The 56,350-nt window shown below is 70.5% G+C and carries 56 protein-coding genes (2 of these 56 only partly in view); 24 read left to right on the top strand and 32 right to left on the bottom strand.

Translation table 11 applies throughout. From position 1 onward, the window contains the following. The 6 genes in view from OHB01_RS14145 to OHB01_RS14120 are tightly spaced (at most 53 nt apart) and all read right to left on the bottom strand, a layout consistent with a single transcriptional unit that may run on beyond the window. A protein-coding gene (locus tag OHB01_RS14145) for an NADH-quinone oxidoreductase subunit M (protein WP_328855495.1) crosses the window boundary here: on the bottom strand, positions 1-1,063 show its 5' portion. It extends 605 nt beyond the left edge of the window; 1,063 of the gene's 1,668 nt are visible here — the first part of the coding sequence; it begins with the start codon at positions 1,061-1,063; its stop codon lies off the left edge, out of view. A 4-nt stretch (positions 1,064-1,067) separates the two neighbouring features. Then, positions 1,068-1,286, bottom strand: coding sequence for a hypothetical protein (locus OHB01_RS14140; RefSeq protein ID WP_328855494.1), 219 nt, complete (start codon positions 1,284-1,286; stop codon positions 1,068-1,070). Between the two features lie 18 nt (positions 1,287-1,304). Further along, a complete protein-coding gene (locus tag OHB01_RS14135) occupies positions 1,305-3,230 on the bottom strand; it encodes an NADH-quinone oxidoreductase subunit L (protein WP_147942679.1) in 1,926 nt (641 codons plus the stop codon). After that, positions 3,227-3,580, bottom strand: coding sequence for an NADH-quinone oxidoreductase subunit NuoK (gene nuoK, locus OHB01_RS14130; RefSeq protein WP_147942678.1), 354 nt, complete (start codon positions 3,578-3,580; stop codon positions 3,227-3,229). The genes OHB01_RS14135 and nuoK overlap by 4 nt, the downstream gene beginning before the upstream one ends. Positions 3,581-3,633: 53 nt before the next feature. Then, entirely contained in the window at positions 3,634-4,173 is a 540-nt protein-coding gene (locus OHB01_RS14125; protein WP_142619755.1) for an NADH-quinone oxidoreductase subunit J, read from the bottom strand. Continuing rightward, positions 4,170-4,865, bottom strand: coding sequence for a 4Fe-4S binding protein (locus OHB01_RS14120; protein WP_205831212.1), 696 nt, complete (start codon positions 4,863-4,865; stop codon positions 4,170-4,172). Before OHB01_RS14120 ends, OHB01_RS14125 begins: the two co-directional genes overlap by 4 nt. 738 nt (positions 4,866-5,603) lie before the next feature. On the opposite strand from OHB01_RS14120, the gene OHB01_RS14115 reads away from it, so the two are divergent. The 4 genes from OHB01_RS14115 to OHB01_RS14100 all read left to right on the top strand — a co-directional run bounded on the left by OHB01_RS14115 (position 5,604) and on the right by OHB01_RS14100 (position 8,952). Then, the gene (locus tag OHB01_RS14115) at positions 5,604-6,257 is read left to right on the top strand and encodes a ComEA family DNA-binding protein (protein ID WP_185949109.1); all 654 of its coding nucleotides are present in this window, start codon (positions 5,604-5,606) and stop codon (positions 6,255-6,257) included. Between the two features lie 98 nt (positions 6,258-6,355). Then, positions 6,356-6,616, top strand: coding sequence for a hypothetical protein (locus tag OHB01_RS14110; RefSeq protein WP_142652299.1), 261 nt, complete (start codon positions 6,356-6,358; stop codon positions 6,614-6,616). A gap of 168 nt (positions 6,617-6,784) precedes the next feature. Beyond that, on the top strand, positions 6,785-8,623 hold the full coding sequence (locus OHB01_RS14105; RefSeq protein ID WP_328855493.1) for a hypothetical protein: 1,839 nt from the start codon (positions 6,785-6,787) through the stop codon (positions 8,621-8,623). Then, on the top strand, positions 8,620-8,952 hold the full coding sequence (locus OHB01_RS14100; protein WP_147942674.1) for a hypothetical protein: 333 nt from the start codon (positions 8,620-8,622) through the stop codon (positions 8,950-8,952). Before OHB01_RS14105 ends, OHB01_RS14100 begins: the two co-directional genes overlap by 4 nt. Positions 8,953-8,961: 9 nt before the next feature. Here OHB01_RS14100 and nuoH read toward each other — a convergent pair whose 3' ends face one another. From nuoH to OHB01_RS14080, 4 genes are all read right to left on the bottom strand, one after another. After that, a complete protein-coding gene (gene nuoH, locus OHB01_RS14095) occupies positions 8,962-9,915 on the bottom strand; it encodes an NADH-quinone oxidoreductase subunit NuoH (protein WP_142648057.1) in 954 nt (317 codons plus the stop codon). Between the two features lie 10 nt (positions 9,916-9,925). Continuing rightward, the gene (locus tag OHB01_RS14090) at positions 9,926-10,456 is read right to left on the bottom strand and encodes an NADH-quinone oxidoreductase subunit C (RefSeq protein WP_142648056.1); all 531 of its coding nucleotides are present in this window, start codon (positions 10,454-10,456) and stop codon (positions 9,926-9,928) included. Next, complete coding sequence (locus OHB01_RS14085; RefSeq protein WP_221889920.1) at positions 10,453-10,950, bottom strand: NADH-quinone oxidoreductase subunit B; 498 nt, start codon at positions 10,948-10,950, stop codon at positions 10,453-10,455. The genes OHB01_RS14090 and OHB01_RS14085 overlap by 4 nt, the downstream gene beginning before the upstream one ends. Before the next feature lie 67 nt (positions 10,951-11,017). Continuing rightward, on the bottom strand, positions 11,018-11,389 hold the full coding sequence (locus OHB01_RS14080) for an NADH-quinone oxidoreductase subunit A (protein WP_328855492.1): 372 nt from the start codon (positions 11,387-11,389) through the stop codon (positions 11,018-11,020). Positions 11,390-11,754: 365 nt separating this feature from the next. Between OHB01_RS14080 and OHB01_RS14075 the strand changes: the two genes are divergently transcribed. Beyond that, positions 11,755-13,599 (top strand): 2-oxoacid:acceptor oxidoreductase subunit alpha, encoded by a 1,845-nt coding sequence (locus OHB01_RS14075; RefSeq protein ID WP_328855491.1) that lies wholly within the window; start codon positions 11,755-11,757, stop codon positions 13,597-13,599. Beyond that, a complete protein-coding gene (locus OHB01_RS14070; RefSeq protein WP_328855490.1) occupies positions 13,592-14,650 on the top strand; it encodes a 2-oxoacid:ferredoxin oxidoreductase subunit beta in 1,059 nt (352 codons plus the stop codon). Before OHB01_RS14075 ends, OHB01_RS14070 begins: the two co-directional genes overlap by 8 nt. Before the next feature lie 63 nt (positions 14,651-14,713). Here the strand turns inward: OHB01_RS14070 and rfbC are convergent, their stop codons facing one another. The 4 genes from rfbC to OHB01_RS14050 form a co-directional block, all read right to left on the bottom strand. Further along, positions 14,714-15,310 (bottom strand): dTDP-4-dehydrorhamnose 3,5-epimerase, encoded by a 597-nt coding sequence (gene rfbC, locus OHB01_RS14065; RefSeq protein WP_142648051.1) that lies wholly within the window; start codon positions 15,308-15,310, stop codon positions 14,714-14,716. Between the two features lie 95 nt (positions 15,311-15,405). Beyond that, positions 15,406-19,605 (bottom strand): LamG-like jellyroll fold domain-containing protein, encoded by a 4,200-nt coding sequence (locus OHB01_RS14060; protein ID WP_168065964.1) that lies wholly within the window; start codon positions 19,603-19,605, stop codon positions 15,406-15,408. Positions 19,606-19,746: 141 nt separating this feature from the next. Beyond that, entirely contained in the window at positions 19,747-21,438 is a 1,692-nt protein-coding gene (locus OHB01_RS14055; protein WP_168065962.1) for a right-handed parallel beta-helix repeat-containing protein, read from the bottom strand. Next, entirely contained in the window at positions 21,435-22,739 is a 1,305-nt protein-coding gene (locus OHB01_RS14050) for an O-antigen ligase family protein (protein ID WP_142648049.1), read from the bottom strand. The genes OHB01_RS14055 and OHB01_RS14050 overlap by 4 nt, the downstream gene beginning before the upstream one ends. A gap of 97 nt (positions 22,740-22,836) precedes the next feature. Between OHB01_RS14050 and OHB01_RS14045 the strand changes: the two genes are divergently transcribed. Further along, entirely contained in the window at positions 22,837-23,745 is a 909-nt protein-coding gene (locus tag OHB01_RS14045; RefSeq protein WP_142648048.1) for a sulfotransferase, read from the top strand. 20 nt (positions 23,746-23,765) lie between these two features. On the opposite strand, the gene OHB01_RS14040 is transcribed toward OHB01_RS14045, so the two are convergent. The 4 genes from OHB01_RS14040 to OHB01_RS14025 form a co-directional block, all read right to left on the bottom strand. After that, on the bottom strand, positions 23,766-24,659 hold the full coding sequence (locus OHB01_RS14040) for a phosphotransferase family protein (protein ID WP_142648047.1): 894 nt from the start codon (positions 24,657-24,659) through the stop codon (positions 23,766-23,768). 62 nt (positions 24,660-24,721) lie between these two features. After that, positions 24,722-25,741, bottom strand: coding sequence for a hypothetical protein (locus tag OHB01_RS14035; RefSeq protein WP_328855489.1), 1,020 nt, complete (start codon positions 25,739-25,741; stop codon positions 24,722-24,724). Beyond that, entirely contained in the window at positions 25,719-27,002 is a 1,284-nt protein-coding gene (locus OHB01_RS14030) for a hypothetical protein (protein ID WP_328855488.1), read from the bottom strand. The genes OHB01_RS14035 and OHB01_RS14030 overlap by 23 nt, the downstream gene beginning before the upstream one ends. Before the next feature lie 3 nt (positions 27,003-27,005). Beyond that, a complete protein-coding gene (locus tag OHB01_RS14025) occupies positions 27,006-28,118 on the bottom strand; it encodes a DUF1972 domain-containing protein (RefSeq protein WP_328855487.1) in 1,113 nt (370 codons plus the stop codon). Between the two features lie 40 nt (positions 28,119-28,158). On the opposite strand from OHB01_RS14025, the gene OHB01_RS14020 reads away from it, so the two are divergent. Both OHB01_RS14020 and OHB01_RS14015 read left to right on the top strand, forming a co-directional pair. After that, positions 28,159-29,313, top strand: coding sequence for a glycosyltransferase family 4 protein (locus OHB01_RS14020; protein ID WP_328855849.1), 1,155 nt, complete (start codon positions 28,159-28,161; stop codon positions 29,311-29,313). A 37-nt stretch (positions 29,314-29,350) separates the two neighbouring features. Next, positions 29,351-30,406, top strand: a complete 1,056-nt coding sequence (locus OHB01_RS14015; protein WP_328855486.1) for a hypothetical protein — start codon at positions 29,351-29,353, stop codon at positions 30,404-30,406. Between the two features lie 12 nt (positions 30,407-30,418). On the opposite strand, the gene rfbD is transcribed toward OHB01_RS14015, so the two are convergent. Genes rfbD through OHB01_RS13995 form a run of 4 tightly spaced genes read right to left on the bottom strand, consistent with a single transcriptional unit; the run spans position 30,419 to position 34,760 of the window. After that, a complete protein-coding gene (gene rfbD / locus OHB01_RS14010) occupies positions 30,419-31,276 on the bottom strand; it encodes a dTDP-4-dehydrorhamnose reductase (RefSeq protein WP_328855485.1) in 858 nt (285 codons plus the stop codon). Further along, entirely contained in the window at positions 31,276-32,244 is a 969-nt protein-coding gene (rfbB, locus tag OHB01_RS14005; protein WP_328855484.1) for a dTDP-glucose 4,6-dehydratase, read from the bottom strand. The genes rfbD and rfbB overlap by 1 nt, the downstream gene beginning before the upstream one ends. Next, positions 32,241-33,308 carry a glucose-1-phosphate thymidylyltransferase gene (locus tag OHB01_RS14000; protein WP_328855483.1) on the bottom strand — a complete coding sequence of 356 codons (1,068 nt, stop codon included), beginning with the start codon at positions 33,306-33,308 and terminating at the stop codon, positions 32,241-32,243. The genes rfbB and OHB01_RS14000 overlap by 4 nt, the downstream gene beginning before the upstream one ends. Continuing rightward, positions 33,309-34,760, bottom strand: coding sequence for a sugar transferase (locus OHB01_RS13995; RefSeq protein WP_419197576.1), 1,452 nt, complete (start codon positions 34,758-34,760; stop codon positions 33,309-33,311). Between the two features lie 286 nt (positions 34,761-35,046). On the opposite strand from OHB01_RS13995, the gene OHB01_RS13990 reads away from it, so the two are divergent. Next, positions 35,047-36,069: an LCP family protein gene (locus OHB01_RS13990; RefSeq protein WP_328855482.1), complete on the top strand. Its 1,023-nt coding sequence runs from the start codon at positions 35,047-35,049 to the stop codon at positions 36,067-36,069. A gap of 29 nt (positions 36,070-36,098) precedes the next feature. Here OHB01_RS13990 and OHB01_RS13985 read toward each other — a convergent pair whose 3' ends face one another. The 3 genes from OHB01_RS13985 to OHB01_RS13975 all read right to left on the bottom strand — a co-directional run bounded on the left by OHB01_RS13985 (position 36,099) and on the right by OHB01_RS13975 (position 38,177). Next, positions 36,099-36,470 carry a hypothetical protein gene (locus tag OHB01_RS13985; protein ID WP_328855481.1) on the bottom strand — a complete coding sequence of 124 codons (372 nt, stop codon included), beginning with the start codon at positions 36,468-36,470 and terminating at the stop codon, positions 36,099-36,101. A 150-nt stretch (positions 36,471-36,620) separates the two neighbouring features. Continuing rightward, complete coding sequence (locus OHB01_RS13980; RefSeq protein ID WP_328855480.1) at positions 36,621-37,235, bottom strand: GntR family transcriptional regulator; 615 nt, start codon at positions 37,233-37,235, stop codon at positions 36,621-36,623. A 9-nt stretch (positions 37,236-37,244) separates the two neighbouring features. Then, on the bottom strand, positions 37,245-38,177 hold the full coding sequence (locus OHB01_RS13975; protein WP_328855479.1) for an EamA family transporter: 933 nt from the start codon (positions 38,175-38,177) through the stop codon (positions 37,245-37,247). A gap of 233 nt (positions 38,178-38,410) precedes the next feature. Here OHB01_RS13975 and OHB01_RS13970 point away from each other — a divergent pair, with 233 nt between their 5' ends. Both OHB01_RS13970 and OHB01_RS13965 read left to right on the top strand, forming a co-directional pair. Next, entirely contained in the window at positions 38,411-40,453 is a 2,043-nt protein-coding gene (locus OHB01_RS13970) for a nitrate- and nitrite sensing domain-containing protein (protein WP_328708521.1), read from the top strand. Further along, positions 40,450-40,803, top strand: coding sequence for a DUF742 domain-containing protein (locus OHB01_RS13965; protein ID WP_147942652.1), 354 nt, complete (start codon positions 40,450-40,452; stop codon positions 40,801-40,803). Before OHB01_RS13970 ends, OHB01_RS13965 begins: the two co-directional genes overlap by 4 nt. Before the next feature lie 4 nt (positions 40,804-40,807). Here OHB01_RS13965 and OHB01_RS13960 read toward each other — a convergent pair whose 3' ends face one another. Both OHB01_RS13960 and OHB01_RS13955 read right to left on the bottom strand, forming a co-directional pair. Then, a complete protein-coding gene (locus OHB01_RS13960; RefSeq protein WP_142648032.1) occupies positions 40,808-41,212 on the bottom strand; it encodes a hypothetical protein in 405 nt (134 codons plus the stop codon). A gap of 80 nt (positions 41,213-41,292) precedes the next feature. Continuing rightward, positions 41,293-41,727, bottom strand: coding sequence for a hypothetical protein (locus OHB01_RS13955; RefSeq protein WP_205830256.1), 435 nt, complete (start codon positions 41,725-41,727; stop codon positions 41,293-41,295). Between the two features lie 260 nt (positions 41,728-41,987). Here OHB01_RS13955 and OHB01_RS13950 point away from each other — a divergent pair, with 260 nt between their 5' ends. Next, on the top strand, positions 41,988-42,338 hold the full coding sequence (locus OHB01_RS13950; RefSeq protein ID WP_260617275.1) for a hypothetical protein: 351 nt from the start codon (positions 41,988-41,990) through the stop codon (positions 42,336-42,338). Positions 42,339-42,533: 195 nt separating this feature from the next. Here the strand turns inward: OHB01_RS13950 and OHB01_RS13945 are convergent, their stop codons facing one another. Continuing rightward, entirely contained in the window at positions 42,534-43,031 is a 498-nt protein-coding gene (locus OHB01_RS13945) for a TetR/AcrR family transcriptional regulator (RefSeq protein WP_142648031.1), read from the bottom strand. Positions 43,032-43,187: 156 nt separating this feature from the next. On the opposite strand from OHB01_RS13945, the gene OHB01_RS13940 reads away from it, so the two are divergent. The 3 genes from OHB01_RS13940 to OHB01_RS13930 all read left to right on the top strand — a co-directional run bounded on the left by OHB01_RS13940 (position 43,188) and on the right by OHB01_RS13930 (position 45,067). Beyond that, positions 43,188-43,640, top strand: coding sequence for a nuclear transport factor 2 family protein (locus OHB01_RS13940; protein ID WP_142648030.1), 453 nt, complete (start codon positions 43,188-43,190; stop codon positions 43,638-43,640). A 40-nt stretch (positions 43,641-43,680) separates the two neighbouring features. Further along, positions 43,681-44,196 carry a GNAT family N-acetyltransferase gene (locus tag OHB01_RS13935; protein WP_205830255.1) on the top strand — a complete coding sequence of 172 codons (516 nt, stop codon included), beginning with the start codon at positions 43,681-43,683 and terminating at the stop codon, positions 44,194-44,196. A 433-nt stretch (positions 44,197-44,629) separates the two neighbouring features. Further along, complete coding sequence (locus tag OHB01_RS13930; protein WP_142648029.1) at positions 44,630-45,067, top strand: nuclear transport factor 2 family protein; 438 nt, start codon at positions 44,630-44,632, stop codon at positions 45,065-45,067. A gap of 7 nt (positions 45,068-45,074) precedes the next feature. On the opposite strand, the gene OHB01_RS13925 is transcribed toward OHB01_RS13930, so the two are convergent. Continuing rightward, positions 45,075-46,568: a nitrilase-related carbon-nitrogen hydrolase gene (locus tag OHB01_RS13925; protein ID WP_168065958.1), complete on the bottom strand. Its 1,494-nt coding sequence runs from the start codon at positions 46,566-46,568 to the stop codon at positions 45,075-45,077. 231 nt (positions 46,569-46,799) lie between these two features. On the opposite strand from OHB01_RS13925, the gene OHB01_RS13920 reads away from it, so the two are divergent. From OHB01_RS13920 to OHB01_RS13910, 3 genes are all read left to right on the top strand, one after another. Then, a complete protein-coding gene (locus OHB01_RS13920; protein ID WP_168065956.1) occupies positions 46,800-47,933 on the top strand; it encodes a sensor histidine kinase in 1,134 nt (377 codons plus the stop codon). 4 nt (positions 47,934-47,937) lie between these two features. After that, positions 47,938-48,603 carry a response regulator gene (locus tag OHB01_RS13915; protein WP_147942650.1) on the top strand — a complete coding sequence of 222 codons (666 nt, stop codon included), beginning with the start codon at positions 47,938-47,940 and terminating at the stop codon, positions 48,601-48,603. A 398-nt stretch (positions 48,604-49,001) separates the two neighbouring features. Then, positions 49,002-50,786, top strand: a complete 1,785-nt coding sequence (locus tag OHB01_RS13910) for a glycoside hydrolase family 6 protein (RefSeq protein WP_328855478.1) — start codon at positions 49,002-49,004, stop codon at positions 50,784-50,786. A 15-nt stretch (positions 50,787-50,801) separates the two neighbouring features. On the opposite strand, the gene OHB01_RS13905 is transcribed toward OHB01_RS13910, so the two are convergent. Both OHB01_RS13905 and OHB01_RS13900 read right to left on the bottom strand, forming a co-directional pair. Further along, on the bottom strand, positions 50,802-51,104 hold the full coding sequence (locus OHB01_RS13905; protein WP_328855477.1) for a DUF6185 family protein: 303 nt from the start codon (positions 51,102-51,104) through the stop codon (positions 50,802-50,804). 75 nt (positions 51,105-51,179) lie between these two features. Continuing rightward, on the bottom strand, positions 51,180-52,133 hold the full coding sequence (locus OHB01_RS13900; RefSeq protein WP_147942647.1) for a lytic murein transglycosylase: 954 nt from the start codon (positions 52,131-52,133) through the stop codon (positions 51,180-51,182). A gap of 155 nt (positions 52,134-52,288) precedes the next feature. Here OHB01_RS13900 and OHB01_RS13895 point away from each other — a divergent pair, with 155 nt between their 5' ends. Then, a complete protein-coding gene (locus OHB01_RS13895; protein WP_328855476.1) occupies positions 52,289-53,416 on the top strand; it encodes a ThiF family adenylyltransferase in 1,128 nt (375 codons plus the stop codon). A 124-nt stretch (positions 53,417-53,540) separates the two neighbouring features. On the opposite strand, the gene OHB01_RS13890 is transcribed toward OHB01_RS13895, so the two are convergent. Continuing rightward, positions 53,541-54,425 (bottom strand): NAD-dependent epimerase/dehydratase family protein, encoded by an 885-nt coding sequence (locus OHB01_RS13890; protein ID WP_328855475.1) that lies wholly within the window; start codon positions 54,423-54,425, stop codon positions 53,541-53,543. A gap of 158 nt (positions 54,426-54,583) precedes the next feature. Here OHB01_RS13890 and OHB01_RS13885 point away from each other — a divergent pair, with 158 nt between their 5' ends. The 4 genes from OHB01_RS13885 to OHB01_RS13870 all read left to right on the top strand — a co-directional run. Beyond that, positions 54,584-55,435 (top strand): helix-turn-helix transcriptional regulator, encoded by an 852-nt coding sequence (locus OHB01_RS13885; RefSeq protein ID WP_328855474.1) that lies wholly within the window; start codon positions 54,584-54,586, stop codon positions 55,433-55,435. Between the two features lie 123 nt (positions 55,436-55,558). Beyond that, entirely contained in the window at positions 55,559-55,987 is a 429-nt protein-coding gene (locus OHB01_RS13880) for a hypothetical protein (RefSeq protein ID WP_142648019.1), read from the top strand. Continuing rightward, positions 55,981-56,214 carry a helix-turn-helix transcriptional regulator gene (locus OHB01_RS13875; protein WP_142648018.1) on the top strand — a complete coding sequence of 78 codons (234 nt, stop codon included), beginning with the start codon at positions 55,981-55,983 and terminating at the stop codon, positions 56,212-56,214. The genes OHB01_RS13880 and OHB01_RS13875 overlap by 7 nt, the downstream gene beginning before the upstream one ends. Beyond that, positions 56,211-56,350, top strand: the 5' portion of a protein-coding gene (locus tag OHB01_RS13870; protein ID WP_328855473.1) for an alcohol dehydrogenase catalytic domain-containing protein. It continues 280 nt past the right edge of the window; 140 of the gene's 420 nt are visible here — the first part of the coding sequence; it begins with the start codon at positions 56,211-56,213; its stop codon lies beyond the right edge, outside the window. Before OHB01_RS13875 ends, OHB01_RS13870 begins: the two co-directional genes overlap by 4 nt.

Below are 56,350 nucleotides of genomic sequence, written 5' to 3'. Positions count from 1 at the left end.
ACCGCTCCTTGACCGCTCCTGCGAGGAAGAACAGCAGGCCGGTGATCAGCCCGTGGGCGACGTTGGCGAACAGTGCGCCGTTCATGCCCACCGGCGTGAGCGAGGCGAATCCGAGCAGCACGAAGCCCATGTGGCCGACGGACGAGTAGGCGATCATTCGTTTGAGATCGCGCTGGGCGAGGCAGGCGAGCGATCCGTACGCGATGCCGGCCACGGCGAACGCGCCTAGCCAGGGTGCCAGGGCCGCCGCGCCCTCGGGAAGCACCGGGATCGCGATCCTGGCGAAGCCGTACGAACCCATCTTGAGCAGCACGCCCGCGAGCAGCACCGAGCCGACGGTCGGCGCCTCGGTGTGCGCGTCGGGCAGCCAGGTGTGCAGCGGCCACATGGGCGTCTTCACCGCCAGGCCGAGACCGATGGCGAGGAACGCGAGAATCTGGGCCGACCGGGCGATGCCCGAGCCGTGGCGGTCGGCCAGCGCGACCATGTCGAGCGTGCCGGCCTGGGTCCAGACGACGAGCAGGCCGATGAGAAGGACCGCGCTGCCGAGCAGCGTGTAGAGGATGAACTTCACGGCCGCCACCCGCCTGCCCGCGCCGCCCCACAGGGCGATCACGAAATACATCGGGACCAGCACGACCTCGAAGAACACGAAGAACAGCAGCAGGTCGAGGGCGAGGAACGTGCCGAGCATGCCGACTTCGAGCACGAGCAGCGTGACGACCAGCCCACCCGTCCGGCCGCCCTCCGGCGGATGCCCCGTGAGGTGGACGAAGCACAGGAACGTGAGCAGCGCGGTCAGCACGACGAGCGGCAGCGAGACGCCGTCCACGCCCAGGTGGAACCGCAGGCCGAGGCCGGGGATCCAGGGCTGATCGGTCTGCAGTTGCATCTCGGCGGGGCGGGCGTAGTCGAAGACCGCGGCGAGCGCTGCGGCGAGGACCAGCACCGCCGCCGAGACGGCGATCCCCCAGGCCACCGCACTGTCCCGTACGGCCCGCACGAAGGCGGCGAGGGCGCCCAGCAGGGGGACGGCCACGAGTGCGATCGGCAACCAGCTCACGTCGTCACCGCCAACGCCACCACGGTGTCACCACCACGGGGAAGCCACGCGCCACCGCCAGGAAGCCCTGCGTCGCCGTTCCCAAGCCGCGCGCCACCCTGGAGAAGCCACGCACCGCCGTGGGGAAGCCACGCACCGCCCTGGAGAAGCCACGCACCGCCGTGGAGAAGCCACGCGCCGCGTGTCCGAGCCGGCGCGTGACCGCGAAGAAGCTGCGCGCCACCGTTTCGAATCCGCCGCGTCATGTCAGCACCACCGCCGCGACCGCGATCAGTACGAGCCCGGCGAACAGGCCGGTGACGTAGAGCTGTGCGTTGCCGTTCTGGGCGAGCCGCACCAGGCCGGACAGGCCGAGCGTCGCCCGGCCGGAGCCGCGGACCGCGCCGTCCACCACCCGTGTGTCCGTACGGACCACCACCCTGGCCAGGCGCAGGACGGGCCGGGCGACCAGTGCCGCGTACGCGGCGTCCACGTAGAAGGCCCGCTCGCACGGCACCCGGAACGGCCCGAGCAGCCGGGCCGGATCCTGTTCGGGCGCGGCCCGCCACAGGGCGTACACGATCCCGGCGCCGAGCAGCGCGACGGCGAGGCTGACGGCCGCCGGCCCCCACTCGACCTCCACTCCGGTCGCCGACCCGGTCGCCGACCCGGCCACCGATCCGGCGAGGCCGAGCAGCAGGGCGGGCACGGCCAGCACACCGGCCGGCCACAGCATCGACCGGGGCGCCTCCCGGCCGTCGAAGACGTGGGCGACACCGGGCGACGGCTCCGCGAGCGGCTCGACCCGGGCGGGCCCGAAGAACGTGCGCAGCCAGGCCCGGGCGGCGTACGCCCCGGTCACCCCCACGGTCAGCAGCGCCGACGCGTACGCGAACGGCTGGGCCGGTCCCGTCCCGTGCTCGACGGCCGAGAGCACCGCGTCCTTGCTGAAGAACCCGCTCGCGGGCGGCAGCCCGGCGAGCGCGGCGAAACCGATGGTCATCGTCCAGAACGTCACGGGAAGAGCGCGGCGCAGCCCGCCCATGTGGCTGATCAGGTTCGACCCGACGTGGTGGATCACCAGGCCCGCGCAGAGGAACAGCAGGGCTTTGAACGCGCCGTGCGACACCAGGTGGAACATCGCCGCCCGGTCGGACCCGGCGGCCAGCGCCGCGGCCATGTAGGCGAGCTGGCTGATCGTCGAGTAGGCCAGCACGCGCTTGAGGTCGTCCTGCGCGAGCGCGGCGAGGGCGGCGCCCAGCATGCCGACGGCGGCGACCACGCCCAGCACGTCGAGCGTGGGCGGCGCCGCGAGGAAGGCGGGATAGAGCCGGGCGACGACGAAGATCCCGGCCGCCACCATCGTGGCCGCGTGGATGAGCGCGCTGATCGGGGTGGGACCGGCCATCGCGTCGGGCAGCCAGGTATGCAGCGGCGCCTGCGCGCTCTTGCCCGCGACCCCGGCGAGCAGCAGCAGCGTCGCGGCGATGAGCGTGCCCTGGGGAATGTCGGCGCGCAGCACGTCGTCGATCCGGAAGCCGCCCGCCGCCGTGCCGAGGACGAAGATCCCGAACAGGAAGCCGACGTCGCCGAGCCGGGTGACCAGGAACGCCTTCACCGCCGCCCGGGAGTTGGCCCGGTCTTCCCACCAGTGCCCGATGAGCAGGTAGGAGCACAGGCCCATGACCTCCCAGCCGACGTAGAGGACGATCAGGTCCCCCGCGTAGACGACCAGCAGCATGGCGCTGGTGAACAGGCTGACGAACGCGCTGTAGGACGGGTAGCGGGGTTCGTCCCGCATGTACCCGACCGAGTAGACCTGCACCGCCAGCGCGACCACGACGACCAGGATGCCCGCGAGCACTGACAATCCGTCGGCCCGCAGAGTCAGGGAGATCGGCACCGACCCCGTCTCGACCACCGTCAGCGTGCCCTCGACCCGGCCGGGCAGCAGTTCCGACCAGAAGCGCCCTTCCGACGCGCCCGTTCTCCCCGCGAGGGCGGCGGCGAGCCACACCGTCAGCGCCGCCGACACCGCGCCCGGGGCGATCGCGAACCAGGCCGCCCGCCGGTATGCCACCCGTTCCGCGCGGGCGCCCAGGTTCCGGGTGCCGAGGCGGGTCGCCAGCAGCCCCGCCGCGGCGGCGGCGAACGGCAGCAGGACGATGAGAGCCACGACGACGATCACGAGGCGTCCTCCTCATCCGGACGCCCCGGGCCGGGCGCGCGTACGACTTCGGCGAGCGCCCGCAACCGGTCGACGTCGACGGTCCGGCGGGTACGGAAGACGGCCAGCACGATCGCCAGCCCCAGGCCCACCTCGGCCGCGGCGATCACGATGACGAACAGCGTCAGCACCTGTCCGCCGTGCAGGCGGTCCCTGAGCCAGACATCGAAGGCCACCAGGTTGAGGTTGACCGCGTTGAGCATCAGCTCGACCGACATCAGCACGAGGATCGCGTTGCGCCGGGCCAGCACGCCGTACACACCGATGGAGAACAACAGGGCGGAGATCACCACCGGGTAGACGACGTGCATCCTCGCTCACCGCCTCCGGGCCGTCAGGCTGCTCGATAAGGCCGATAACCGGGTCATTCCCGCCCCCTGATGTCCGTACGGGACAGGACGATCGCGCCGATCAGCGCGGCGAGCAGGAGCACCGACAGCGCCTCGAACGGCAGCACCCAGGTGCGGAAGACGCTCGCTCCCAGGGGTTCGGCCGCCCCCTGCCCGGGCTGGAGCGGTGCGTACGCCGAGCGGAAGCCGGTGATCACCACGGTGACGAGCACGGCGGCGGTCGCGACGGCGACCAGCGCGGCGGCCCACCGGTTGCCGGAGTCGAGGCCGGCCGAGGGCCCGATGGGCGCGCGGGTCAGCATGATCCCGAACAGCAGCAGCACCACGACCGCGCCCACGTAGATCAGCACCTGCACCCAGGCGACGAACTCGGCGGTCAGCACCAGATAGCCGCCCGCGAGCGCGCCGAAGCAGACGACCAGCCACAGCGCCGCGTGAACGAGCTGCCTGGTCGTGACGACCAGCAGGGCGGAGCCGACGGCGACGGCGCCGAGCAGCAGGAAGACGATCTCAGGCCCCGAGGGCGGCCACAACCCCGGCGCCTGGGAGGTCATCGCTCCCCCTCGGGCCCGTCCTTCTTCTCCTGTGACGACGGGCCGTTCTTCTTGGGCAGCGAGCCCGGCGGCCGGATGGAGCGGATGTCGCGCATGGCTCTGGGCGGCTCACGACGCGGGCGATTCTCCGCACTCTTCGCGGGCTCCGCCGCCGGTTCCCGCACGGTCTCCTGGGCGGTCTCCTGGGCCGCTGACGTGCCCTCGGCGGGCCCCCTCGCCGGCGCGGGCGGTGCCGTACGGCGGGCCGGTGCCGGGCGGGACGCGGCCGACAGTTCCTTCGGCGGCTCGGCGCCGACCTCGTGAGCCGGTGGCGGCGGCACGGTGGCCGCCCACTCGCCCAGCCTGTCCTTCTCGTGGAGAAGATCGCGGATGTCGTACTCGGCGTACTCGAACTCGGGCGACCAGAACAGTGCGTCGAAGGGGCACACCTCGATGCAGATGCCGCAGTACATGCACAGCGAGAAGTCGATCGCGAAGCGGTCGAGCACGTTGCGGGCGCGCGGGCGGCCACCCTCGGGCGCCGGCAGGGTCTCCTTGTGGGAGTCGATGTAGATGCACCAGTCGGGGCACTCGCGGGCGCAGAGCATGCAGACGGTGCAGTTCTCCTCGACCAGGGCGATCACGCCCCGGCTGCGGGCGGGCAGGTCGGGGTGGACCTCCGGGTACTGCTGCGTGTCGGACTTCCGCAGCATGTGCCGCATGGTCACGGCCAAACCCTTGGCCAGCCCTTCTCCTGGAATGTGCGCCACCTGCTCATCATCGCGCACTATCGGCGGCGCGTGAACGCGTGACTCCGTCCGGGCTGTTTTCCACATCGTCCACACCGTCATCCCCAGGGTTGTCCACAGGATGTGGGGAGAAGGGGGCAGCGCGGACCCCGACAAATACGTATCGTCTGGACCATGAACGGCTATGGGGGGCCGGGAGGTTACCCACCCGGACCGCAAGGACCACACGGGCCGCAACACGGACCACGGGGGCCACAAGAACCGCCGTACCGACCACAGGGGCCGCAGGGGCAGGGCCCACAGGGGCAAGGACCGCACGGGCAGGGTCCTCACGGGCAGGGTCCTCACGGGCCACACGGGCAGGGGCCGCAGGGACCGCACGGGCAGGGGCCGCAGAACCCGTACCGGCATCGGGGGCCGGGACCGTACGGGCAGCAGTGGCCGGGCCCGCACGGCGCCCATCCGGCGCCGCCCGCACAGCCGCACATGCCACCGCCCGCACATCCCCACGTGCCGCCACCCGCACAGCCGCACGCGCATCCCCACGTGCCGCCACCCGCACAGCCGCACGCGCATCCCCACGTGCCGCCACCCGCACAGCCGCACGCGCACTCGCCCGTGCCGCCGCCTCCTCCACCACCGATGCCGCCGCCGACGCCGCCGCCCCCGCCGACGCCGCCGCCCCCGCCGACACCGCCGCCCGTGCAGCGGCCGTCCAGCGTCCCCAGCTACCTGTGGGCGCTCACCCCGCTCTACACCTGCGGCTTCGGCACGCCCTTCAGCATGCTGTACGCCGCCATCCGCAAGCGCAGCATGTGGTACGGGGCCGCCGCCGCCGGATACGCCACTGCCAGCGGTGCCTGGATCTACCTGGTCGAGCTGTACGCGGACACGCAGGAGCCGGCTCTGGTGTCCCTCTTCATGGTCGTCTGCATGCTCTGTCCCTGGCTGGTCGGCACCGTGCACTCGCTCGCGGTCAGGCGGCAGGTCTTCGACGACGTCCGGCCGTACGGGACCGCGAACGAGCAGGCGATCGCGGTCGCGCAGCACCGCCGCTCCCTACGACAGCAGGCCAGGGAGCTGGCGGAACGCGATCCGGTCATGGCGCGCGAGCTGCGGATCGGGCGGCCCGACCTGCCCCGCCAATACGACGACGGCGGCCTGATCGACGTCAACCACGCCCCCGCTGTGGTGATCGCGAACCTGCCCGGCCTGACGCCCGCGCTCGCCGAGCAGATCGTGCGCGTACGCGACGAGGTCGGCGGCTTCGTCTCGGCCGAGGACGTCTCGGCCGCCGCCTCCCTGCCCCCGCACCTCACCTCCGATGTGGCCGAATATGGCATTTTCCTCCCATAGTTATTCGGCAATCCCGATTGTCGTCGCGCATATCCCTGGCTGAGCGATCGGTGTTTCCTTAGGCTTACGGTGCGTCAGCGTGAGAAACGGGAGGGCCGGTGACGTCATCCGAGATCGTCGAATGCAGGGCGGACATGGCCGCGACCGCGACCGCCGTACGGGAGATCCTCCAGGCGCTCACCGCCGTCCCGGCCATGTTCGGCGACCACACCTGGCAGGGCCCTGCGGCCGACCGCTGGGCCGCCGGCTGGAACGCCCGGAAGACCCAGCTCACCAGGCTCTTCGACGCCGTGCTCGCCGAGCAGCCGCGCCTGATCGCCCGTGTGGAGGAGGCGGAGCGCCGCAAAGCCGCCTCGTAGGCCGCCGCACCGGGAAGGATCGCCGTGGGGGACTTCGTCGGAGTCGATCCCGATAATCTCAAGGAACTCACGAAAAGGCTCGAACGGCTACACGAACTGCTGGCCCGGCATAGCCCCCTCATACAGCAGAAAATGCAGAAATAGGGAAGCGAAGTCGCGGTCACCTCATTGCCCGGCCTCATCGCCGCCGCGCTCGACGACGTACGCGACATGGACGCCCGCACGACCAGGGCGTACGAGCTGGCGAGGGAGCAGGGCTGGAGCGCGCTGAGCCGCGCGCCCGGCGTCCCCGGCCTCACCTTGGACCGGCCGCCCAGCGTACGGCTCGACTGGGAGGCCACGGGACAGAGCGGAAACCAGGGCAAACGCGACGCGGAGACGCTGGCCGCCGCCCTCGCGGCCAAGAACCCCGAGGAGGCCCGCACCGCCCTCCTGGGACTGCCGGAGAGCCTGCAGCGGCACCTCGCCGACGAGGACTACCAGGCGGCCTTCTGGGCCGGGGCCGGGCCGCTCGCACTGCGCGCCGCCCGCGCGCTGTACGAACGAACGGGAAGTGCGCTGTTCAGCGCGGAGAGCGTGAGCGTGCTGCGGGCCCTCGGGGCGTCCCTGGCCGCCGCCGGCCAGATGCGCGTCGGCACGGGCAAGGACCGCCGCCCGTTGCTGCCCGACGCGACCCGCGCCGCCCTCACCGCGAACTCCGACCCCTGGTCGGTCGGCATGCTGGTGAAGTACGGCCCCGAGGGCAGGTCATGGGACTCCCGCTTCCTGGCCGACCTGACCCGCGCCATGCTCGACGCCCGCGCCGCCGGCAAGACGATCTGGCCGCCCGCCCGAGGCCCGCTGGAGACCGACGCCGACGCGTCACGCCACCAGCGGCTCATGGCGGAGTACGACGCCGTGGGGGCCGTCCTCCAGCGGGCCGCGGAGAACGGCATGGCCGCCCGCCACGTGCTGGGCGATCAGACCACCGGCCTGAAGTACGCCCGCATGCTCGTCAGCGATTCCTGGCACACCCCCGGCTACGACCCGGGGCCCTTCCTGAGCTCATACGTGCACCCGGGCGGCGTGCTTCCGCCCATCGGCCAGGTGGACCTCTCCGCGCCCACTGCGGCCTTCCTCAAGGCGGCCGTCTCCGCGGAACGCGGCACCTCCGCCGACGCCAAGGAATCCGCCTGGTCCGTCGTCCACATCGTCCAAGCCACCGCCGAATTCTCCAAACTCCACCCGGGAACCCATCTGCCCGAGGAGATCCGCGGTTCCCTGCTATACGTTGCAGGCCGCTATCTTCCCGACTTCGCGCAGTCGGTGAATCACAATTTCGCCTCCGGCGCGCTGCAGCAGGGCAACAAGAGCACCAACCCCTGGGTGCCCATCAACAAGCTCGACGAGCTTGAGGGGTTCTTCACGCAGGCGCTGCAGAAGCCCGAGGAGTTCGGCGCGTTCAAGGGTTTGATGGCCTCTCGCGTGAGCGTCGCCGTCGCGGCTACCATCCACGACCCTTCCGACCGGAACTACCTCAGGGAAATGGGCGGCCTCTTCGGGTTGATCCAGCGGGTGGAGAACACTCATCACTTCGAGGGCGAGCTACGCGTGGATGAGGAGGCCGCCAAGAACCAGATGCTACTCGCGACCGCAAGCGGAGGATTCGGTGCCCTCAGCTTCTCCAACCCTTTCGGCCCAGGAACGATGGCGCAGATCTTCACCGCTCTTGGTACGCCTGCACTCAACGAAGCATTCGACACAGGACATGCGCTGAAAGCCCTCAAAGCCAATATGGATGCATCCCGCCATCAGGTCTTCCAGGTGGAGGTACCCGTAGTGCAGGGACTTGTCGACGCAGGGGCAGTGCATCCGCGGCCGAATGCGAGCTGGGTCAGCAACGGGCGAGTCATCCCCAATGCAGCCCTGGTCGACTGGATCAGTCTGCACGCCGACACTCGGTACGCGGGAAGGTCGCTCACAGACTGGATAACGGAGGCGCAGACCGCCATGAGGATGCAGCAGTGAAAGCGAAGAATCTTGCGGTGATCACGATGTGCCTCCTCGTCCTGCTCGCCGGATGCACCGAAGAAAGACGGTCTCCTCCCGCTGATGACGAAGTGACGAGACGCGACGCGGCGCTCGTGGCGGTGGTGCAATGTCTTGTCGATCACGGCGAAGTCCCGCCCGCACACCTCTCACACCAGCCGTGGCTGAGGGACAAGAAGGTGCGGCCCGGCGCCGAACTCGTGACATGGCGGAGCGATCACGGAGACACCATTTATGCGGGCAAGACGTTGCAGGCGTGGGAGGACGAGGCGACGGCGGGGTGGCCGGGGTGGAGGTGTCCGTTGTGAGCACGCAGCTCAGGCGGTGAGGACCCGTACGACTCCGGTGAGGGCGAGCTGGAGGAGAGCGAGGGGCACCAGGACGGTCCAGGCGAACTTCTGCAGCTGGTCCTCGCGCATCCGGGGATAGCTGACACGCACCCAGATGACGACGAAGGCCAGGGCGAAGACCTTCACCAACGTCCACACCGGGCCGGGCAGGAGAGGGCCCTGCCAGCCGCCGAGGAACAGCACGGTCGTCAGCGCGGAGAGCACCACGATCCCGGCGTACTCGGCCAGCATGAACAGGGCGAAGCGGAACCCGGCATATTCGGTCATCGGGCCCATGATGATCTCGGATTCCGCGATCGGCATGTCGAACGGCGGCCGGCGCAGCTCGGCCAGGCCGGCGACGAAGAACACGAAGGCCCCGATCGCCTGCCAGGGCAGCCACCACCAGCGCCACTGCTCGGCGATGCCCTGGAGAGACAGGGTGCCCGCGGCCATCGCCACGCTGGAGGCGGCGAGCACCAGCGGCAGCTCGTACGACATGAGCTGGGCGGCGGCCCGGATGCCGCCGAGCACGCTGTATTTGTTGGCCGAGGCCCACCCGGCCATGATCGCACCGAGCACGCCGACGCCCATGACCGCCAGCACGAAGAACAGCCCGGCGTCGAGGTCCACGGCCGCGAGCCCGGGGCCGACCGGGATCACGACCATCACGACGAGGTACGGCACGAGCGCCACCGCGGGGGCGATCGCGAAGACCCGCCGGTCGGCGGCGGCCGGGATGACGTCCTCCTTCTGGGCGAACTTCACGCCGTCCGCGAGGAGCTGCGCCCACCCGTGGAAACCACCGGCGTACATCGGCCCGAGGCGGGACTGCATGTGGGCCATGGCCTTGTGCTCCATCTGCCCGACGATCAGCGGCAGCAGCAGGAACGCCGCAACCACGACGACCAGCCGGACCGCTATGTCGAGCACCTCGGCCATGACGCCCCTCTCACCCGGAGGCCCAGTCGGGTGGCACCCCCGGCGGCAGCATCCTGCGGCGGCTCGGCGAGCCGTGGTCGGACTCCCCCGGCTCCTTGGCCCCGGGCCAGGCCTTGGCGACCCGGGCGGCCAGCACGAAGTCCTTGCGCAGCGGGTGGCCCTCGAAGCCGTCCGGCAGCAGCAGCGGACGCAGGTCCGGGTGGCCGTCGAAGACGACGCCGAACATCTCGTACGTCTCGCGTTCGTGCCAGTTCGCCCCGCGGAAGACGCCGGTGGCGGTCGGCAGGCGGGGGTCCGCGCGCGGCACCCGGGTGCGTACGAGCAGGTGGGCGAACGCGACCGGGTCGAACACGTGGGCCACGACGGCGAACGCCTCGGGCGGCTCGTCCACGGCGGTCAGCCAGTCGAAGAACTCGAACCCGGCCGAGCGCGCGAACGCCAGCGCGTCGGTCCACTCGCCGGGGTCCACGTCGAGCACGTCCTGGCCGAAGGAGTCGGTGACGCGCGAGCCGTACCGCTCGCGAACGGCGCCGGCGCTCATGCGTCCGCCTCCGGCGGGTAGCGGTCTTCGAGCGTCTCGCCCGCGATCTTCTCCTGGAGCTTCATGATCCCGTGGAGCAGCGCCTCGGGGCGGGGCGGGCACCCGGGGACGTACACGTCCACGGGGATGATCTGGTCCACGCCCTTGGTGACGCAGTACGAGTCCCAGTAGGGCCCGCCCGAGTTGGAGCAGGCACCGAACGAGATGACGTACTTGGGGTCGGGCATCTGCTCGTACAGCCGGCGTACGGCAGGGGCCATCTTGTCCGTCACCGTGCCCGACACGATCATGAGGTCGGCCTGCCGGGGGCCGTTGGCGAACGGGATCACCCCGAAGCGGATGAAGTCGTGCCTGCTCATCGACGTGGCGATGAACTCGATGGCGCAGCAGGCCAGCCCGAAGTTGAAGACCCACAACGAGTAGCGCCGGCCCCAGTTCAGCACGAACTTCATCGGTTTGGGCGCCAGCCTGGACGCCGGCCCCACCGTGGGCATCGGGAGATCGTTCACGGGCATGCGGTCACCGCCATGCCGTCCATTGTCCTCCCCCGGGCCGGTCGGGTCACGTCCAGCCCAGCACCCTCTTGCGCCAGGCGTACAGGATGCCGAGCGCGATGAACGCGAGGAAGACGAACATCTCCACCAGGGTCGTCATGCCGTATCCGGGGGCGGCGAAGACGGTCGCCCAGGGGAAGAGGAACACGGCGTCGACGGCGAAGACCACGTAGAGGTACGTGAAGACGTAGTAGCGGATCTGCGACTGCGCCCAGCCCTCGCCCACGGGATCGACCCCGCACTCGTACGTCGTGAGCTTCTCGGGGGTCGGCCGGCTGGGACGTAACATGCGGTTCACGAACAAACCGCCCGCGAAGATCGCTACGCCGACGAGGAAGAGGACGACGACCACGACATAGGAGCCGAAGTATCCACTCATACCGCCTCCCGGTCTCGAGGATAACCCCGGCACGGTCTCAAGGGCTGAACACCTGACGGTCACATCCGAGTGCCCCGCATATAGTTGAGGATCGTGACCCGAATCAAGCTCGTCGCCCGTCTGCACCTGGACCTGTGCCGGCTCGCGTCGGGCCTGTGTCGTCCGGATGGTTCGCGAAGCTGACGGTGCGCCGCCCCCGGCGGCCGAGGCACCACGGGAACGCGCCACAGGTGCGGAAAGTCCCGGCAGACGCACCAAGAGTGCGCATCTGCGAAAAACCAGCGTGACCCCGATGGATCTAGCATGGACATGACAACGTGCCACCAGCAGGCAGCCCTGGGCGCGTCAAGGAGGACTGAGGAGCTGTGACCAAGCAGGTTCAGCAACTCGACCGCGTGATCATCCGGTTCGCGGGTGACTCCGGCGACGGAATGCAGCTCACCGGTGATCGGTTCACGGCGGAGACGGCCCAGTTCGGCAACGACCTGTCGACGCTCCCCAACTTCCCGGCGGAGATCCGCGCTCCCGCCGGCACCCTCCCCGGGGTGTCGAGCTTCCAGTTGCACTTCGCCGACCACGACATCCTGACCCCCGGCGACGCGCCCAACGTGCTCGTCGCCATGAACCCCGCCGCGTTGAAGGCGAACCTCGGGGATCTCCCCAAGGGCGCCGACATCATCGCGAACACCGACGAGTTCACCAAGCGCAACCTGTCCAAGGTGGGCTACGACGGCAACCCGCTCGAAGACGACTCGCTGGCCGAGTGGCGCCTGCACGCGGTGCCGCTGACCTCGCTGACGGTCAAGGCGCTCGAAGGCTTCGACATCTCCAAGAAGGACGCCGAGCGGGCCAAGAACATGTTCGCGCTCGGGCTGCTGTCGTGGCTGTACCACCGGCCGACCGAGGGGACGATCCAGTTCCTGGAGGCCAAGTTCGCCAAGAAGCCGGAGATCGCCAAGGCGAACATCGCGGCCTTCCAGGCGGGCTGGAACTACGGCGAGACCACCGAGTCCTTCTCGGTGTCGTACGAGATCAAGCCGGCCACGCTCCGCCCGGGCACCTACCGGAACATCTCCGGCAACCAGGCCCTGGCGTACGGGCTGATCGCGGCGTCGGTGCAGTCGAAGCTGCCGCTGTTCCTCGGGTCCTACCCGATCACTCCGGCCTCCGACATCCTGCACGAGCTGTCCAAGCACAAGCGGTTCGGGATCCGGACGTTCCAGGCCGAGGACGAGATCGCCGGCGTGGGCGCCGCCCTCGGCGCGGCCTTCGGCGGGTCGCTCGGCGTGACCACGACCTCCGGTCCGGGCATCGCGCTCAAGGCCGAGACCGTAGGCCTCGCGGTGACCACGGAGCTGCCGCTGATCATCGTGGACGTGCAGCGGGCCGGGCCCTCGACGGGCATGCCGACCAAGACCGAGCAGACCGACCTGCTGATGGCGATGTACGGCCGCAACGGCGAGTCGCCGGTGCCGGTGCTGGCGGCGGCCACGCCGTCGGACTGCTTCACGATGGCGATCGAGGCGGCGCGGATCGCGCTGAAGTACCGCACGCCGGTCATGCTGCTGTCGGACGGCTACCTGGCCAACGGCTCGGAACCGTGGCGCATCCCGGACATCGACGAGCTGCCGGACATCTCGGTGCTGTTCACCACCGAGCCCAACGGCGAGGACGGCACGTACCTGCCGTTCAAGCGTGACCCGGAGACGCTGGCCCGGCCGTGGGCGGTGCCGGGCACGGCGGGCCTGGAGCACCGGATCGGCGGCATCGAGAAGGCCGACGGCACCGGCAACATCTCCTACGATCCGGACAACCACGACAAGATGGTGCGGCTGCGTCAGGCCAAGATCGACGGCATCGACGTGCCCGACCTGACGGTCGACGACCCCGACGGCGACGCCCGGGTGCTCGTGCTCGGCTGGGGCTCGACGTACGGGCCGATCGCGGCGGCGGCCCGCCGGGTGCGCGCGGCGGGGCACAAGGTGGCCCAGGCGCACCTGCGGCACCTCAACCCGCTGCCCGCCAACACCGGCGAGGTGCTGCGCTCCTACGACAAGGTGCTGCTGCCGGAGATCAACCTCGGTCAGCTCGCCATGCTGCTGCGGGCCCGTTATCTGGTCGACGTGATCAGCTACAACCGGGTGCGCGGGCTTCCGTTCAAGGCCGCCGAACTCGCCGCCGTCATCCAGGACGTGATCGAAAGTGACTGAGACACTCAACGGCAAGGGCCTGGCCCTGATCCCGCGTACGGACGCCAAGCAGACGCTGAAGGACTTCAAGTCCGACCAGGAGGTGCGCTGGTGCCCGGGCTGCGGTGACTACGCGATCCTGGCGGCGGTGCAGAGCTTCCTGCCCGAGCTGGGGCTCAAGCGCGAGAACATCGTGTTCGTCTCCGGCATCGGCTGCTCCTCGCGGTTCCCGTACTACCTCAACACCTACGGCTTCCACTCGATCCACGGGCGGGCGCCGGCCATCGCGACCGGCCTCGCCGCCTCCCGGCCGGACCTGTCGGTGTGGGTCATCACCGGTGACGGCGACGCGCTGTCGATCGGCGGCAACCACCTGATCCACGCGCTGCGCCGCAACGTCAACCTGAACATCCTGCTGTTCAACAACAGGATCTACGGCCTGACCAAGGGGCAGTACTCCCCCACGAGCGAGATCGGCAAGATCACCAAGTCGACGCCGATGGGCTCGCTGGACAAGCCGTTCAACCCGATCTCGCTGGCGCTCGGCGCGGAGGCCGGGTTCGTCGCCCGGACCATCGACAGCGACCGCAAGCACCTGCAGGGCGTGCTGCGCCAGGCCGCCGAGCACCGCGGCGCCTCGCTGGTGGAGATCTACCAGAACTGCAACATCTTCAATGACGGCGCCTTCGACACGCTGAAGGACCCGGGCACCCGCGACGAGATCACCATCCGGCTCGAACACGGGCAGCCCATCGTCTTCGGCACCGGCGACAACGAGCGCGCCGTACGGCTGTCGCCCACGGGCGGCGTCGAGGTCGTGCGCCGCGCCGAGGTCTCCGACGGCGAGATCCTCGTGCACGACGCGCACAACCCCGACCCGTCGCTGGCGTTCGCGCTGTCGCGGCTGGACGAGCCGGCGTTCGAGCACGTGCCGATCGGCGTCTTCCGCTCCATCGACCGGCCGTCGTACGACCAGCTCCTCAACGAGCAGGTCCAGACGGCCACGGCCGCCAAGGGCGCGGGCAGCCTCGCCGACCTGCTCCACGGCGGGGACACCTGGACCATCGGCTGAACCCGGCCGCGACCGTCGCCCCACGCTCCACCGGGAGCGTGGGGCGACGGCGTATAGGCGGGACTACGCCGTGCGGAGCTTCTCGTAGTAGGCGAGGCAGTCGGCGTAACCGGGAAGCAGGCCCCGCGACCGCGCCTCTGCGAGCGTGGGCGCGGCCTCGTCCTTCGGCGACAGGACAGGCTCAAGCCCCTCCGGCCACGCGATGCCGAGCTCGGGGTCGAGCGGGTGCACCCCGTGCTCCCGCCCGGGAGCGTACGGCTGGGAGCACATGTAGGCGACCGTGGCCTGCTCGCTGACCGCCATGAAGGCGTGCCCCAGCCCTTCGGAGAGGTAGACCCCCCGGCGGCTCACGTCGTCGAGCAGCACGTTCTCCCATCGCCCGAAGGCGGGCGAGCCGACCCTCAGATCGACGACGACGTCGAGGACGGCCCCGGCCATGCAGGTGACGTACTTGGCCTGACCCACCGGGACCTCCGCGAAGTGGACGCCGCGCAGCACCCCCCGGTGGGAGACCGAGAGGTTGGCCTGCGCGAGGTGGAACCGATGGCCGAGCACCCCGGCCAGGTCCTCCGCCCGGAACCACTCCAGGAACACCCCGCGGTCGTCCTGGTGGACGGTGGGAGTGAAGACGTAGGCGTCCGGGATCTGCATCGGTTCCATCGTGCGGCACCTCGCTGGATGTCGATCGGGCGGAAGGGAAGCGGAGGGAGGCGGAAGGCCCCGCCGTCGCCGGCGGGGCCTTCCCTTGGTTCATCTCAGGAGACGGTCACCGTCTGGGTGGTGACGTTCGTGCGGTTGTCGGCTCCGGTCACGGTCAGCGTGATCCGGTAGGTGCCCGGCTGGGCGTAGGTGTGCGAGGCGGTCTGGCCGGTCTCCACCACACCGTCGCCGTAGCTCCAGGTGTAGGTGGCGATGGGCGCCGAGCCTGCGGTGGACGCCGAGGCGTCCACCGCGCAGGTCAGCCCGGTGCAGCTGGGCGTGAACGCGGCGGTCGGCGCGGCGGCCGTGCTGGTCGCGACCAGGTCGTCCACCGTGACCAGGACCGGTGCGTTCGTCGCGGTCCCCGAGAGGAACGAGCCGAACCCGACCCCGCCGGCCGCCTGAAGGCCCGCCGTCGAGTCCGTCGCGCTCATCTGCCACTCCGCCGGCTCGTCGCCGGAGGCGGCCCAGACCTTCGCCCGGAGGGTCGTGGGCGACGTACCGACCACCTGCATCCGGATCTTGAGCACGGTTCCTGCGCTGTAACTGAGACCGGAGACGGTCTGCTCGGACGTCAGCAGGGTGGAGGTGTTGGCCGCGTCGGTGCGGCCGAGCGCCAGCGCGACCGTGCTCGGCGGGAGCAGCCGCACCCGGGTCAGGTACTCACCCTGGCCGCTGACGCTCCGGCCGATGCTCCAGAGGTAGATGCCGTTGCCCGTCCCGGGCTTGTCGGTGGTGACGGAGAACGTGGTGTCCGAGGTCGTGCTGGACACGCCGTTCAGGTACGCCCGCCGGTTCGCGCTGGTCGAGGGCAGCGTGATCTTCGCCGCGCTGCCGTCCACCGCGAAGGAGGAGGCCGCCCCGGAGAGCGAGTACGCCCCGCCGGAGTCGGCCGAGCCCAGCCCGCCGGAGACCGTACGGCCGAAGGCGTCCGCGGCCAGCCCCGCGGGCGGGTTCGCCGGCGGCTGCGCCGTGACCACGTCGGTGTGCGTCCCCGTCGCGTTCGCGTCGTCGGTGACGGTCAGCTTGACCGGGTAGTCGCCTGCCGCCGGGTAGGTGTGGGTCGCCGTCTTCCCGCTGCCCGTGGCGCCGTCGCCGAAGACCCAGGCGTACGAGGCGACGGAACCGTCGGCGTCGCTGGACGCACCGGCGTCGAAGGAGCACTCCAACTCGGTGCAGGTCGCGGTGAACGACGCGGTCGGGGGCTGGTTCGCCGGCCCGTTGCCCGAGCCCTTCTGCCAGTGCGTGGCGACCTGCGCGTCGGTGAGCACGCCGTCGTAGACGGCCACCTCGTCGATCCGGCCGTTGAAGTTGTTGCTGGTCGGCCGGGTCGGCCAGGAGTTGAGGCTGTCGCCGCCGACCCTCCAGTAGCCGGTGAAGCTCTCGGCGCCCGTCTGCGGGTTGGTGCCGACGAGGGCGCCGTCGACGTACAGCTTCATGCCGCCCGAGCCCTGGGTCGCCACCATGTGGTGCCACTGGCCGTCGTTGTAGGAGGAGGTCGTGGTGATCACATTGAGGGTGCCGGTGTAGGTGCCGAAGACGAGCTTGCCGTCGTTCGTCATGTAGACGTGGCGGTCGTAGTTGGAGCTGGTCCCGGTGGCGGAGCTGCCCAGTCCGATCAGCTTGCCGCCGCTGGTCGTGGTCGTCTTGAACCACAGTTCCTCGGAGTAGTTCGTCGGGTTGGCGAAGGTCGTCGCCGAGGCGACCCCGCCGTTGGCGAACGCCACCGCCTTGTCCGACGTGTCGATGATCGCGCCGGCCTGGCCGTAGGTGACGCCGCTCGCGGTGTAGTTGCCCGCGATGCCGCCCTTGCCCGAGTCGGCGGCCACCGTGCCGCTCGCCTCGTTCAGCCGCCAGTAGAGCGTGGGCCCGTCACCGTAGACGGCCTTGCCGTACGCGTCCGAGGGGGCGGGCGGGATGGGGCTGGTCCTGCCGCTGGCCACGTAGTGGTCGATGACCTCGTCCTGCGACAGGGCCGACGGGTAGATCGCGACCTCGTCGATGTCGCCGTTGAGGTAGGAGCTCGTCGGCTGGTTCGGCCATCCGCTGAGGTTGTCCCCGCCGATGCGCCAGTATCCGTTGTACTGCTGCGCGCTGGTGGTGGCGGCGGACTGGGCGACCCTGCGGCCGTCGACGTACAGGGTCATGCCGGCGGTCTCGCTGAGGCTGGCCGCGATGTGGTGCCACTTGCCGTCGTTGAAGCCCGGGGCCGAGTTCACGGTGCGGACGGCGCCGGGGTAGACGCCGAAAAAGATCCGGCCCGCGTTGTCCATGTAGACGTGCCGGTCGTAGCTGCCGCTGTTGCCGGTGGCCGCGCTGCCATAACCGACGATCTTGCCGCCCCTGTTCGTGGTCGTCTTCACCCACGCCTCGGCGGTGAAGCTCGCAGTCGCGGGGATCTGCGACTGGGTGACGGCGAACCCGCTCGAGGTGCCGTCGAAGTGGGAGGCCGCGTCGGAGTCGCCGACGCCACCGGTCGCGCCGTGCGTCACACCGCTGTTCTCGGTGACGTCGTTGAACGCCGCGTAGTCGTACGCGGTGGTGCCGCTGGTCTCACCGAGCCGCCAGAAGCTCGCCGGGCTGTCCGCGAGCACGGCCTCGGAGTAGTCGCTGGACGATCCCGTGCTCGCGATGGTGACGGGGTCGGAGGTGGCGCTGCCGACCGAGTTGCCCTGCGGGTCCTTCACCCGCACGCGGTAGGTGTGCGTGGAGCCCGGGGCGAGGCCGGTGTCCTTGAAGCCGAGCGCGGGCAGCGTCCAGAAGTTCGACTTGGCGGTGACGGTGCCGACCGGCGTGCTGTTCCCGTCCCGCAGGACTTCGTAGGTCAGCTTCTCGTTGTCCTGGTCCCAGGTCGCCTTCCAGCTCACCCTGGCCGTGCCCGACTGGAAGGAGATCGCGGTCGGGGTGAGGTCGGGGCCGGGGATCGGCGCGGCCTTCTTCGGCGCGATCGACTTGACCGCGAACCGGGTGAGGCCCTGCTGGGGGTTGCCGTTGACGTTGGTGAACTCGCCGCCGATGGCCACGTACTGGGAGTTGCCGGTGACCGACCAGCCGCCCTGGTACATGCCCGTGTAGCTGCCGGCGTTGAGCGAGGGGAACCAGTGGAGCAGGCCCGGCACGGGCTGGCCGCTGTAGTTGCTGTTCGAGCCCGGTGGGGCGTGGTCGGTGCCGACGGGGTAGGTCGTCTCGGCCAGCGCCCGGTGCCACGTCGTCGGGCTGGTCTCGGGGAACGCGCCGAGGGAGCTGCAGTCGTGCGCGTGGCCGACGCTGTAGAGCACCTGGCCGGTCACGAAGACCCCGTAGGTGGCCCCGTAGCAGTTGTCGAGCCAGACGAGGTCACCAGTGTAGGGGTCGGCCGCCCAGCGTCCGTCGAACCAATGGCCGCCCTCGCCGTCGTTGGCGCCGTACACCAGCGTGCCGTCCGTCACGAGGTCGTCGACGTAGGAGAACCTGTTGCTGTCGAGGCGTGTGGGGGTGGGCCGGCTGCTCCACGGCAGCGAGGCGCCGGTGACCGGGTCGACGGCGGTGATGCCGACCCGCGCCTCCCCGTTGAAGTTCTGGAACTTGCCGCCCACGATCACCCGGCTCTGGTCCGGGGCCATCAGCAGGGCGCGGATCTCGTCGTCCGGATCGATCTCCCACGACTGCAGGGCGCCGTTGCTCCGCGCCAGCGCCGCGGCGCGGTTGCGCGAGTAGCCGTTGACGTTGAAGAAGTTGCCGCCGGCGTAGACGGTGCTGTTCGAGACCGTGATCGCCCACACGGTGTTGGAGACCGACGCGTTGAAGGCCGTGTCGACCGCTCCCGTGGCGGTGTTGAAGGCGACGATGTGGTTGCGGGTCGCCCCGTCCACCGTGGTGAAGTCGCCGCCGACGTAGATGCGCGAGCCGTCCGGGGAGGCCGCGATCGAGCGGGCCTGCGCGTTCAGGGTGTGGGTGAACGGCAGCAGGTTCCCGGTCGTGATGTCGTAGGCGAGGATGTTGGCGCGGTTGACCTCTTGCGGGTCGCCGGGACTCGTGCCGGGCGGCCGGGCCTTCGAGAAGCTGCCTACGGCGTAGACCGTGTTGCCGACCGTGGCCTGCTTCCACACGACGCCGTTGATCTGCCACGTGGGCAGCGCGTCGGCCGTCACGGTCTCGGGTACGCCGGGTTCGGGGTCGATATCGGCCGCGGCGACCCCGCTCTGGGCGAGGCCGAATCCGGCGACGATGAGGAGTGCGAGCGCAGAGCGCTTTAACAGGGGTAATTTGGTGCGCACTTATACCTACTTCGTCCCGTGCGCCCTTATGGGCTGCGTTACGAAATAGATCGTAATGGAACGGTCTAATTACACCCGCCAGATCATTACCTTATTGGTTCCAATGCGATCACGATTGGGTCTAGTACCGCGCGAGGAGCCCTAGGACGGGGCTCCGGGAACGTCGCGCGCGCCCGACTGGGCGCCCAGCCAGCCTGCGACATCAGACGGGAGCGGGGCGCCGGCAGGAAGACCGGATTGGGCGTTTTCCGCCGGAACCTCACGACCGTGACGTTCTATTTGCGCCTGTTCCTGAATTCCGTTCAGCTTCATGTAAGTCCCGCCGCCCCGTGAGCGATCCGCCCACTTGACGAGCGCCCCGTGGTCGTCGCTTCTGCGGATATAGGCGTTGTAGTCCAGCGTGGCCATCTGCTCGGCCGTACGCCTGCCGGTGAGGTCCTGCACCGAGATCTGCGGCCCGCTGCCGCCTCCCTGGAGCAGGTTGTTGCGCACCTCGACCCCGGAGACGTTCCACGGCATCTTCGGGTCGGCCTGCTCCCGCGCGCCGTCGACGATGTTGATCTGCGACTCGCCGTTGCGCAGCGCCGTGTTGTTCCACAGCCGGACGTCGCTCGACTCGTTGACGTACAGCCCGTTCTTGCCGTTGTCGGCCACGAGGTTTCCCACGATGAGCGCACGCGCCGAGATCTCGAAGTCGATGCCGTGCCCGGCGTTCAACCAGGCGAGGTTGCGGGCGATCACGGCATCGGACACGGACTCGTCGAGCCACAGGCCCGGCCCGTGGTTGCGCTGGGCGCGGTTGCCCGTGAGCTGGAGCCCCGTCGACTTGGTCATCTTCATGCCGCCGGAGACGGGAGCCTGCTCGAAGCGCTCCCAGTTGTTGCCCTCCATCAGGTTGCCGGTCACGACGGCCCCGTTCGTGCGGTGCGCGTGCAGCCCGAGCTGCCCGTTGCGCAGCATCGCGTTGTGCCGCACGACGATCCGGTCGCCCAGGATGCTGAGCCCGGCGACCGCGGTGTCGGCGAAGACGTCGTTCTCGAACGTCATGTCGTTCCCGTATCCCTTCACCGCGCCCATCCGCTTCAGCGGCGTGGCGTAGCGGCGGAACCCGATGCCGAGAACGGAGGAGCCGTGGGCCAGGTTGAGGTAGAGCGCCTCCGCGAGAGTGCTGGCGCGCACCTCGTGCCCGGTCGGATCGGACCCGAGATAGAGCCTGCCGGTGTCGTAGTCGACGGCGAAGGTGCCGGGGGTGACCTTGTCCCGGTCGGCCACCTGCCTCTGCTGCTGACCGTCGACGAACACCTGGTCGGGCCAGTTGGCCACCGGGTTCTCCGGACCGACCATGTGCCAGGCCGGGCCGCCCCCCGCCGTCGGATCGGTGTTGTCGAAACGGACGGTCCAGCCGTCCCTGCGCCAGACGGACCCGTCGCGCACCCAGCCGTACACCGGCTCGGAGCCGTCGAACCACACCGCCTCGTGCGGGTACGCCTGCAGCGTCAGCCGCTTGCCGTACACCTCGACGGACTCGTGGTACACGCCGCCGCGGAGCACGATGACCGCTCCGGCGGGGGCCATCCGCACCGCCCTGCCCACCGTGCGCCACGGTGTGGCCTCGGACCCCGCGGCGGCGTCGTCGCCCCACGGCGCCACGAAGTACGCCCCCGGGGGCACGGTGTAGTTCGTGGTTCCGATGGTGAGCGGCCCGGCCGTACGCCAGTCGGTGACCGCCGCGTCGGCCGTCTTGTGGTTCCAGACCACGACGGCGGTGCCGACGAACGCCAGCATCGCCAGACCGGCGGCACCGGCCTTCCTCTTGAGGTACGGAGTTCTCATCTGACCACCTCGGGCGACGCCGCGTCTGGCGGCGGTTCGGGAGCGTTCGTCGCGCCGCCGGCCACGGAACGCGTCTCGTCCGCCGCCGGTTGACGCGCCAGAATGATCGTCCATGCGATGACGACGAAGAGCCACACCGAGTCGACGTTGGCCGGGGCCGCCACGGTCTCCGTGGTGATGCCGTCCACGGCGAAGAACACCATCAGCCCGAGCAGCATGGCGGCCTCCGTACGGATGTGCCGCAGCCGGGTCAGCGTCACGAGGCGAACCATCAGCGCCAGGGCCAGCATGCAGAAGAGGACCAGGCCGACCACCCCGCCCTCGACCAGGACGTTGACGAACGCGTTGTGGCCGCCCCCCAGTCCCATCTCGTCGAGGAAGAGCCCCCGGGTCGACGACAGGCCGTTCCCGAAGAAGGGCTCCGTCTCGAAGGCCCGCAGGGCGAACGTCCACAGGTCGGTGCGAGCGTTGAGGGTCTCCAGCTGCTCGACGGTCTCCCCACGGGTGGCGAACCCGACCAGCCGATCGGTGAAGGCCAGTCCGGCCACGATGGCCGCGGGGACCGCGATCATCAGGAACATCACCCGGCCGCGGGTGCCGCGGGCCAGCCAGCACATCACCGCCAGCCCGGCCAGGCAGCCGCCGGCCGCTCCTCTGGTGCCGGTGCCGATGAGAGCGGCGACCAGGATCGCGGCCGCGACCAGGTAGGCGGACAGGGGCCAGCTTCGCGGCGGCCCCCCGGGCAGCACGAACCCGGCGATGAGCAGGATGGCGATGCCGAGGAAGATGCCCGCGGTGACGGGATGGACGTAGAGCCAGTTGAAACGGTCCGCGGTCAGCGGCGTACGCGGAAAGGGCATGGCGACGCCGATACCGACGGAGACCACGACGAGCACGATGAACGCGTGGGCCAACCGCCACAGATCCTCTCGGTCCGCCCAGCTGATCATGACCTGGCAGACCGCGGCGATGATGAGCAACTGGACGGCGCGTACCGCGGCGAAGGCGGGAAACGGGGTCCAGAGCACGCTCAGCGCCGAGTAGGCGGTCCATCCCCAGGTGAGCAGCCGGATGGAGGAGGGCCGCCGTCGCGGGGCGCCGATGCCGAACCGGCGGTAGAGGTAGAGGGCGACCACCCCGTAGACGCCGACCTCCAGCAGGATCGTCGCGTCGACACCCCCGCCGATCGACTCACTGGCCGCGCGAGAGCGCAGTTTGTACTCGCTTGCGAGGATGAGTGCGATAGGTATGAGGACGGGCCACCAATGATGGTATTTATGGCGATGACGAGCCCTAATCATGCAGACTCTCCTCGCCCTGAGCCGACCTCCAGGTATGCACCCGAATAGGTCGACATTCTAGGCAGGCGGCCGCCACACATCAAGGAGAACCGAAAGTATGAGCGTGCGGGACCTGTTACCGGAGTCCGTCCTCGGAATCGGACGCAGTGCGTTCAGAGCGTATGGAATGGCGACGGCGCGGGCGAGGAAAGACCCCGACTTCCTTCTCATCGGCGCCAAGCGAGGAGGGTCCACGTCACTCTACTACGCGCTCCTGGAGCACCCGGGGATCATCCCCCTTTTTCCCAGCGCCGACCTGCTCCCCAAGGCGAACCATACAAAAGGGGTGCACTTTTTCGACAGCAACTACGAACGCGGCATGCGGTGGTACCGGTCGCACCTGCCCAGCCAGGCGGCCCGCGGGCGCGCCGCGCGGCGGAGCGGGATGCCGGTGCTGACGGGCGAGGCTTCGCCGTACTACCTTTATCACCCGCTGGCGGCCCAGCGCGCGGGCCGGGACGTGCCGGATGCCCGCATCCTTCTGATCCTGCGTGACCCGGTCGAGCGCACGTTCTCGCACTATCGGGAGCGAGTGCGCAACGGCGCCGAGCATTTGTCGTTCGAAGAGGCGCTGGACGCGGAAGCGGAGCGGACCGCGGGCGAGGAGGAGCGCCTCCTCAAGGATCCGGGTTATCGGAGCTACGCCCACGAGCAGCAGTCCTACGTGGCTCAGAGCGAATACGAGAAGGCGCTGCGGCGATGGTTCGACCACTTCCCCGCGGACAGGTTCCACGTGACCAGCAGCGAAGAGTTCTACCGGGACCCCCAGCGCGTCTGTGACGAGGCGGCCGCGTTTCTCGGCCTGCCGCCCGCCCCGCTGGCGCGGGCCGGGAAAGTATGGAACTCCGCCCCCAAAGCGGAAATCTCCGCGTCGACCAAGCGCCGCCTGATCGAGCATTTCGCCCCGCACAACGCCGCGCTGGAGAAACTGGTCGGCCGCTCGTTCCCGGACTGGGCGGCTCCCTGAACCGTGAACCACGGGGAGCTCTAACCGGCCAGCTCCCGCAGGATCCGCAGGAGCCGCTGAGCGAGATCGGGGTCATCCGTCGTTCGGCGGCTCACCACGTCGTGCCAGTAGACAGCGGCCTCGCCGTAGGTTCGCCCGGGAGGCGGACCCCCGTAGACGGCCTGACGGGTGGCCAGGAAGTAGGCCTCGTCGGCCTCCGGCGGGCCGTATCCCGCGTCCTCCCAGTCGATCAGCCACGGCGTGGGAGTACGGGTGCGCCGCAGGTTCCAAGGAGTCAGGTCGCCGTGCATCGGCCGCCAGTGCCCCGGCGTGTGGGACGGCCGGGGCAGCTCGCCCTCGAGACCGGAACTGATCCGCTCGGTCAGTCGCGCGATGTCGACGTTTCGTGCCGGGCGCGCGGGCACCGGTTCCATGGGCGACAACAGCAGCCAGTGCAGCCCCTGCGCGGCACCGCTGCCGAGCACCCGGGGCACGCGGAACAGCACCTGATCCTCGGCCGCGAGCGCCGCCAGGGCGACGGCCTCCCGTTCGAGCTCCGCCGGTGACTGCCGGATCTTGAGAAACCCCAGCGGCCGTCCGGCGCGGAGCAGCAGCAACGCGGCGCCGTCCGCCCGGGACGCCTGCGGGCGCACGTAGCCGGCGAGGCTGTCCCAGGGCCCGACGACGTCCGCCGCCTGCTCGCCCACCGCCTTCCACGCCTCCTCGGCGACGGGTGGGGACCATGGCCTGCGGCGGCCAGGCAACAACAGCGGACCCGCCGCCCGGACCGCGGCGAAGAGCGCGAACTGCAGCGCGAGCGGCAACGGTTTCGAGAACGTCAGCAGCGAGAGACCGGCGGCGGCCGACCGGCTCCCGCGCGCCGGGATCCAGACGTTTCCCCGGCCCGGCGGGTAGGCCAGATAACGCTCAGACATCGGTCCACCGGGACACGGGCGGCGGCGTGGCGCCCGGCACAGGCTGTCGCGTGACGTCCATGTCACACCCTCCGATTCTCCGCACGCACCACGAAGATCAGCGCGGCCGTCAGGACGACCACCGCCATGCCGAGTCCCAGCGTCACCGGCATGGACGGCATGGACCTCGCGTCCGCTTCCGGTGCCGAGTCGGAGACGTCACGCAGCCGGGGCTGCTGCGGCACCAGGGCCGTGGGCAGGTTCATCCGCCACACCGGCGATTTGACTCCCTCGCTGGAGATCAGCAGGGACTTTCCGTCGGGCGTCAGCGCGACTCCCTCGCCCTGCTTCTGCTGAGGGAGGTTGAGCAGCATCGTCTCGTTGCCGTTCACCGCGTCCCAGACCCGCGCCTTGTTGTAGCTACGCAAGATCATGTGGCCGCTCGCCGCCATCACGCCGTCGCTGACCACGTAGGGCAGCGTCCGCACCAGCGTCATGGGGTTGGGGCCGGTCTCGGAGAGCTCGGCGGGAGCTCGATAGACGGCGCCGCCCTTCGGGCTCTTGGTCACCACGTAGAGCTCCGCCGTACGCGGGTCGACCAGCAGCGTCTCCGCGTCGTGCGCGCCGTCGGGATAGGTCAGGCGGTAGCCGGTGGCCTTAACCGACGCGTCCGCGAGCCTGGTCGGCTCCACCAGCCGGTAGACGACGACCTCGGAGCGAGGGGTGGCGTTGCCGCCGGTGTCTCCGACGTACAGGTAGGCCGTACCGTCCGGGGCGGACATGCCCCCCATCGCCTCGGGGTCGATCGCCGTGACGTTCCCCGCGGTCAGCACGGCTCTGGTGCGGCCGTCGGGCCCCACGGCGAACAGCCGGAGCGGGCCCTCCCTGTCGTTGAACGTCCACACCACTCCGGGGTTGACCCGGCTCGCGAAAAGCCCGCTGGACTGGTCGATCCGCTCGTCGGCCAGGTCGAAGGCACGCGTCCACAGCGACGTGGGCAGCGCGGACGGCTGAGGCAGCGGCTCGCGCGCGTTCGCGGCCACCGGCATCGCGATCCCGATCCCGGTCAGCAGAAGAGCGCTAAGAATCAGCTTGCGCCACACGGCTCATCCTCTCCGTGGGCAGAGCGGCCCCCTGATCCCGCACTACACGCAGTCGCATGACAAGGATCACAGATGTCACAACGCCCCCTATGCCAATACAAAACGGAGCAAGCTTCACCAGATCGGGCCGCGCGCCCAGCATCGCCAGGAGCAGGCCGACGCCGATCACGGACTCGCCCAGCCGGACCGCGAACACCAGCCGGGAGTGCCGGTACGCGGTGGCGAGCATGCTGACCGGCAGCGTCGCGGCGATGCTCACCGAGTAGGCCGCCCATGCCGCCACCGTGATCGGGTCGAGCGGGAAGTTGCCTCCGGTCACGAACGGCTCCAGCGGCTTCGTCAGCAGAGTCGCGATCGTACCGGCGACGGCGGTGACGGCGGTGAGCGCGATCGAGGCGGTCAGCGCAAGGCGAGGCCGCAGCGGCAGGCCGGCCTGCCGATGCCGCACCATCCGCGGCAGGAGAAACGCACCCACACCGTAGACCAACGTGAGTGCCGGCGACAGCAGCAGGCGAGCGCCTTCGTTGGCGGCGAGCGCCGCGCTGGAGACCATGGCGACGATGGCGACCCGGGTCACCATCAGGGTCAGCGGGCGCAAAGCCGCCTGCGCGACCCTCCAGGTGGCGAACGGAACGATCCGCTGCAGATCGGCTTCCCGCAGACGCGGCCAGCGGAGTTCGTCCCGAGGCAGCCCGATGACCGCGTGCACGACTCCTGCCAGGGATCCGGCGCACATCGCGACCAGCATCGTCTCCAAGCTCAGCGCGTGCGCGAGCCAGAAGCCGCTCAGCGTCGCGAAGGCGACGACGAAGTCCACCACCGTGTTCGTGGCCAACCGGCCGAACTCCAGGCGCGCGGAGAGCAGCCGGCGCACGGTGTCCTCCAGCAGCCAGAGGAGGACGAGCCCGCCGAACAGCAGGGCGCCCGGCCCGGCCGCCGCGCGCAGCACGATCGCCAGGATCACGCTCGCGACGGCGCCCAGTGCCAGTGACGTCACCAGCGAGGCGGCGATGGCGGCCCGGACAGGCGACTCGAAGCGATCCAGAACGGTCAGCGAGTCGCCCACCCAGGAGGTGTGCAATGTGGTGATCAGTACGAGCGTGGTGCTCAGGAACGTGAAGGCGGCGAACCCCGTGGCGCCGAGTTCCCTGGCCGCGACGAGCTGGAGCAGCAGGCTGCTCAGCGCGGTCACGAACTGAGCGACGACCGATCCACCCGCGGAGGCGACGACCTTGCGTACCCGTCCGGCGAGACCCGGCACCCGTCAGTCCTCGGCCATGACTCGCCCCGCCACCAGGTCCAGGCACAGCCGTTCGTAACGGGCCGCGACATCGTCCCAGGTGTACAAGGTGCGAGCCCGTTCCCGGGCGGCCGCGCCGCGGGCGACCTCCTGGTCGCGCCGTTTCTCCGCCGACTCCAGCGTCTTGGCCAGCGCTTCGGCGTCGGCGAAGAACGCTCCGGTGTCGTCCAGCACCTCACGATTGAAGACCACGTCATAGGCGATGACCGGGGCGCCCGCGCCCATGGCACGCAGCAGGGAGGGATTGGTGCCTCCCACCGAGTGGCCGTGCAGGTAGGAGGAGCAGCCGGCGTAGAGCGCGTCGAGCAGCCTCTGGTCCCAGACCCCGCCCACGAGGCGGACGCGCGGATCCTTCTCCGCCAAGCTCTCGATCTTCCGCGTGTACTCGGCGGCGTAGGGGGCCGAACCGACGACGATCAGCGGGTGCTCCGCCGCGCTGCGGGTGTAGCCCTCGACGATGAGGTCCACGTGGTTCTCCGGTTCGAACCGGGCCACCACGAGGTGGTATCGCCCGGGTTCGTAACCCGCCTCCCTGAGGATCTCCTCGTCGCTCCGCTCCTGGATCGGAGCGCCGTACGGGATCATCACGCTCGGCGCTTTGTAACGTTCCCAGTAGTAGTCCTGGATCGCCCTGGCGTCCGCGATGATCGCCTGGGACCAGCGCACCGAGAGCCGTTCCGCGAGGAGGTAGTACTTGCGACCGGCGCCGTTCCACTTGGCGCGCTTCCACTCCAGGCCGTCGACGTGCGTGGCCACCGGGATGCGGGCCGCGCGCACGAGGGGCAGCAGCGGCGCGTTCGCGGCGTTGAAGACCAGCGCCACGTCGGTGCGCCTGCCGAGCAGGTGCCCGACCGAAAGGGCGGTGTGGCTCAGCGTCTCCAGCACCTTGTGACGGACCGCGGGCAGGTGCACGAGTCGCATTCCCTGGTACTCCCGCATCCGGGTTTCTCCGGAGCGGCAGTAGACGCGCACCTCGTGCCCTGCCTGCACCAGGCGCCGGCCGATCTCCTCGACGGCGGTCTCGAATCCGCCGTAACGTGCGGGAACCCCTCTCGTGCCGATCATCGCGATCTGCAACCGGCCCTCCAAGGAGATCTGGCGTCGAAGTGATGACAGAATGAAAAATCAGGAGAACGATACCTTAGGCTGCGGAAACTTCGACATGAAACGCGTGGTAATCGCCCATCCATCGCCTGATTTATACGGGTCTGACCGGATGGTCCTAGAGTCTGTGCGAGCGGTAGCGAATACGCATCGTGTCCTATTTATCCTTCCAGCGGACGGCCCGCTCGCGGATCGCCTGAAGGAGGTGGGCGCCGAGATCATGATCATGCCGACGCCCGTGCTCCGCAAGTCCCTGCTCTCCCCCTCCGGCCTGCTCGCGCTCGCGTGGCGGACGCTCACGGTCCTGCCGCGGATGGTCGCGCTGCTCAGGCGGCAACGCCCGACCGCTCTCTATGTCAACACGATCACGATTCCGCTGTGGATCGTCGCCGGGCGCCTGGCTCGCGTTCGCGTCGTCTGCCATGCCCACGAGGCCGAGCAGTACCTGCCGTCGTTGATGCGGCGTCTCCTCACGGCCCCCGTACGGCTCGCGCATCACGTGGTCGCCAACAGCGACGTCTGCCTCCGGACCCTGGTCGGCGCGGGGGTGTCCCGTGACCGCGTGAGCGTCGTCTACAACGGCGTGCCCGACCACGACGAGGTGAAGCCTCCTCGCGAGGCGCCTCAGGGAAGACTGGTGGTGGTCGGCAGGCTGTCGCCGCGCAAGGGCTGCGACGTGGCCGTCCGGGCCGTCGCACTGCTGCGTGCGCGCGGGCGCGACGTGACGCTCACGCTCGTCGGCTCGGTCTTCCCCGGCTACGAATGGTTCGAGGAACAACTGCGCGACCTGGCCGACGACGGGGTGGTCTTCGCCGGATTCCAGGACCCCGTCACCCCCTTCGTGGACGACGCCGACATCGTGCTGGTGCCGTCGTACGGGGAGTCGTTCGGCAACGTCGCGGTCGAGGCGATGCTGGCCGAACGTCCCGTGGTCGCCAGCGACGTGCAGGGCCTCGACGAGATCATTCAGACCGGCCGCACCGGCCTCCTCATCCCGCCGGGCGATCCCCAGGCGCTCGCCGCGGCGGTCGAATCCCTGCTCGATGATTGGCCGCACGCGCTGGACCTGGCGAGAAGCGGCAGGAATGCCGCATGTGAACGTTTCGCCATTGCGCGTTATCACAGCGACATCGTCCGCGTCCTTTCAGCGCCGATAGCGTCAGCATAAACTGCATGAGGATCAGAAACGGGGAGGAAAAGGGACGGTGGCAACCGACGACGTGGAGGAAACCCTGGCCGATGTCGGACTCCTCGAGGCGGTATGGCGCTACCGCTGGTCCTCTTTCCTCATCATCCTTCTGTCCGGGGTGATCGCGGCGGGGGCCACCCTGCTGGTTCTGACGAACGTCACGGCCACCGCCCGCTTCGCAGTCACCGACCCGCGGAGCACCTCGTTCCTGCGGCAGGGCGTCTCCTCCGACAGCAGCTACATCGCCTACACCGCTCAGCGGGCGGCGTTCGCCCAGTCGGAGAAGGTCTTCAAGAAGGCGCAGGAGATCCTCACGGCCCAGTACGCGCTCAAGGTCGATCTCGAGACCCTGCGCGAATCCGTCCAGGCGTCTCCCGGCACGAGCGGCGGCATCATCGAGGTGCAGGCGTCGGCGCGCACGGACCGGGTCGCCGCGAACATCGCCAACTCGGTGGTCGCGGCCTACCAGACCCTCACCGCCGAGTCCGCCAAGGCGGATCAGGCCAAGCTGCTCAAGAGCATCAAGGCGACCGAGACCCAGATCCGGGACAGTCTCAAGTCCGCGCCCGCGGGAAGCGCCCTCGCGACCTCCCTCACGGAGGTCCTCGTCCAGCTCCGGCTGAAGGAGAGCGACGCCCAGATCGACCTGGCCACCTACAACGACGGAACGCGCTTCATCGACCAGGCCAACCCGTTGCGCATCTCGCCGAGCAAGCTGCCGAAGAACGTGGCGATCGGGCTGGCGCTCGGCGTGCTCATCGCCGTGGTGGTGTCGTTCCTCCGGGCCACCAACCCCATCGCGGGCGTCCGCCGCGTGACCACGGGCCTCGGCCAGCGCAAGCGCCGGCGGGTCGTGCTGGCCAAGGCCCAGCCGGTACGGCGCCTCAGGCCCGAGGAGGATGAGCCCGCGCTTCAGGCGCCCGCCACTGTGCCGGCCGCCCAGAGCCTCCCGGCCGAGGACGAGGACAGCACGGCGGTCTACGACCGGAACGCCCTGCTGAACTACAACGTGGACGACGAGGAGCTGCGGGTCGTCGACATCGGCAGAGAGGCGCCGCGTTCGGCCCGGTGAGCTCGTGATGGGCTACGGCCGCGCCACGAGCTCGGGCCAGGCGTCGTGCAGCGCCTCCCGCCAGTCCCGCATGGCGGGCAGCCCCACCTCGGCCCACCTGTCGTGCGACAGCACGCTGAACGAGGGACGGCGCGCGGGCCTCGGGAAGGCGGCGCTGGAGACCGGACGCACCCGCCCGGGATCCGCGCCGAGCAGCGTGAAGACCTCGCGGGCCAGGCCGTACCAGGTCGTGCGGCCGGCGTTGGTGCCGTGGTAGACCCCCGGCGGAGCGGCCGCGCGGACCAGCCGGATCACCTGGTCGGCCAGGTCGGCGGTCCAGGTGGGCTGCCCGTGCTGGTCGTCCACCACGTCGACCGTCTCCCGCTCCGCGGCCAGCCGGATCATGGTGCGGACGAAGTTCGGCCCGGCGGAGCCGTACAGCCAGGCGGTGCGCACCACGTGGCCGCCGTGCTCGAGCGCCGCGCGCTCGCCCGCCAGCTTGGTCCGCCCGTACGCGTTGAGCGGCTCCGTCTTCGCGTCCTCGGAGGCGGGTTCAGGATCCGTCCCCGCCAGCACGTAGTCGGTGGAGACCTGCACGAAGCGCGCGCCGGCCTCGGCCGCGCGGGCGGCGAGTTCACGGACCGCGTGGCCGTTCACCGCCAGCGCCTCGTCCTCGTGGTTCTCCGCGTCGTCCACGGCCGTCCAGGCCGCGCAGTTCACCACCACGTCCGGGCGGTGGCCGAGCACCCACGCGCGCACCGCCGCGGGGTCGCGGATGTCGAGATCCGCCCGCTTCGGCGCGACGACCTCCCCGATCCCGGCCTCCCTGCCGGCCCGCCGGGCCAGGTCGGCGGCCAGCATGCCGCCGCCGCCCGTGATCAGCCAGCGCATCACCGCTCCCCGAGCAGCGGCTTCCACCACCCGGGGTTGGCGGCGTACCAGGCGACGGTGTCCCTGATGCCGTCGTCGAAGGCGACGGACGGGCGGTAGCCGAGCGCCCGCAGCTTGGCGTCGCTCAGCGAGTAACGCCGGTCGTGGCCCTTCCGGTCGGGCACGTGCTCGACCATGTCCCAGCCGCAGCCGAACGCCTCCAGCAGCCGGGCGGTCAGCTCCTTGTTGGCCAGCTCCGCCGTCCCGGCGATGTGGTAGATCTCGCCGGGCGCCCCGCGCTCGGCCACGAGCTGGATGCCCCTGCAGTGGTCGGCGACGTGGACCCAGTCCCTGACGTTGCCGCCGTCGCCGTACAACGGGACCTTCCTGCCCTGGATCAGCCGCGTGACGAAGAACGGCACGAGCTTCTCCGGGTACTGGTAGGGGCCGTAGTTGTTCCCGCAGCGCGTGGTCATGACCGGCAGGCCGTGGGTGACCGCGTACGCGCGGGCGATCAGGTCGCCGCCGGCCTTCGAGGCGGAGTACGGCGAGCGGGGGCGCAGCGGCGCATCCTCGTCCCACGAGCCGGACTCGATCGTGCCGTAGACCTCGTCGGTGGACACGTGCACGACCCTGGAGACGCCGGCGTCAAGGCACGCCTGCATGAGCGTCTGCGTGCCCAGCACGTTGGTCCGCACGAACTCCGCGGCGCTGTCGATGGAACGGTCGACGTGCGACTCGGCGGCGAAGTGCACGACGACGTCGTGCCCGGGGACGACCTCGGCGAGCAGCGCGGCGTCGCAGACGTCCCCGCGGACGAAGTCGTACCCGCCGGAGACGGGCTCCAGGTTGGCGAGGTTGCCCGCGTAGGTGAGCTTGTCGAGGACGGTGACCCGTGCCCCCGCGAACGCGGGATAGCCGCCGGAGACCAGGGTGCGGACGTAGTGCGAGCCGATGAACCCGGCCCCGCCCGTGACGAGGACCCTCACGATGAAATCTGTACCTTACTGTGGTCGCCGAGCACGAGCCGATGTGCCCGGGGAGTGTTGGGGGCCGGCGTGACCTCGACATCGTGGCCGATGAGAGAGGCCTCGACCCTGCGTACGCCGGTGATGGAGGACCGGGACAGCACGATCGAGTACTCGATCTCGCTGTCCGCGACGACGCAGTCGGCGCCGATGGACGTGAACGGGCCCACGTAGGAGTCGCTGATCCGGGAGCCCGCGCCGATGACGACGGGACCGACGATGCGCGACCCGGTCACCAGTGCGCCGTCCTCGATCACGACCCGGCCGATCAGCTCGCTGGCCTCGTCGGCCCGCCCGCGGACGGCCGGTTCGAGGCCCTCCAGGACGAGTCTGTTGACCTCCAGCATGTCGGCGACGTTCCCCGTGTCCTTCCAGTATCCGGAGATGACCGTGGACTCCACCCGGTGTCCCTCGTCGATCAGCCACTGGATGGCGTCGGTGATCTCCAGCTCGCCCCGCCGCGACGGCTTGAGCTCGGCCACGGCCCGGTGCACCGCCGGGGTGAACAGGTAGACGCCGACCAGGGCGAGGTCGCTCTTCGGCGACTCCGGTTTCTCCTCCAGGCCCACCACGCGCCCGCCCGGGCCGATCTCGGCGACGCCGAACTGCCGCGGGTCGGGAACGCGGGTCAGCATGATCTGGGCCGCGGGCCTGTCGGCCGCGAAGCGGCGGACGATCTCGGTGATCCCCCCGACGATGAAGTTGTCGCCGAGATACATGACGAAGTCGTCGTCGCCCAGGTAGTCGGCGGCGATGAGCACGGCGTGGGCGAGCCCGAGCGGGGCCTCCTGCCGCAGGTAGGTCACGTCGAGGCCGAGCCCGTGCCCGTCTCCGACGGCGGCCTCGATCTCGGCGTGGGTGGCGCCCACGACGATGCCGACCTCCCGGATGCCGGCCGCCGCGATCGCCTCCAGGCCGTAGAAGAGCACCGGCTTGTTGGCGACCGGCACGAGCTGCTTGGCCGAGGTGTTCGTGATGGGCCGCAGCCGCGTTCCCGATCCGCCCGCCAGCACGAGCGCCTTCACCTAGTACGCACCTTCCCCGCCGACGACCGCCGACCACGTCTTCCAGAGGATCTGCAGGTCCATGATGAGCGACCAGTTCTCCACGTAGCGCAGGTCGAGCCGCACCGACTCCTCCCAGGTCAGGTCGGATCGGCCGCTCACCTGCCACAGGCCCGTCATGCCCGGCTTGACCAGCAGACGCCGCCGCACGTCGTCGCCGTACTGGGCCACCTCCTCGGGGAGCGGCGGGCGGGGGCCCACGAGGGACATCTCGCCGCGCAGCACGTTGACGAGCTGGGTGAGCTCGTCGAGCGAGTAGCGGCGCAGCACCGCCCCGACCGGCGTCACCCTCGGGTCCTTGCGCATCTTGAACAGCACGCCGTTCCCGTCGTCCCGCTGCGCCAGCTCGTGCTTGACGGCCTCGGCGTTCTGCACCATCGTCCGGAACTTGTAGAGCACGAACAGCTTGCCGTCCTTGCCCACGCGGGGCTGCCGGAACAGGGCCGGCCCTTCGCTGGTCACCCTGATCACCAGGCCGATCATCAGCAGGACCGGCAGGATCACGATCAGGATGATCGCCGCGACCACCCGGTCGAAGACGCTCTTGACGAACTGCCTGGCCCCCCTCAGGTCGGGGTGCGCGACGTGGAGCAGCGGCAGGCCGGCGACCGGGCGGATGCTGATCCTCGGCCCGGCCACCTCCATCAGCGCGGAGGCGACGTAGAGCTCGGTGCCCGTCTCCTCCAGCTGCCACGTCAGGCGGCGCAGCATCGACCCGTCCAGCTCCGGGCAGGACAGGACGGCGACGGTGTCCGCGCCCACCCGCTCGACCACCTTGGCGACGTCCGAGAAGTCGCCGAGGATCGGGAAACCGTCGAACTGGGCGGGCAGGTCCATCTGCTGTTCCGGCGGGACGCACGCCGCCACGATGCGCATGCCGTGGTGGCGCTGGCGGCTCAGCTGGGCGTGCAGCTCCAGCACAGAAGCCCAGTGCCCCACCACGACGACCCGTCGCAGGCACTCGCCGGCGCGGCGCCTGCGGTGCAGCCGCTTGCGCAGGGTGTAGCGCAGGAGAAGGCAGGACAGGCCGGCGAGCGGGATGGCGACCATCACGTAGCTGCGGGCCAGGAGGGTCTGGGTGAGGTAGGCGGAGATCGCCACGATCGAGGCGAGGGCGGCCGTCGCGTGGAGGACCTTGCGGTACTCCTCGGCGCCGTCCCCGAGATGACGGGTGTCGTATCCGCCGATGAGGGCGACGACCAGCGGCCAGGCGACGACCAGCGTCGCCGCGAGCACGCTCTCCCACGTCCCCGCCTCGCCCAGCAGGAGCCTGACTCCCAGCACGCCGAGGACGGACACCGCGCCGCACACCACGTCGCCCGCCATCGTCACGCGAATGTGGCGACGCGCCCAACCGGCCCGGTCCGTCGCCTCCCTCACGGCGTATAACGCGTCGTCAACGGCAATGTCCATACGCCCTCGCCTCTGCCCATCCTCCTTCTCGGAGGAAGACCGCCCGGTTCAACTCCGCGCCAGAAGGTGATGATTGGAACGATCCTAGGGGATCACAGAAGTTACAGGGAAGTTCAACCATACGTCCACATGCGGCCATAGTCGCATGCTGGACAAGACGCCCCACACGTGGTTCCGATTTCACTACGTATTGGTACGTCTCGTGTGACTGGTATGGGCCAGTTACGGTAGATCTCTGCTTTGGAATACATCCGTGCAGGACAAGGAACCGAGCATTGGACGCCTCGTGACGACATCCGGGCAGTTACCTCTCACCGCGACCCCACCGGCGCGGGTGTCACGCCGGCGCAAGGTGCTGATCGTCGTGACCCTCGTGCTCCTCCTCCCGCCGGCCGCGCTCTTCGCGGTGCTGATGCAGCGCCAGCACGTGTACGACACCAACCTCCGGCGGGTGCAGCAGGTGTTCCCCGAGGAGTGGGACCGACCTGCCAAGGTGGTGGGAGCCGCACAGAACTGGCTGGTCATCGGCGCTGACAGACGCCCGGGAGAGAGCGGCTTCCAGCGGTCGGACAGCATCATGATCGCGCACATCCCCGCGGACAGGAAGCGGATCTTCCTCATCGGCATACCTCGTGACTCCTATGTGACCATCCCGGGTCACGGGCACGACAAAATCAACGCCGCCTACGCGTACGGCGGCCCGCGCCTGCTCATCAAGACGGTGGAGAAGCTGGTCAAGGTGCGGATCGACCACTTCGCCGCCCTGGATTTCCGGGGTTTCGTCGACATGAGCAAGGCGTTGGGCGGCGTCGACCTCTACGTGGCCCGCCAGGTCTACGACCCCGCCAACAAAGTCACGTGGCCGCAGGGAAACGTTCATCTCGAGGGCGAGCGGGCATTGCTATTCGTACGTCAGCGTTACGGACTGCCCGGCGGAGATTTCGACCGTATTAAACGACAGCAGGCGTTCCTTCGGGCGATGGCCCAAAAAGTGGTCAGCAAGGGCATGCTGACCAATCCGTTCGCACTCGACGAGTTCCTTCAGGCGCTGACCCGTTCCGTGACGGTGGACTCCGGGGTCGACATGAAGACCCTCAGGAGCCTGGCGCTCGAACTCCGCGACATTCGAGGCGACGACCTGCGCTCGACGACCTACCCCGTCGCCGGCACGGACACGGTCAAGGGGGCGAGCATCGTCCGCCTCGAGGCGAAGGAGGGCGCCGAGCTCGCCGACGCGCTGCGGAACGACACGCTGGAGCGCTACTTCGCCGACCAGGGCGGGCTGAACGAGTCCTCCTTCGTCAGGTGACCCCCGGCCGTCCCCGGGCCCGCCTCCTGTCAGTCGTATTCGAGGTCGGGCAACGGGGACGGCGGCTCGGGGCTGCGCCATACGACGACGTAGTCCGAACGCGCGCTCTCGACCGCCGTGCTCAGCCGGTCGAGGTCGAAGTCCGGCAGGTAGCGCAACCGGGCCAGGAAGCTCGCGTCGGTCGCCGAGTGCGGCACCACGCAGCCCTCGCCCTCACGGTCCAGCAGGACGATGAAGACGTCCTCCGGCTGGCCGGGCGGATGCTGGTCGCCGTGGCCGCCGACGCGGACCTCGACCACGTCCTCCCAAGCGAGGGCCTCGACGCTGCCGTCGGCGTAGTGACGTGTCACGCCTTCTTCGGTGACGTACACATAGGTGTCCGGCACTGGGTTGCCGTGCATGGGCGCGATTGTGACGACTTGAAGCGGCATGGTGCAAGGGAAACCGCGCCCAAGAAGGCGGTGCGAGGGAAACCGCGCCTGAGGAAGCGGTGCGGGGCGATCCGCCCGGGGGAAACGGCGCGAGGCGAATCGCCCGGAGCTCCTCCGGGCTCAGGCGTGCCGCCACCGCAGGTGCTCGCGCACCGCCCGGACGGCCACGTCCGCCGGTCCCTCGGCGATGACGCGCAGCAGCGCGGCGTGCTCCGCGGCGAGCTCGTGGGGATCCTCGTACGCGTGCCTGAGCCCGACGAGTCCGAGCCGCGTCTCGGCCGCGAGCGTGACGTACAGCCGCTCCAGGCGGGGGCTGCCGGCGGCGGCGACGAGCGCCTCGTGCAGCGCCATGTGCTCGGCCACCACGGCGGCCCAGGGCGCGCCCGGCGGGAGGCCGGACAGGCGGTCCAGCGCCTCCTCCGCCGCCGTCACCCGGCGCCCCGCGACGGCCTGCGCCATCAGTTCCTCCAGCGGCGCGCGCACGTACATGAGGTCGGCCAGGTCGGCGGAGGTGATCACCGGGACGTACGCGCTGCGGTTGCGCTCACGCCGCAGCAGTCCCTCGTGGACGAGCAGCGCCAGCGCCTCCCGCACGGTGGGGCGGGCCACGCCGTATCGGGCGGACAGTTCCTGCTCGGGCAGCGCGGCCCCCGGCTCGATGTCCCCGGACAGCACCCGCTCGCGCAGCGCGGCGGCGAGCGCCTCGACGGTGGAGACGGGCCTCAGGGTGGTCACGTGCCGAGCCTAGTGGCGGCTCCCGGCCGGTGCCTTCGGCGTCTCGGGTGCGGAGGTGCCCGGCGCGCGCGTCCCGGCGGGCAGCGCCACCACGACCAGCCCCAGGGCGAGCAGCACCAGACCGGCCCACGAGACGAGGGACAGGTGCTCGCGCAGCGCGACGACGCCCAGCAGGGCCGCGACGGCCGGCTCGGCCAGCGCGAGCGTGGCCGCCGTGGCGACGGGGGTCGTGCGCAGACCCCGGCCGTACAGGAGATAGGCCAGCCCCGTCGTGGCGCAGCCGAGGTAGAGCGCGGTCAGCAGGCCGCCCGGACGCGCGAGCCAGGCCGGTCCCGTCAGTGCGAGGACCGGCAGCATGAGCACGGCCGCGCCGCCGAAGAGAACGCCCATGACGACTCCCGACTGCATGCCCCTGCCGATGGCCCGGGCCGCCACGACCGCGTAGAAGGCGTACAGGAGCCCGCCGAGGAGGGCGAGCGCGACACCTCCCGCGTCCGCGCCGCCCGGTCCTTCTCCCCCTCCCCCGCCGGTGACGAGCACGGCGCATCCGGCGACCGCGGCGGCCGTGGCGAGCGCCCAGCGCCCGCTCGGCCGCTCGCGCCCGGCGATCCAGGACAGGAGCCCGGTGAAGACCGGGCCGCTGCCGATCGCCACCACCGTGCCGATCGCCACGCCTGTCCTGCTGACAGCGGCGAAGAAGCACAGCTGGTAGGCCGCGACCGCGGCGGCTCCGAGGACCAGCGGCCAGCGCATCGGAACGTTCCGGCCAGGGGTGCGGCGGTGCGCGGCCAGCGCCAGCGCGCCCAGCAGGGCCCCGCCGAGCACGAGGCGGGCCGCGGCCAGCGAGACGGAGCCGGCGGTGGCGAGGGTGCCCACGGTGCCCGCGGTCCCCCACAGGACGGCCGCCGCGACCACGGCGAGCGGGCCCGATCGTGAGTTCATGCGAGGATTGTCTGACAACTAGACAGCGCTGAGCAAGCAATTTCCCCCCGCAACGTCGAGACTGTCCCGATATGGGGCTGTGGCCCAAGTCGTTAGGAACGATCCCTGGTGACAGGACTCACGGATTGCTATGGTTTCGCCACTGTTAACACATATGTAACCGACGGGCAGGTCTAATGGCTGGTCGGAAACGGTCCATCCGCTTCAAGATATTCGCGATTCTGCTGGTGCCTGTGACCGCCCTGGTGGTGATCTGGGGATTCGCCGCCAAGCTGACCATCGAGCAGGGGCAGCAGCTCCTGCGCATTCAGAAGGTCTATGACAACGTCGTCTCCCCCGTCGGTCAGGCCATCAACGAGCTGCAGACCGAGCGGTTCGTGTCGGTGAGCTACCTCGCCTGGCGCACCTCCTCGCTGCGCACCGATCTCCAGGTGCAGCGCCGCAAGACCGACGCCTCCGCCGTCCTGCTGACCCGCCTGTCGGAGGAGGCCAGGGACGAGACGCCGCCCGCCATGTGGGACCGGCTCCAGGACCTGATCCGGCAGATGGAGCGGCTCGACATCCTGCGCGGCCAGATCGACGACCATCGGCTCACCCGCCTCGACGCGATCGAGGAGTACAGCTCGGTCGTCGAGACCGCCCACCAGGTCTACGACCGGCTGATGATCTCCCCGGACATCGACATCATCGAGCAGGCCAAGGCGCTCATCCTGGTCACCCGCAGCCGCGAGCTGGTCAGCCAGCAGTCCGCGCTCGTGCTGGGCGCGCAGGCGGCCGGGCGGATGACGCAGGACGAGCGCGACGCCTTCTCGGGCATGGTCGGCAAGCGCCGCCTGCTCTACCAGCTCGGCACGAGCCAGCTCAACGCCGACCTGCTCAGGCAATACGGCGCGCTGAACTCCGCCCCGGTCTACACGGCGTTCGTCGCCCTGGAGGACGACGTGATCTCCCGGGTGCGGCCCGGCCAGCCGCTCCCGCCGGAGGCCATCGCCTGGCCGACGACGGCCCAGGCCCTGACCCGCCAGCTCACCGAGACGACCGACACCGCCGCCGCCGCGACCGCCGCCAGTGCCGCGCCGCTGGCGCGGAGCGTGCTCTGGGACATCGGCATCGTCGGCGGGCTCGGCCTGGCGGCCGTGCTCGCGACCGCGTTCATCTCCTTCCGGTTCGCCCGTACGGTGACCGGCGAGCTGATCACCCTGCATCAGGCCGCGGCCGACCTGGCCGGGCGGCGGCTGCCCGACCTCGTACGGCGGCTGCGGCGCGGCGAGGACGTCGACGTGACGGCCGAGACGCCGCCGGTGGTCCGCACGAGCAGCACCGTCGAGGTCGAGAACCTCGGCCGCGCGTTCACCTCGGTGCAGCACACCGCGATCGAGGCGGCCGTCGGCCAGGCCGAGCTGCGCAAGGGCGTCAACAAGGTCTTCCTGAACCTGGCCAGGCGCAGCCAGTCGCTGCTGCAGCGCCAGCTCGGCATGCTGGACGGCCTGGAGAAGGAGATCAACGACCCCGACCTGCTGGAACGGCTGTTCGGCGTCGACCACCTCACCACCCGCATGCGCCGCCACGCGGAGGGCCTGATCATCCTGTCCGGCGCCGTCCCCGGCCGCGGCTGGCGCAGACCGGTCCGGCTGTACGACGTGGCCCGCGCCGCCACCGAGGAGGTGGAGGACTACCTGCGGGTGGACGTGAACATGCCGCACGGCTACTCCCTCGCCGGCAGCAGCGTCACCGACGTCGTCCACCTGCTCGCCGAGCTGATCGAGAACGCCACGGTCTTCTCCCCGCCGCAGACCCGCGTGCAGGTCAGGGGAGAGCCGGTCGCCCGGGGCTTCGCCATCGAGATCGAGGACCGTGGGCTCGGCATCCCCCAGGAGGAGCTGGCGCACCTCAACGCGCGGCTCGCCGACCCGCCGGAGTTCGACCTGGCCGACAGCGACAGGCTCGGGCTGTTCGTCGTCGGGCTGCTGGCCCGGCGGCACAACATCCGCGTCTCCCTCCGCACCTCGCCGTACGGCGGGACGAGCGCCGTGCTCCTGCTCCCGCAGGAGATCGTGGTGGAGAACGACACCAGGGAGCCGGTGGTCGAGCGGCTCGCCCAGCCGGACACCCCGCCTCCCGCCCTGGCCCTCACGCCGCCGATCGGCGGCGGCGCCCAGGACTCCCTCCCCCGCCGGGTGCGGCAGGCCAGCCTGGCGCCGCAGCTCAAGGAGGAGCGTGGCGACCTGTACTCCTCCTTCCGCGCGGGCTGGCAACGCGGTCAGGAGGACTCGTGACCGCGCACGAGGACGGACCGCTGCTGCGCCCCTACACGCTCACCCGTGGCCGCACCCGGCCGAGCGGGCCCGACTTCGACCTGATGACCGTCATCAGGACGGCTCCCGCGGCCTACAGCGGGGTCTCCGGGCTGGCCCCCGAGCACTGGCGGATCCTGCAGCTGTGCCGGGTTCCGCTGTCCGTGGCCGACCTGGCCTCGGAGCTCGGCCTGTCGCTGAACGTCGTACGCATCCTGCTGGGCGACCTGCGCGACCAGGGGCTGATCACCGCGCGGCCGCAGGCGACGGTCGCCCAGTTGCCCGAGGAGCGCATCCTCCGCGAGGTGATCCAGGGACTCCAGGCGCTGTGAGGCGTCAGGAGTCCTCCCCGCAGGACTCGATCAGCCGCTGCACGTGCCAGCGGGCCGGTGTCGTCAGCTCGTCGGCGTAGCGGTCCAGCAGGGCCGCGCACGCCACCGCGTCGGCGGTCTCGACCGGCGGCAGGACGAGGATCTCCTCCTCGCCGTCCAGAACGAGGCCGCCCCGCACGCCGAACGTCCCCTCACCGACCGCGACGGCGGTCTCGAACACGAGGTCGTGCCCCGGGAGCGCCAGCGCGGCGCCGAGCCGTACGGCGGGCCCGGCCAGGTCGGAGACGGGCTCGGCGCGGACGTGGGGGAAGAAGTCGCGGGAGACGGACCGCCCCATCTCGCTGAACCGCGCCGCCGTTCGCATCAACGCGTTCAGAAGTTCGGCGGCGGCCTGACTGTTGGCGTCCACTCCCGCAGGGTAGATCACGGAAAGTTGCGGTTTGGCCAAATTATTAGGTTGGACCGGAGATCTGGCCGGAAAGGGCGGCCTCAGCGGAAGGCGTAGCACTCCACCTCGGCCCGGCGGCGGGTCAGCCCTCCGCTCACCGACTCCTCGACGCAGGCGCGCTGCGGGGCGCTGAGTTCGAGCACGCCGCAGACGCTGACCCCGGAGTAGGTGCGGCAGTCGAGGGCCGGGTTGAACTCGCCCACCGTGTATTGCTCACGCGCCTGCGTGCGGCAGCGCTGCCGGTCCTCCTTCGTCTTCGCGTAGCGACACTGGCCGATGAGGATGTCGTACTGCTCCTGGCTCACCTCCTGGCGCTGCACACCCCCTTTGGGCGGTGCGGGCGCCTTCGGTGCACTCCCGGCCCACTGGCCGGTCTCCGGGTGGCCGCCGGTTTCGGTGGCCACCGACGCGACTGCGGCGACCGTGCCGAGCATGGTCATCGCAGCGAGCACGGCGACAGCGACGATCTTTCTCATGGCGATCCTCCCGGTCAGGAACGTACCCACGGGCGAACGGCCGCTCCCCGCGCCGCGCCGTGCCTCACATGCACGGTCGTGACCGGGCGTCTCGCCGTAGCGACGCCCGCACTACGCACGGTAAATAAATCATTGCCAAGTGTGACAGAAGACGATCAAGGGTAGGTGTGGCCACGGAACCGACGGGGACGGCGATCACGCCATTCACACCCGATTCCTGGTTCGAAATCCGGTCATTTCCGATAAGACGGAGCTTTTACGTGCGATTTGTTCACGCAATCACGACAGGTGCGCTGGTTCTCACCGGGCTCACGGTCACCGGCGCGGGCGCGCTGGCCGACGACGGCCCGCAGACCACGTCACCGACGGTCGTCGACGGCTATCAGATCGTGACGTTGCCCAACGCGAACGTGCCGAACTTCACCCGGCGCACCGTCTACTGCCCTCCGGGCAAGCGCGCCGTGGGCGGCGGCGGCGAGGCGCAGGGCGGCGACGCGATTCTCGTGGGCAGCTTCCCCACCCCGGACGGCACCGGATGGACCGCACTCGGCCGGCAGAACCACTACGACACCGTCGGCATCAGCGTCTACGCCATCTGCGCCGACGCCTGATCCATCAAGAAGCACTCAGGCGCGACGGCGCCGGGCTCGCGGCCGGCCCGGTCGAACAGCTCACACCACGCAGGCCGGGCAGAGCCCCCGCCCACGTCGCCGAGCGCCGGGGAAAACGGAGATGACCGTGGAAGCCCGCACCGCCCCCGGCCGGCCCCTCTGATCACGGCCGTCACACCGATGCCGTACGGCTCCTCAGCCGTCTGCGAGGGCGCGCAGGGCCGGGCGGAGCGTCTCGGCGATCCGTTCCGGGGACGCGTCACGCAGGGCCGTGAGGCCGAGCAGCTGGTGAGCGATCGTCACGCCCAGCATCATGCTGACCATCAGCGCCGCCCGCAGCTCGGCGTCGCCGGCGTCGAGCGCGCCCGCCAGTTGCGCCACCTGCGCGTCGAGCCTGCCGCGCACATCCTCGGCGGCGTCGGGATGGGTGAGCATGGAGCGCATCATCGCCACCGTCGCCTGCGGCAGCGGCCCCGTCTTCATGCCGATCCTGCCCAGCAGCTCCTCGACCGGCTCCAGCTCGCCGTCGAGCGGCGGGATCGACGGGATCCGCACGGCCTGCTCGAACAGCTCCTGCTTCGATCCGAAGTACTGCATGACCAGGGCCGGATCGACCTCGGCGGCGGCCGCCACGGCCCGGATCGTCGTGCGTTGGAAGCCGCGCTCGGCGAAGATCGCGCGCGCGGCGGACATGATGCGCTCCTCGGTGCGGCGCCGGCGCTCTGCCCGGCTCGTCGGCGTCCCCTCCACGCGTCGACTCTACCGGTGTTGACCCGATCGGCCCGTTCGCTCTACAGTCGTTGAGTCAACAACTGTTGAGCGAAACGCTCGAATGATCGGAGTGAACCGATGCCACTCACCGCACGCGAGGTCCTGGCCCGCTATCACCGGGCGATGGCCGACAGGTCGGCCGACGACCTCGCCGACCTCTACGCCGCCGACGCCCTGCACACGTTCCCGTTCCGGACGCCGCTGTTCCCCGCCCGCCTGGAGGGGCGGGAGGCGGTCCGCGCCCTCTATCGGGCGGCGTGGGGCGCGACCCCCGTACGGATCGCCGAGATCCACGACGTCGTCGTCCACGAGGCGGCCGACCCCGAGGTCGTCATCGGGGAGTGGGAGGGCACCGGCACGATCGAGCCGGACGGCCGGCCGTTCCGGGCCACGGGCCTGCTGACCCTGCGCGTACGGAACGGCGAGATCGTGGATGCACGCGACTACATGGACGTGTTCGGCACCTATCACGCGATGGGCCGGCTGAAGGACGTCGTGGCCGCCGCGGAGAGCGCCACAGCCACGGCCTGATCGGGGTCACCCGCCCGCGAGCGCGACCACAATGGTGCCCATGACGATCTCGGGGACCGTGGTCCGCCGGGCGGAAGCGGCGGACGCCGCGGCCCTCGTCCGCCTGCGCGCCGTGATGCTGGAGGACATGGGGGCGGACGTCGGAGACGAGAGCGCGCCCTGGCGGGCGGCGGCCGAGGCGTGGTTCGTCCGGCGGCTGGGCGATCCGGGGGACTTCGCCGCGTTCGTGGTGGACGACCCGGAGCTCGGCGTGGTGAGCTGCGCGGCGGGCACCTGTGACTCCCACGCGCCGGGGCCGACGAACCCGAGCGGCCTGCAGGGCCACGTCTTCAACATCTGCACCGACCGGCGCCGCCGCCGGCTCGGCCTCGCCCGCGCCTGCCTCGACGCGCTGCTCGCCTGGTATCGCACCGAGACCGAGGTCCGGACGATCGACCTCAACGCCACGCCGTACGGGATCGAGCTGTACCAGTCGCTCGGGTTCGACGCGCCCCGCTATCCGGCCCTCCAACTGCGGCTGGGCCCGCCGCTCGGCCGCGGTTTCGCCGCTCGCTAGAGGTCGGGGCGGTAGCGCACGGTGCGGTGCGCCGGCACGTAGCCGAACGCGTCCTTGATGGCCCGCATGTGCGCGTCGCCGTCGGCGGTGCCGGCGAGCAGCCCGCCGAGGTCCGGGTGGCGTCCTCGCCCACCTCGGCCGGACCCCCGCCCCTGCTCACGATCAAGGGAGCGGCAGGCCCCGGTAGAGGGCCTACGGCAGGAGCAGGGCGCCGCCGCCCGGCGCGCGGCCCCTGTAGATCCGGATGTTCGCCCTCCCCGCCGACGAGTCCTGAGAAGCTCACACGGCTCCTGAGCCCCTGAGCTCACACGGCCCAGCGCGTGAGCTGGGTTATCGTGAAAATGCCACCAATAGACATCAATGTCCGCATTCGTAGTGCCGATCGCGGCGCACGCATCAACGGCCGCTCTCGACAGGGGGAAGGGAACGTCCGATGTCCGAAGTGCTCCTGGCCGTGGACAGGCTGAGGCAGGCCACCAACCGTCATGACCTCGACGCCTTGGCGCAGTGCTTCGACGAACGGGCCGTTCTGGTGTCCCCCGACGGCATCGCCGAGAGCCGGGAGGAGATCACCTCCTATTACCGCCAGTGGCTGGAGGCGTACCCCAACATGGTGATCACTCCGCAGTCGGTGACCATGTTCGGCGACACCGTGGCGGCGGAGTTCACGATCACCGGCACCCACAAGGGACCGCTTCTCTTCCCCGGCGGGGAGGTTCTCGAACCGACCGGGCGGTCCGTCCTCCTGCGCTCGTGCAGCTTCTCCACTGTGGAGGACGGGCTGATCGTCAGCCACCGGCTCTTCTACGACCAGTTGGAGGTGGCGGCCCAGCTCGGCGGCCATCTCTGTCTCGACGGCAACTCCCCGTAGTGCTCCGTCACGACGCGGCGGCGTGTGCCCGCCCGGCGCCGGCCACCCGCGTACGGACCCGCCGGGCACGGGCCGGGGGCGCGAGCGCGAGCAGCAGCAGGAGCGCGCAGGCCCAGGCGAACCAGTCGCCGAACCTCGTGTAGAGCGTGCCGGCCGAGCGGGCGGGCAGCGTCGCGATGACGGACACGACCGGCGCGTCGGCGCTGTGCGCCTCGGCCAGGATCCGGCCGTTGGGGTCGCTCACGACCAGGTCGCCGTCGCGCGCCGCGCGGGCCACCGTGAGCCCGTTCTCGACGCCCCGGGTGACCGCCATCCTCCCGTGCAGCCACCGGTCGCGGTCGAAGTCCCAGGCGGGCACGAACATCGTCGTGGCGCCGCTCCTGCGGTAGTCGCGCACCAGGCCGGGCAGGTCCAGATCGAAGCAGATCGCGATCCCCCAGCGGGAGCCCGAACCGGGCACGAAGGCATCTCGGTCCCCGGGCCGGAAGTCGCTTTCCAGCCCCGGGATGAGGTGGCGCTTGAAATACTCCACCGGCCGGCTCCCGTCGGCGGGCACGTCGACGGCCACGTTGCGCAGGCCGCCCGCCCCCGTGAGGACCAGCCCGGCGATGATGTCGACATGGTGGTCGGCGGCGAGCCGCGCCAGCGGCTCCACCAGCTCGGGCAGCGTCGCGTCGGTGGCGGCGAAGACCTTCTCCGGCATGACCACGACCCGTGCGCCGCGTTCGGCGAGTTCCGGGATCCGCGCCGTGTACGTCCCGAGCAGGGCGCGTCCCTCCGCCGAGTCGACCGCGACCCAGCCGCCCCGGTCGGCGGCGAGCAGCGCCACCTTCTCCGCGCCCGGCCCGTCCCCGCCCGGGCCGTCCTCGTACGGCGTGCGCAGCCGCCAGGCGCCGTACCCCGCCGCAAGGGCCAGGACGACCACGGCGGTCGCCCCGATCCGCAGCCGCCCGGCCGCCCCCGGGGCGAGCAACACGGCGACGGCCGCGGGAGCCCCGAGGACCAGGAAGGTGATCCCCCATGGTCCGGTGACCGAGACGGTCTGCAACACCGGCAGGACGTCGGCCTGGGTGTAGGCCAGGCTCCACCACGCCCCGTTCGGCGACAGCACCGAGACCGCCCACTCGACGACGACCCAGGCCGCCGGCACGACGGCGGCGGCCGACAGCGGACGGCCCCGCAGCATCAGCGCCCGTGACAGCAGGACGACCAGCCCGAACAGCAGCGCCGACCCGACGAGCATCGACACGACCATCGGCGGTGGAATCCGCACCGTGCCGAGGAAGTAGCCCCACATCGCCGTCTCACCGCCGAGCCACGCGGCCGACGCCGCGACGAACGCGGTGCGGGCGCCGGCGCGATGAGCGAGGACGAGCACCGGCAGCGGTGCGAGCCAGGTGACCCAGGGCACCGGCGTGAGCCCGGTGCCGAAATGGAACAGCGTCGCGGACAGCGCCGTGGCGGCGAGCGCCACCACCGGACGCCGAATCGGTGGATTCATCGAGCGGCCTCCTTCTCCAGCCGCCCCGACCCTCCGGCATCCGGCCTCGGCGCACATCACCGGCGAGAGCGAACCGGGTGCCGGTCGCGAGGACCGGAACCGCTCGGAGCCTGGTGGCATCGCGTCTCACTCGAAGGAGTGAGACGGTCATCGCCCGGGCGGTGGAGGCGGCCGCGGGCGTGGCCCGAATACCCTTGCCGGGTTCCCTCCGACAACCTCCGGAGCCGGTCAATGCGGGCGAGCATCCTCAGCCATTCGAGGGCCGACGTCGCGATCGCCGTCGTCGTCACCGTGATGACGGTGACGCCCGTGCTCGTCCCCCATCGGCAGCCGTGGTGGGCCGTGGCGCTCGCCGTGCTGATGTCGGTGCCCGTGCTGTGGCGGCGCCGCGCCGTCCTGTCCGCCGGGGCGGTGGTCGGCTGCGCCACGACGGCCTTGTCGATCGCGATGAAGTCGCTGCCGCACTCCGGGGCTCTGATGCTGCTGCTGCCGTACGGCGTGCTGGTGTGCACCTACACGTTCGCGGCGGCGGATCTGTCCCGGGTGCGGCGCGCCGTGGGCATCGCGGGTCTCGCCGCCGGGGTCGCCGTGTCGCTCGTCGTCCCGCACGAGAACCTGGAGACCTACCGGTATCTCCTCACCGCCATCGTCGCCGCGTACGCCCTCGGCGTGGGCGCACGCGCCCGGCGGGCCGGCCGGGACGCCGAACGGGAGCGCGAGGCCCGCATCCGCGAGGAACGCGCCGCCGCCGTCGCACGCGAACGCACCCGGATCGCCCGCGACATGCACGACATCGTGACCCATTCGGTCGGTCTCATGGTGATCCAGGCGGAGACCGGCCCGCTGGTCGTGCGCGATCACCCGGAGAAGGCCGAGGCGGTCTTCGAGGCGATCGCGGCGGCCGGGCGCGACGCGATCGGCCAGCTCCGCCTGATCCTCGGCGCGCTGCGCGCGGGCGAGACACCCGGCGGCCCGGCTCTTGCCCGGGGGCCGCAGCCGGGGCTCGACGCTCTGCCCGGCCTGCTGGACAACGCCCGCCGGGCGGGCCTGGAGGTCTCCGCCGACGTACGCGGCGAGCCGCGCCGCCTGCCCTCCGACGTGGACATCGCCGCATATCGGATCATCCAGGAGGCGCTGACCAACACGATCCGGCACGCCGGAGCGAGCGCCGTCCGGGTGGGGCTCCGCTGGTCCGGTGACACCCTGGACGTCGAGGTCGCCGACAACGGGCGGGGCACGCGGGAGCCGCGGGAGGGACACGGCATGATCGGGATGCGGGAGCGGGTCGCGGCGTGCGGCGGCCGCCTGGCCGTACGGGCCGGAAACCCGGGTCTCACCGTCACCGCGACCCTGCCGATCGGCTGACGGCATGCTGCGCGTGCTCGTCGCCGACGACCAGGACCTGTTCCGCGGCGGCTTCGCGATGATCCTCGACGCCCACGACGACATCACAGTGGTCGGCGAGGCGGCCGACGGCGCGGAGGCCGTCGCGAAGGCGGTCGAGCTGGAGCCCGACGTGGTGCTCATGGACATCCGCATGCCCGGCATGGACGGCGTCGAGGCCACCGGCGAGGTGTGCCGCAGGACCGGCGCGAAGGTGCTGGTCCTGACGATGTACGACGTCGACGAGTACGTCTGCGACGCCCTGCGCGCCGGGGCCAGCGGCTTCCTGCTCAAGGACGTGCGCCGCGACGACCTCGCGCGCGCCGTCCGCCTGGTCGCGGGCGGGGAGTCGCTGCTGGCCCCGGCGATCACCCGGCGCCTGATCGCCGAGTTCGTCGGCCGTGGCCGCGCCCGCCCCCGGCTGCGGCAGCGACTCGGCGAGCTGACCGACCGGGAGATGGACACGCTGCGCCTGCTCGCCCGCGGCCGGTCGAACGCCGAGATCGCCGCGGAGCTGGTGGTCACCGAGCACACGGTCAAAAGTCACGTGAGCAACCTGCTGACGAAACTCGACCTGCGCGACCGCGCCCAGGCCGTCGTCTTCGCGTACGAATCCGGCCTGGTGGTCGCCGGTGATCAGGAAATGCCGTGAACCGCGCGCGTGTGATCACGCCGTGAATATTTCACCGGATCCGGCGACGAGCGGCGGGCCTCGGGCCGAGTTTTCCGAGGTGCCGCGCGATCCCGGCTGATTCGTCCGGAACGGGATATTTCCGCTTCGGCGAATCGTGTACACGAGCCGGGCCATTGCCGAGTCTGGGGAGCGTCGGCCCCCATGCGCGAACCCACGCTCGCGAACCCGGGCGCGAAACCCGTGTTCGCGGACCCGTGCTCACGAACCCGGGCGCGAAACCCGTGCTCACGAACCCCGGGCGCGAAACCCGTGCTCACGAACCCCGGGCTCACGAACCCGGGCTCACGAACCCGGGCGCGCGCCGGAACGGGCGCCGGCACGCCAGAGCCGGTCACCGCACCCCTGGAGACGATCCCATGCCCTTCGGCCACCAACGGTTCGCCCGCAGGATCCTGACGGCCGCCGCGGCGGCCCTCCCCATCGCGGCGGCGGCCGTGGCGACACCGGTGCTGGGCGCCGCGTCCGCCGACGCCGCCGTCACCTGCCAGGTGACCTACACGAGCACCCAGTGGGGCACGAACTCGGGCGGCTTCACGGCCGGGGTCGAGGTCAGGAACACCGGCGAAGCCCTGACCGGCTGGAAGCTGACGTTCACCTTCCCCGGCTCGCAGAAGCTCACGCAGGGCTGGTCGGCCCGGTGGACCCAGTCCGGCAACCGCGTCGTCGCCGACAACGAGCCGTGGAACGGCGCGGTGACGTCCGGCGGGACGTTGTACCTCGGGTTCAACGGCTCCTGGACAGGGAGCAACCCGCCGCCGACGGACTTCGCCTTCAACGGCGTGCCCTGCGAGGTCGTCGTGCCGGGCACGTCGCCCAGCCCGAGCCCGTCCCCCAGCCCGAGCCCCAGTCCGAGTCCGAGCGGGGACGTGCCGGTGGACAACCCGTTCCTCGGCGTCCAGGGGTACGTCGACCCCGATTGGGCGGCCGATGTGGAATCCTCCGCCACGCGGGTGGACGACGCGACCGCGCGGAAGATGCGCGGCCTGGAGCAGACGCCCACGGCGATCTGGCTGAACCGCATCGCGGACGTCATCGGTGGCTCCGGAGTCACCCGTACGCTGAAGGACCATCTCGACACCGCCGTCGAGCAGGGGGCCGGCTACATCACGCTCGTCCTCCACGACCTGCCCGACCGCGACTGCCGGTCGCTGGTCTCCAACGCCGAGCTGCACACTCAGGAGGACGGCCTCAACCGCTACAAGGCGGAGTTCGTGGACCCCATCGCCGCCCTCCTGGCCAGGCCCGAATATCGCGACCTGCGCGTCGCCGCCGTCATCGAGCCGCGCGCCCTGATCGATCTCATCGTTGGGCAATACAGCATCTATCCGTGCGACCAGGCGGCGGCGTCGGGCGTCTACGTGACGGGCATCCGCTACGCCCTCGACAAGCTCGCGCCCCTGCCCAACGTCTACACCTACCTCGACGCGGGCAGCGCGGGATGGGGCGGCTGGGACGAGAACTTCAACGCGCTCACGAACCTGATCACCGACACCGTGCGCGGCACAGCGGCCGGCCTGAACAGCCTGGACGGCATCGCCACGAACGTCGCCGACTACGTCCCCCTCGTGGAGCCCTTCCTGACCGACGCGAACCAGACCGTGGCCGGTCAGCCGATCAAGCTGAGCAGGTTCATCGACTGGAACCCCTACCTGAACGAACGGGACTACGCCCTCGCGATGCGGACCGCCCTGATCGCCAAGGGCTTCTCCGCCGCGCTCGGCGTGGTCGTCGACACCTCCCGCAACGGCTGGGGCGGGCCCGACCGGCCCACCGCGGTGAGCACCTCGCTCGACGTCAACACCTTCGTCGATCAGAGCCGCATCGACAGGCGTCCGTCGCGGGCCGCGATGTGCAACCAGAAGGGCGCGGGACTGGGAACGCGGCCGGTCGCCGCTCCCGCCCCCGGCGTCGACGCCTACCTGTGGATCAAGCGGCCCGGCGAGTCGGACGGCGCGGGCGGGCCGATCCTGCCCGAGGGTTCCGACCGGCTGCTCGACAGCACGTGCGACCCCAACGGCTCCCTCGGGCCCGTGTCGGACTCGATCCGGCCGACCGGCGCCCTCCCCAACGCGCCGCTGCCGGGCGACTGGCACCACGAGCAGTTCGTGATGCTGGTCGACAACGCCTACCCGGCGCTGTGAGCACGCGGCGCGTTCTCACCTGTCCACCCGGCCCAGGAGCACCTGCGCGTCGGCGCTGAGCGGCGCCTGGGCCGAGGTGTCCACCTGCGAGGTGATGTCGATGCCGTTCCCGAACTGACTCCACAGGCCGAGAATGGCCGCCGCCCGCGCGACGATGAGCGCGATCCCGCTGCCCGCCGCACCGAGCCGGTAGACGACGGCCGCCGGAGTCAGCCGCGACGCGAGACCGCCCGGGCGGGTCTGGGGGTCCGCGCGTCCATGGGGACGGCCATGACGGTCAGCACCAGGAACAGCAGCAGCACCCGCACGACCGACCACCCGTACGCGATCGCTCCCGAAGGGTGAGTCGCGCGGAAGGCCGCATCGGTTACGGATCTCCGCCTGCCGGCCTCGTCAGGGACCGGTCAGGCGGCGCTCGCCCTTGGGTGTGATCACGTAGACCTGCCAGGTGTAGTAGGCGTAGTAGTTCCTGATGTCCCGCTTCATCTGGCGCGCGTGCAGCAGGACCGCGTCCACGTACGCGTTGGAGTGGTTGTAGGCGTACAGCGCGCGCCGGTAGTCGCCGGGCGCGCCCGACGCGTGGAGGTAGTTGGCCGCCGCGAGGAGAGCATCGCCGGTGTCGTTGATGTCGCCGCCCATGCCGTACGCCTTCCAGGTGCCCGGCATGAACTGCATCGGGCCCTTCGCGCCCACGTAGCTCGGCGAGCGCACCCGCCCGAACTTGGTCTCCACGAGCATCACCGCCGCCAGCACCTCCCAGTCGACGCCGAACCGCCGTTCGGCGCGCCGGAAGGCGGCGAGCAGAGCGTCGGCGGGCTCCGCCGGTCTGACCTTGATCTTGATGGGCCCGCTGACGGGGTGGGCGAGGGAGAGCAGGTCGCGGATGGCCGTCACGTTGTCGCGCGCCCGCGCGGCCGTGTCCTTCGGCAGCTTCGCGTACGTGCGGGACGCGACCCCGGGATTGCGGGCCAGATAGCGGTAGACGCGCTGCTCGTACAGGGACAGCAGGACCACCGGCTCGGGCGCCTCGCCCTTCGCGGGGTCGCCCGTGCGTCGCCAGTCGTCGATCGCGTCACGCAGCCGCTCCACCGTACGGGTAAGGGCGTCGGCCAGCCGCTTGGGGTCCTTGGGAATCGCCGCGTCCGGCGCGGGCAGGCTCGGTGTCTTCCCGGGGCCGGCTGAGGACCGTTCCGGCGCGGCCGGGGTCGCGCGCTCGCGGGGAGCGACCGAGGCGGCCTCGCCCGCCGCGCCCGCGCATCCCGAGAGCGGGACGACGACGGCGGCGAGCGCGGCGGCCAGCACCGCACGGCGCGGCGGCAGCGGGTTCACGGCAGGCTGATCGTTCATCGTCACCAACGTATTCCCAGCGGTGACGATCCATGCCCTCTTCACCAGGCTGCGAGGGAACGTTTTACGGCCGACCCGATTTTCCCCGCTGCGGAAATCGGTGTTGACTCGCGCACTTATCGCCCACTAATCGTCGTCACGTGCGACTCCCTCGCGTGAAATTCGAACACCGTCCGCACCGTTACGAGGACGGCACCATTCGCATCGGCGGCGAGATTTACGGGATCGCCGCCGAAATCGCGGACCCGGACGGCTGGGTGTGGACGGCCCTCACGCTGATGGACGGCACCCGTTCCCGCGAGGAGATCGCCGAACGGCTGCGCCTGGCCCATCCGGAGCTGCCGGACGCGACGTCGATCGTCGAGGAACTGACGGCCACCCGATATGTGGAGGACGCCGCGGCGGTGCCGCCCGCCGGGCTGAGCGAGCGCGAACTCGACCGTTACAGCAGGAACCACGCGTTCTTCCGCGCCGTCGACGCCGTCCCGCGCGCCCACGGCTGGGAGGCCCAGGTCCGGCTGAAGGCCGCGCGGGTCGTGGTGCTCGGCCTGGGCGGCACCGGCTGCCACGCGGCCTGGGCGCTCGCCGCCGTCGGAGTCGGCACGATCCACTGCGTCGATCCCGACCTGGTGGAGCTGTCCAACCTCAACCGCCAGGTGCTCTACGGCGAGGCCGACGTGGGGCGGCCGAAGGCGGAGGCGGCCGTCGACCGGCTCCGGAGCGTCAACTCCGACATCACGGTCACCGGCGAACGCCGGAGCATCGGCAGCAGGCGCGAGCTGGACGAGCTGATCACGGGCTACGACGCGCTCGCCCTCTGCGCGGACCGGCCCACGGGGCACAGCCTCAGGGTGTGGGCCAACCGTGCCTGCGCCGCCGCGAACATCCCCTGGGCCGGCGGCGGATACAGCGGACCACTGGTCACCGTCGGGTGCTTCGCCCCCAGGGAAGGCACCTGCTACGAGTGCCTGAGCAGCGGCGAGGAGGCGCGGCGCCGTCCCGGCACGCCGGTGAACCTCGGCGGCCCCGGCGTGATCGCCACCTCGGCGGGCGTGTCCGGCCAGCTCGTCGCCCACGCGCTGCTCGGGCTGCTGACCGGGGTGCCCGTGCCGCCGGTCGGCACCATCCAGGGCCTCAACCTGATCGCCGCGGACCACCACGTGTGGGTCCGGCACCCGCCGCGCCCCGGCTGCCCCGTGTGCGGCACCCGAGCGCCGGCGCGCAATTCGCCGCGAGGAATGACCGAAAAAGACGCCGGCCGAATAAACAGACAGCGGTCTTGACCGTTCCCGTCAACAAGACGAATCGTGAACGGGTTTTCGCGAGAGCATCCATCTCTCCTGCCCGGATTCTTCCGCCGCACCGGGACCTTCCGCCTCCGACACCGGCCGTACGCCGTGGCACCGGTCAGGACCCGGCGTACGAGCCGGTGGTCAGCTCCTCGATCAGCCCGGGGCCCGCGGGGGACCAGCCGTACAGGCGGCGGGCGCGGGAGGCGTCCAGCGGCGACGAACGGGTGAGCGTGGCGGCGAGCGGCCCCATCGCGGCGGTCCCCTGCTCCAGCGTGAGCGACACGGCCTGGGCGCCGGTCAGGGCGGCGGCTGCCTCGGCGATCCGTCGCATCGGGGTGCGCTCGGCCGAGGCGGCGTTGACGACGGCGCCCGGCCCGCCGTGCTCAAGCACGGCGACGTACAACGCCGCGAGGTCGTCGACGTGCACCGACGACCACTCGTTGGCGCCGTCGCCGATGTAGGGCACCATCCCGTTCTGCCTGCCCGCGCCGATGAGCCCCTGGAGCAGGCCCGACCCGCCGCGCCCGTAGACCAGCGCGGCCCGGATAACCGTACCCGCCACGTGGCCGGCGTCGAGGACCTGCCGCTCGCCGAGGACCTTGTAGGGCTGGGGTGACGTCTCGGGGGCGACGGGGTGGTCCTCGTCCACGGTCGCGCCCTGCCGGTCGGGGTAGACCAGGCCCGTGCTGGTGTAGACGAACCGGCCGCCCTCGTTCAGGCCGTCCAGCAGCGCCGCGAGGGCGGCGCGCTCGATGTCGCCCATCTCGGGATCGGTGTAGTCGACGGCGGTGTGCACGACGGCTTCGGCCGCCGCGGCGGCGCCGCGCAGGACGTCGAGGTCTCGCAGGCTTCCGGACACCGCCTTGGCGCCCAGCGCTTCGACCCGCTCGCGGGCCCGGTCGGACCGGGCCAGGGCGACCACCTCGTGCCCGGCCCTGACGAGGTGCTCGGCCACGACGCCGCCGACGTAGCCGCTCGCGCCCGTGATGAGAACTCGCATGATCACATGCCTTCCGTGAGGTCGGTGACCGGCGGCGCGTCACACCGCCACCGGTCGATGCCATCCCCACGGTCGCCCGGGCCGTCGCGCACAACCAGGGACCACGAGTCCGTGGCTGCGGGGTACGCATGGCCGATTTCCGACGTACCGTCGCAGGTATGGACAAGCACGGCCTGGCGAAGTTCCTGCGCGGCAAGCGTGAGCAGGTCAGCCCTGCCGACGTCGGCCTGCCCGAGGGACGCCGCCGCCGTACGCCCGGCCTGCGGCGCGAGGAGGTCGCCCAGCTCGCGTACATCTCGGTGGACCACTACACGCGGCTGGAGCAGGCGCGAGGGCGGCACCCGTCGCGGCGCGTGCTCGACGGGATCGCCCGAGCCCTGCGCCTGTCGGACCAGGAGCGGGCCCACCTGTTCGACCTGGCCGGGGAGCGGGAGGAGAGCCGATCGCCCGAGCCCGCACGCGAGGTGCGGCCGAGCACGCGGCAACTGATCGACCGGCTGACCGACGCCGCCGCGATCGTCGTGGACGACACCTGCCGGGTGCTGGCCTGGAACCCGCTGGCGGCGGCCCTGTTCGAGGACTTCTCCGCGCTGGCGGGCGAGGAGCGCAACGTCATCCGGCGCTACTTCCTGCATCCCGACCCCGAGCGGCGGCACTACGGCATGGGCATCTCGGAGCGGTTCGTCGTCACGGCCGTCAGCTACCTGCGCGTCGCCCTCACCCGCTATCCCGGCAGCCGTGAGCTGAGGAGCCTGGTCGAGGAGCTGCTGGCCGGGAGCGCCGACTTCGCCCGCCTGTGGAACTCCCAGCGGTTCCACATCGAACGGCACCTGCACCACACCGTGCGGCACCCGCGCGCCGGGCGGATCGAGCTGGACTACGACGTGCTGACCGTGCCCGACCAGGAGCAGCAGGTGGTCATCTTCACCGCCGAGCCCGGGTCTCCGGCGTACGAGTCCCTGCAGTTCCTCAAGGTCATCGGCGCCGAACAGGTGGCCGCCGGCGCCTGACGCCTCCCGCGATGCCGCGGCGCGCGGTGCCGCGCGATGCGATGTAAAAAGTTCTATACATCACGTCAAAAACAGATTACCTTCGAGGTGTCAAAGATTTTGTACACCCGAAGGGAATCGATCATGACCCACGAGGAGAAGCGCGCCTGGATCCGGCTGATCGTCGCCGTGATCGCCTACACCGCGTACGTCGTCGTCATCCTCAGACGTGCGGAGGGAGGCCCGTTACCCGACGTGCCGTACGCCGCCGCCCTGCTGTGGACGATCGGCGGGGCGATCGCCGCGGCGATCCTGGCCGAGATCGGGATGGCGATCGTCAACCCGCGGGCATCGCGCGTCATCGACGTCCGCGACAAGGAGATCGGACGGTTCGGCGACTACACCGGCCAGGCGTTCGTCGCCATCGGCGCGGTCGCGGCGATGCTCATGGCAGTGGCCGAGTGGGACAGGTTCTGGATCGCCAACGTGATCTACCTCTTCTTCGTCCTGTCGGCGATCCTCGGCGACGTCACCAAGATCATTCTCTATCGCAGGAGCGTTCCGACGTGGTGAAGCCCACGCATGTGACGAACCGCATCCGCGCGCTGCGGTTCGCCCACGACGAGATGACCCAGGCCGAGCTCGCCGAGCGCATCGGCGTGACCAGGCAGACCGTCATCGCCATCGAACAAGGACGCTACTCGCCCTCCCTGGAGATGGCGTTCCGGATCGCCCGGGTGTTCGGTGTCCCGCTCGACGACGTGTTCCAGTATCCCGACCTCCCGGAAGGACCGCCATGAAAGCCATCGTCCAGGACACGTACGGCCCGGCCGACGTACTCGAACTGCGTGACGTCGACCACCCCCCGATCGGCGACGAGGACGTGCTCGTCGAGGTCCGCGCCGCCGCCGTCGACCCCGGTGTGTGGGTCCTCAT

This window comes from Microbispora hainanensis (assembly GCF_036186745.1).
GTDB lineage: Bacteria > Actinomycetota > Actinomycetes > Streptosporangiales > Streptosporangiaceae > Microbispora.
Note: the sequence above shows the minus strand (reverse complement) of the source record. Positions and strands in the feature narration are given on the sequence as shown.

What these genes read in the sequence shown, in the direction of transcription:
- nuoK (WP_147942678.1), bottom strand. Translation starts at nt 3,580, where the DNA reads ATGCACGTCGTCTACCCGGTGGTGATCTCCGCCCTGTTGTTCTCCATC.
- OHB01_RS14125 (WP_142619755.1), bottom strand. Translation starts at nt 4,173, where the DNA reads ATGACCTCCCAGGCGCCGGGGTTGTGGCCGCCCTCGGGGCCTGAGATC.
- OHB01_RS14120 (WP_205831212.1), bottom strand. Translation starts at nt 4,865, where the DNA reads ATGCTGCGGAAGTCCGACACGCAGCAGTACCCGGAGGTCCACCCCGAC.
- nuoH (WP_142648057.1), bottom strand. Translation starts at nt 9,915, where the DNA reads ATGGCCGAGGTGCTCGACATAGCGGTCCGGCTGGTCGTCGTGGTTGCG.
- OHB01_RS14090 (WP_142648056.1), bottom strand. Translation starts at nt 10,456, where the DNA reads ATGAGCGCCGGCGCCGTTCGCGAGCGGTACGGCTCGCGCGTCACCGAC.
- OHB01_RS14085 (WP_221889920.1), bottom strand. Translation starts at nt 10,950, where the DNA reads ATGCCCACGGTGGGGCCGGCGTCCAGGCTGGCGCCCAAACCGATGAAG.
- OHB01_RS14080 (WP_328855492.1), bottom strand. Translation starts at nt 11,389, where the DNA reads ATGAGTGGATACTTCGGCTCCTATGTCGTGGTCGTCGTCCTCTTCCTC.
- rfbC (WP_142648051.1), bottom strand. Translation starts at nt 15,310, where the DNA reads ATGGAACCGATGCAGATCCCGGACGCCTACGTCTTCACTCCCACCGTC.
- OHB01_RS14055 (WP_168065962.1), bottom strand. Translation starts at nt 21,438, where the DNA reads ATGAGAACTCCGTACCTCAAGAGGAAGGCCGGTGCCGCCGGTCTGGCG.
- OHB01_RS14050 (WP_142648049.1), bottom strand. Translation starts at nt 22,739, where the DNA reads ATGATTAGGGCTCGTCATCGCCATAAATACCATCATTGGTGGCCCGTC.
- OHB01_RS14045 (WP_142648048.1), top strand. Translation starts at nt 22,837, where the DNA reads ATGAGCGTGCGGGACCTGTTACCGGAGTCCGTCCTCGGAATCGGACGC.
- OHB01_RS14040 (WP_142648047.1), bottom strand. Translation starts at nt 24,659, where the DNA reads ATGTCTGAGCGTTATCTGGCCTACCCGCCGGGCCGGGGAAACGTCTGG.
- OHB01_RS14020 (WP_328855849.1), top strand. Translation starts at nt 28,159, where the DNA reads ATGAAAAATCAGGAGAACGATACCTTAGGCTGCGGAAACTTCGACATG.
- rfbD (WP_328855485.1), bottom strand. Translation starts at nt 31,276, where the DNA reads ATGCGCTGGCTGATCACGGGCGGCGGCGGCATGCTGGCCGCCGACCTG.
- OHB01_RS13995 (WP_419197576.1), bottom strand. Translation starts at nt 34,760, where the DNA reads ATGGACATTGCCGTTGACGACGCGTTATACGCCGTGAGGGAGGCGACG.
- OHB01_RS13985 (WP_328855481.1), bottom strand. Translation starts at nt 36,470, where the DNA reads ATGCACGGCAACCCAGTGCCGGACACCTATGTGTACGTCACCGAAGAA.
- OHB01_RS13975 (WP_328855479.1), bottom strand. Translation starts at nt 38,177, where the DNA reads ATGAACTCACGATCGGGCCCGCTCGCCGTGGTCGCGGCGGCCGTCCTG.
- OHB01_RS13955 (WP_205830256.1), bottom strand. Translation starts at nt 41,727, where the DNA reads ATGAGAAAGATCGTCGCTGTCGCCGTGCTCGCTGCGATGACCATGCTC.
- OHB01_RS13945 (WP_142648031.1), bottom strand. Translation starts at nt 43,031, where the DNA reads ATGTCCGCCGCGCGCGCGATCTTCGCCGAGCGCGGCTTCCAACGCACG.
- OHB01_RS13940 (WP_142648030.1), top strand. Translation starts at nt 43,188, where the DNA reads ATGCCACTCACCGCACGCGAGGTCCTGGCCCGCTATCACCGGGCGATG.
- OHB01_RS13935 (WP_205830255.1), top strand. Translation starts at nt 43,681, where the DNA reads ATGACGATCTCGGGGACCGTGGTCCGCCGGGCGGAAGCGGCGGACGCC.
- OHB01_RS13930 (WP_142648029.1), top strand. Translation starts at nt 44,630, where the DNA reads ATGTCCGAAGTGCTCCTGGCCGTGGACAGGCTGAGGCAGGCCACCAAC.
- OHB01_RS13925 (WP_168065958.1), bottom strand. Translation starts at nt 46,568, where the DNA reads ATGAATCCACCGATTCGGCGTCCGGTGGTGGCGCTCGCCGCCACGGCG.
- OHB01_RS13920 (WP_168065956.1), top strand. Translation starts at nt 46,800, where the DNA reads ATGCGGGCGAGCATCCTCAGCCATTCGAGGGCCGACGTCGCGATCGCC.
- OHB01_RS13915 (WP_147942650.1), top strand. Translation starts at nt 47,938, where the DNA reads ATGCTGCGCGTGCTCGTCGCCGACGACCAGGACCTGTTCCGCGGCGGC.
- OHB01_RS13910 (WP_328855478.1), top strand. Translation starts at nt 49,002, where the DNA reads ATGCCCTTCGGCCACCAACGGTTCGCCCGCAGGATCCTGACGGCCGCC.
- OHB01_RS13900 (WP_147942647.1), bottom strand. Translation starts at nt 52,133, where the DNA reads ATGAACGATCAGCCTGCCGTGAACCCGCTGCCGCCGCGCCGTGCGGTG.
- OHB01_RS13890 (WP_328855475.1), bottom strand. Translation starts at nt 54,425, where the DNA reads ATGCGAGTTCTCATCACGGGCGCGAGCGGCTACGTCGGCGGCGTCGTG.
- OHB01_RS13885 (WP_328855474.1), top strand. Translation starts at nt 54,584, where the DNA reads ATGGACAAGCACGGCCTGGCGAAGTTCCTGCGCGGCAAGCGTGAGCAG.
- OHB01_RS13880 (WP_142648019.1), top strand. Translation starts at nt 55,559, where the DNA reads ATGACCCACGAGGAGAAGCGCGCCTGGATCCGGCTGATCGTCGCCGTG.